This window comes from Acinetobacter sp. ANC 4178 (genome assembly GCF_004331175.1).
Lineage (GTDB): Bacteria > Pseudomonadota > Gammaproteobacteria > Pseudomonadales > Moraxellaceae > Acinetobacter.
This window is the reverse complement of the sequence record NZ_SJOD01000010.1, coordinates 1-45,422: the sequence shown is the minus strand read 5'-3', so window position 1 is coordinate 45,422 and position 45,422 is coordinate 1. Positions and strand designations below refer to the sequence as shown.

Below are 45,422 nucleotides of genomic sequence, written 5' to 3'. Positions count from 1 at the left end.
ATCCACACAAGTTGTTCTTCATAATCTCTTAATGATCTTCTCGATGATTCGTCACCATCAAGCTAGGTCGGCTATGTTACTCTCTTCTAAGAAGAAGTCAACAGGTTTTGTTAATTATTTTTCAAACTCATTCAAGACTTCCAGATTCTACCGCTTGGGCTAAATCCTTGTTTCTCAACAAGTTTTAATCAACATCACCGCCGATGGATGTGCATTCTACAGCATTCCTCACCCAACACAACCCCCTTTTTAAATTATTTTGCACATGTGTTGGTTTTTTCCACAAAATAATGCAAATAACGTGTTTTTCATTCATTTTTTAATCGTTTTCTAACCTAAATCGCATATTTATTTTCATTTGAGGTGTATTTTTTTGCTTTTTTCTTAGCTGTTAAAAGAGAAAAAGCACAACATTAATGTTGTGCTTTTTCTCTTTTGTCATTCGAAGAATTAAAATGAGCTTTCCAATGCTTCTAATTCCATCATCAAGGTCAGCATTTCTTCTTCGATTTGCTCTAATTTTGCGTTTAACTGATTTTGTTCATCCATCAGTTTCAGCAAATCTTGTTTACGCTCGGCTTCATATAAACTGCTATCGCCCAACAAAGTTTCAATTTCTTGTAGGCGCGGCTGTAATTTTTCCATCTGCGATTCGTATTTTTCAATATTTTTACGAATGGGGCGACTGAGTTCACGTTGACGCGCTGCTTCTTTGCGTTGCGCCTCTTTGTCCAATTTAGAAATAGTGGCTTTTACTTCAACTTGGGATTGAACTGGAGCAGAGGGTTGTTGCCCATTCTTCATCATATCGATACGTGCTTGGCGTAACCATTCGGCATAAGCCGTCAAGTCACCGTCGAATTCACGACAAGTTCCATTATGTACCAACAATAGTTCATCACAAACGCTGGCAATGAGTTGGCGTTCATGCGAAACAAGAACCACCGCACCTTCAAAATCTTGGAGTGCCATAGTCAGTGCATGACGCATATCTAAGTCTAAATGGTTGGTCGGTTCATCTAGAATTAAAACATTTGGACGTTGCCATACAATGAGTGCTAAAGCCAAACGTGCTCGTTCCCCCCCCGAGAAACTTTCACTTGGTGTGTCCATACGTTCGCCACTAAAACCAAAGCTGCCCAAGAAAGAACGTAAACTGGCTTCACTGATTTTTTTATCGGCAATACGCGCCAATTGCAGCATTGGGCTGGCATTCCCATCCAAAGCATCCATTTGATGCTGAGCAAAGTAACCAATATTTAATAGTTCAGAGTCTTTACGCGTCCCTTGTAATAGTTTTAGATCGCCCACCAGTGATTTAATTAAGGTTGATTTACCTGCACCATTCATTCCCAATAAACCAATTCGGCTGGTTGGGGTAATTTGCAAATTCACATTGGTTACAATCAGTTTTTCACCGTAACCGATATCGGTATTTTCAAGTTCCAATAAAGGTGAACTCATTTTTGACGGTTCACGGAAACTAAAGGTAAACGGCGTATCGACATGCGCAGCAGAAAGTTCCTGCATACGTTCCAATTGTTTAATTCGACTTTGCGCTTGTTTGGCTTTGGTGGCTTGTGCTTTAAAGCGGTCAATATATTTCTGCAAATGGGCACGGGTTTCTAATTGCTTTTCGTAGGCTTGTTGTTGCTGTGCTAGACGTTCACTACGGGTACGTTCGAAAGTCGAGTAATTGCCCGTATATAAAGTCAATTCTTGATTTTCAATATGCAGAATATGGTCGGTAATGGCATCCAAGAAATCACGGTCATGCGAAATAAGAACCAAAGTGCCTTCATAGGCTTTTAACCAATCTTCTAACCACAGAATTGCATCTAAGTCTAAATGGTTGGTCGGTTCATCGAGTAACAGTAAATCTGAACGACTCATGAGGGTACGCGCAAGGTTCAAACGCATACGCCAACCGCCCGAGAAACTTGAAACATCGAGCTGGGATTGATGTTCAAAGAACCCTAAACCTGCCATAAGTTGTGAGGCTTTAGCGGCGGCAGAATAACCATGAATTTCATCAAAGCGACCATATAAATGCGCCAGCTCATCATTACTTAAGCTTTCTGGATGATCCAGTTTGTTCTGAATTTCCCAAAATTCTTCATCGCCTGATAAAACAAAATCAATGGCTTTCATATCTAAGGCTTTAATTTCTTGCGCCATATGGGCAACGGTCCACACCGCTGGACGGGTTAAATATCCCCCGTCAGACTCCATTCCCCCCAAGAGCGCAGAAAATAAGGTTGATTTACCAGCGCCATTTACGCCAGTTAAACCAATTTTCCAACCAGGATGCAATTGCATCGAGGCTTTTTGGAAGAGTACGCGTCCACCACGACGAATTGAAAGTTGGTCTAATTGGATCATCACAAACACTGGCAGATAAAAAGTTAGCGCTATTCTAAAGGAAGTCGCTTAGAAAAGAAAAAGCACCAAGGCTATATACAGCGAAATGTTATCTATCGGAAATAGAGCAAAAGCTCTATTTTATTCAAAAAAAACATGTTTATATAAATTTGTTCTGAAAAATCAAAAAAATGAGGTGAAATAGTGAAAAAAGCCTTTTTTGTCTTGTCTACAGCAACACTATTCAATTTGTCTAATTTAGCGCATGCAAATATTAATGTTTGCGTTTTTGATTTGCTCGGTAAGTCTGGGGAATCTTATAAATTTCTTGAAGAATGGGCATTGGCCAGTAAAAATTGGGATGCCAATATCGACCTAACGGCTTATAAAGATGAAGCCAAATTAGACCAAGACTTCAAAGCTGGAAAATGTGACGGTTTTTATATGACCTCCATGCGTGCCCGTAATTATAATAAGTTTGCGGGTTCAATTGATGCATTGGGCGGGGTGCCCAACAACGCGATTGCACAAAAAGCCATTATTTATGTGCTAGACAAGCGCAATCAGAAACGCCTCATCACCAAATCAGGTAAAGAAACCTATGAAGTGGCAGGGATTGGTCAGATTGGCCCAGCCTATTTATTTGTACGAGATAAGTCGGTCAATACTGTTGAAAAACTCAATGGTAAAAAAATTGCAGTCATGGAATTTGATCAGGCGCAAAAAATTATGGTGAAACGCGTCAATGCCGTTCCAGTAATGTCTGAAATTTCCAATTTTGTGAAAAAATTTAATCAGAATGAAGTCGATGTCGTACCTGCGCCGGCTTATGCCTTTAAACCCCTCGAGATTTATAAAGGGCTCGGCAATAACGGCGCAATGGTCAATTTTCCAGTATTAAATGTCACGGCAGACCTGATTATTCGACCAGAGCAATTTCCAGAAGGTTTTGCCACTCAATCTCGGCAATGGTTTGTCCGCCAATTGCCTAAAAGTTTTGCCATGGTGCAACGGGTTGAAGCCACTATTCCAAGCAAATATCGCATGGAACTCAACAAAGATGACAAAGAAAAATATCAAAAATTGTTGCGTGATGCGCGCATGGATCTGACGCAACAAGGCATCTATGACCCCACCATGATGACAGTACTGAAAAAAGCCAGATGTACGGTTGAACGTACTAATTTTGAATGCTCACTGGGCGGGGAATAATTTAATGATAATTTTCCTATCCCCAAATCCTAATTTAATTCACTGATTTTAATTGAAACACCGCTTTGAATTGGACAATTTGACAGCAATTTTGCTGAGTGTGTCATTTTTTTATTTAAAAATGGAGTAAATACTCTATTTATAAATACAAAACTTGCTTAATATTGTTTGCGTGTAAGGACACTTAAAACAATAACCAATCTGAAAAGGATGAACACAATGAAAAAAGTCATGTTCGGTTTAGCTGCTTTGACTGCTGTAGGTCTGTCTACGACCGCACAAGCAGCAAAAGTGGATATCTGTGTTTTCGATTTGCTCGGTAAGTCTGGTGAATCTTATCAAATGGCACAAGAATGGGCATTAGCAGCAAAAAGCTGGGGGGCAGAAATCAACCTGATTCCACGACAAGATGAAGCTGTAGCCGACAACGATTTTAAAGCGGGTAAATGTGACGGCGTTTTTATGACGGCAATGCGCGCCCGCCAATACAATAAATTTGCAGGTTCAATTGATGCTTTAGGGGGTGCCCCAAGTAATGCAATTGCACAGAAAGCCATTAGTTTTGCCTTAGACCAACGCAATGCCAGTAAAATGGTCACGACATTAAGCGGCAAAAAATATGAAGTGGCAGGGATTGCACCGCTTGGTTCCGCCTTTATTTTCGTCCGTGATAAAAGTATCAATTCCATAGAAAAAGCTGCGGGGAAAAAATTTGCAGTCTTGGGCTATGACCAAGCACAAAAAATCATGGTACAACGTGTGGGTGCCCAAGCGGTCATTTCAGATGTTTCAAATTTCGTGGCTAAATTTAATAATGGTCAAGTCGACATGGTGGGTGCCCCAGCCTATGCATATAAACCTCTCGAAATTTATAAAGGTTTAGGCAATAACGGTGCAATGTTTAACTTTCCAGTTCTACAAGTGACTGCCGACTTTGTGATTCGTCCTGAGCAATTCCCTGCTGGTTTTGGACAAAAATCCCGTGATTGGTTTGTGAAGAATTTACCAAAAAGCTTCTCGATGATTAATCGTCTTGAAGCGGGTATCCCTGCCAAATACCGCATGAATTTAACTGCAGATGATAAAATTAAATACCAGAAAATGTTACGTGATGGTCGTATCGACCTGACTAAGCAAGGCATTTATGATGCGGGCATGATGAGTGTCTTGAAAAAGGCGCGTTGCTCTGTCGATAAAGCCAATTTCGAATGTTCTATGGCGGGTGAATAAAGCATAAATCAATAACTAAGGCCTAGATTATTCTAGGCTTTTTTATTTAAGTTTTTGTCTAAAGTGCCAATGTTAAGGGATAAAAACACGCTAATCTTAAGCTCAGGTAAACACATTGTTTTACCGCTTAAAATGATGAACAACATCATCCCAACAATATAAAAAGAATGGAATAAGGACAATTCACATGATGAAACGATCATCAATGCAATTTTTGATGGGACTTGGGCTATGTGCGAGCACCAGTTTTGTTCAAGCCAAACAAGTAGTGTGCGTATTTGATTTTGTCGGTAAAAGTGGCGATGTCTACGCCCTCATGAAAGATTATCAATTGGCGGCTAAAAATTGGGGGGCAGATATTGAACTACGCGTGGCGCAAAATGAAGCCGTCATTGCTGAAGATTTTAAAGCAGGGAAATGCGATGGCATTAGTGTGACAGGTATGCGCGGACGTCAATTTAATGATTTTACCGGTTCACTGGATGCCATTGGGGCCATCCCTAATCTGAAATTAGCGGTTAAAGTCATGCAAGGTTTAGCCAATCCTACTTTTAGCAAATATATGGTAAAAGGCAAATATGAAATTGCAGGCGTCATTCCTGTCGGCGATGCCTATCTGTTGGTCAATGATCGTAGCATCAATACCGTCGCCAAAGCCGCAGGCAAAAAGATTGCTGTGCTGGATTATGATCAAGCGCAAAAAATTATGGTGCAACAAGTCGGCGCCCAAGCTGTTAGTTCCGATGTCACCAATTTTGGCAGTAAATTTAACAATGGTCAGGTTGATATTATTGGGGCACCTGCCGCTGCGTTTAAAGCACTAGAATTACATAAAGGTTTGGGCAGCAAAGGGGCGATTGTGAATTACCCAATTTTACAAGTCACAGGCAATATCATTATTCGTCCCGACCGTTTCCCTAAAGGCTATGGTCAACAATCACGTGAATGGGTTAAATCACAACTTCCACGTGCTTTTGGCATTTTAGGTAAAATGAAAGCCGATATTCCAAACAAATACTGGATGGACGTCCCCGCTCCTGATAAACCTGGCTATCAAAAGATGATGCGTGACGCGCGTATTAATTTGACCCAACAAGGGGTATATGACAAACGGATGATGAAATTGCTGTGGCAATTCCGCTGTAAAGAAGATGCCAAAAATTTTGAATGTGGTCTACAAGATGAAAACTACAAATAATCTTGATAAAATTACTCTGATTTGACTTTTAATCTTCAAATATTGACCATATATTGAGTATGCTATACTAGAGATATGGTCTTTTTCATTTTTAAAAGACCCATGAACCGAACAGAGGAATCCATCATGACAGCTCCAACGCTTGTGTTGACCGACAGTGCTGCAAATAAAGTACGCCAATTGCGCGATAGTGAAGGCAACCAAGATCTCATGTTACGTGTCTATGTAACAGGCGGGGGTTGTTCAGGCTTTTCTTATGGCTTTAACTTTGCCGACAATATGAATGAAGATGACGCCGAATTCATCAATGGTGATGTGAAAATGTTGGTCGACTCTCTTAGCTACCAATATTTAATCGGTTCTGTGGTTGATTATATTGAAGGTCTCGAAGGTTCACGCTTTATTGTGCAAAATCCAAATGCAACCACGACCTGTGGCTGTGGATCATCTTTCTCAATTTAAGTTGATCACAGATGTAAAAAAACCTCCCAATTCAGGAGGTTTTTTTACGGATATCTTCTCGACATTTAAACTGTCGTCATATTACCTAAAATACGATAACCGTCAGCGCCAGTTACCGCAGGTAAATTACCACTTAACTGCTCAACAAAGCGCTTCGCTAACCAAGCAAAAGCTGTAGCTTCCACCCAAGTCGGACTTAAGCCTAAATCTGCGGTACTTTGAACCGTCCATTGGTGCTTACGTAAACGCCAGCGTAATTGTTCTAAAAGTTGTGAGTTATAAGCACCACCGCCACAAACATAGACCTCGCCCGTATCCATCCCTGAGCGATAAATAGCTTTCTTAATGGCACGTGTGGTCAACTTTAATAGGGTCGCTTGGACATTTTCAGGACTATCTTCCAATTCATCATAAGCTAGCTCATCATTGCGCCAGTCCATGATCTGATCATCCAACCAATCCAAATTAAAATCTTCACGCCCCGTACTTTTAGGCGGCTCTTTGGCAAAAAAATCATGTGCCTGTAAACGCTCTAATAAACTGCGAATGGGTTGACCATAGGCAGCCCAGTTGCCATTTTCATCATAGGGTTGTCCGGTATAACGATGGCACCATGCATCCATCAGAATATTGGCAGGGCCAGTATCAAAACCAGCAACGAGCGCTGGTGCACCCGCAGGTAAAAGGCTGACATTAGCAATCCCTCCTAAATTTAGAATCACTCGGTGAATGCTTTCATGCTGAAATAATGCCTGATGAAAAGCTGGTACCAAGGGTGCGCCCTGCCCACCTGCCGCCATATCACGACGGCGGAAATCAGAGACCACAGGAATTTGAGTGATTTCAGTAATAATGTTGGGATCGCCAATTTGCAAAGTAAAACCATGTTCAGGACGATGACGAATGGTCTGCCCATGCGAACCAATGGCTTTAATTTGGCTACGGTCGAGTTGATGCTGTTCAATCAGCGTATTAATGCCTTCGCCAATCATTTTTGCCAAAGCCACATCAGCCTTGCCCATACGATCTATTTCATTATCATCTGGCAAAGTCAGTGCCATCAGTTCATTTCGTAAATCTGGATCAAACGCTAAAGTGAGCGTGGCATGCAACTGCAATGGGTCGAATGAAGCGGCCACAATATCTACCCCATCCATGCTGGTGCCGGTCATTACCCCAATATAGATTGCTGTCATGATTATTCTAAAGCCTGCAATGTGCTGAAAAAGTGTTAGTATATCGCACAAATTGAATAACTGATGTGTTTGGGTTTTGTGATGTCAAATTTCCTGCCGGCTGAAGAACAACTTGCCCTCATTCAACGAGGCACTCATGAAATTATCTCTGAAGAGGATCTGTTAAAGAAACTCAAAGAGAATCGTCCTCTAAAAATTAAAGCGGGCTTCGACCCGACTGCACCAGACTTGCACTTGGGGCATACCGTTTTAATTAATAAATTGAAAACTTTCCAAGACCTCGGTCATGATGTCACTTTTTTGATTGGTGACTATACCGCCATGATTGGTGATCCAACTGGTAAAAGTGCCACTCGCCCACCGTTGTCACGTGAGCAAGTACTGGAAAATGCCAAAACATATCAAGAACAAGTCTTTAAGATTCTTGATCCGAATAAAACCAAAGTGCGTTTTAACTCGGAATGGTTTGCCACTAAAACTGCGGCGGATTTAATTCAGTTGGCTTCACAGCAAACTGTGGCACGTATGTTAGAACGTGATGACTTCACGAAGCGTTATAACAATCAGCAACCGATTGCTATTCACGAATTCTTGTATCCACTGGTACAAGGCTATGACTCTGTTGCCTTACAGGCCGATGTAGAACTCGGTGGTACGGATCAAACTTTTAACTTGCTGATGGGTCGTACCTTACAAGGTCGTTACGATCAAGAAGCACAGGTTTGTATTACTGTGCCAATTCTTGAAGGCTTAGACGGCGTGAATAAAATGTCTAAATCTTTAGGCAACTACATTGGGGTATTTGATACGCCTGGGGCGATGTATCAAAAAGTCCTTTCCATGCCCGATGCTTTGATTGAACGTTATTTTGATCTGCTCAGCTTTAAATCACTTGAAGAAATCAAAGTCTTGTTGAAAGAAATTGAAGATGGACGCAACCCACAAGAAGTGAAGAAGATTCTTGCACTTGAGTTGGTTGAGCGTTTCCACGGTGCCGAAGCGGCTGCTAATGCACACAAAGGTGCAGGCAATATCATTACCGAAGGTGAACTGCCTGAAGGTACACCTGAAGTGACCATTTCACGTGCCGAATTTGGTGGTGAAATGTTTATTGCCTCAATTGTGCGTGCTGCCGGTCTAACTACAAATGCGGCGGCTGCTAAAGATGCTGTTTCACGTGGAGCCGTAAAAGTTGATTGGAATGTGGTGGATGCCAGCTTCTCTGTAAAAGAAAACACAACCTTGATTGTTCAATCTGGTAAAAAAGCCATTGCGAAAGTAACGTTTACTGACTAATCCGCAAAAGTGAAAAGCAGGTCACTTGACCTGCTTTTTTTATGCGGAAAATTAAATGATGTCAGCCAGTCGATCATTTTTTGTTTACAAAACGAAGTTCCATAATTTGCCATGCATCAGACTGATAATGCCATGTTTCTTGAATCATCTGTTCAGGCTGAGCCAAATACAACAAAATTCGGCATTCAGTTTGCGTCGGGTTAAACTCAAACATTTCAGTTTGAATATCTAAATGACGCGGTTTCCAGACACCATTTTGAACCGCATGCTCAATACATGCATAACGACTCAGATTACTTTCAACCTTGCCCTGTGCTTCATACACCACTTTAAATTCTGGATGCTCGTATACCATCAGCTCCTGTACTTGTCCCGTATAAAAAGCATTCAGCCAATGATCACGACATTGTTCCAAACTTAAATCCATATGCGTTCCGCTCAGTTATTTTTAGTTAGCATGCCAGAACAATACGACAGTTTAATAACCATCACCAAAAAACTACAAAGTCCATGCAATAAAAAAGCAGCCCGTAGGCTGCTCTTTTAAGATGACATGCGATTAGGCATCAATATCTGCATTTAAAGCATTCTCTTCAATGAAGGCACGACGTGGTTCCACATCATCCCCCATCAAGCAAGAGAACATACGATCAGCTTCAATCGCATCATCAATCGTCACTTGCAACATATTACGATTATCAGGATCCATTGTGGTTTCCCAAAGCTGCTCCGCATTCATCTCACCCAAGCCTTTATAGCGTTGGATCATCATGCCACGGCGCGAATCTTGTAAAATATGCTGCCACACTTGATGGAAATTGTGGACCGCAATCTTACGCTCGCCTTTTTCTAAATACGCACCTTCTTCAAGCAAGCTAAACCAGCTCTTCGAATTTTTCAGCAAACGCACATACTCACCCGAAGACAATAAGCCTGCATCGAGTAAATAGCTGTGCGGAAGGTTGTGCACATAAATCGTGATACGCGGGAAATACACTACTGCCTTTTGACCATCAGCCAACTCTTTATCGAAGGCTTCAAGCGTCAATTCTGGGCGTAAGCTCGGCTGCGTTTTTTCCACAGCGGCACGCAATTGCTCACCCCACTGTTGTACATAAGCCAAATCTTGTGAATGATCAAACTTATAAGCATCCATCGAGATCAAACCATCCAATAAGCTTGCAGGATAACGCTGGGTTAAACGCTGTAAACTTTTCTGTGAGGTTTGATAATCGGCAATTACCTTAGCCAAAGCTTCACCACGAATCGCTGGAGCTTCAGCACTGATATGCAAAGCCAGATCATCAATTGCATTTGAAATCAGGAAAGTTTCCAAAGCTTCATTATCTTTAATGTATTGCTCTTGCTTACCTTTTTTCAACTTATACAACGGTGGTTGGGCAATATAAATATGGCCGCGCTCCACCAATTCTGGCATTTGACGGAAGAAGAAGGTTAACAATAAGGTACGAATATGTGAACCATCGACGTCGGCATCGGTCATGATAATAATTTTGTGATAACGCAACTTATCAGGATTATATTCTTCTCGACCAATACCACAGCCCAAAGCCGTGATCAGCGTGCCGACTTCCTGAGAAGAAATCATCTTGTCAAAGCGCGCACGTTCCACGTTGAGGATTTTACCTTTCAGCGGTAAAATCGCCTGCATTTTACGGTTACGACCTTGTTTCGCCGAACCACCTGCAGAATCACCCTCGACCAGATACAATTCAGACATTGCAGGATCTTTTTCCTGACAGTCTGCCAATTTACCTGGCAAACCGGCAATATCTAAGGCACTTTTACGACGGGTCATTTCACGGGCTTTACGCGCAGCATCACGTGCACGAGCCGCATCAATAATTTTGCCTGCAATTGATTTTGCCGCAGCAGGGTTCTCAAGCAAGTATTCAGAGAATGCCTTGTTCATTGCTTGCTCTACCGCAGACTTCACTTCACTCGATACCAATTTTTCTTTGGTTTGTGAAGAGAACTTCGGATCTGGCACTTTAACCGAAATAATGGCGGTTAAACCTTCACGAGCATCATCCCCCGTGACTGCCACTTTTTCTTTTTTCAGCAAACTCTCATTTTCCATATAGCTGTTTAAGCCACGGGTCAACGCTGCACGGAAGCCTGCTAAATGTGTACCACCATCTTTTTGCGGAATATTGTTGGTAAAGCAACGGACATTTTCTTGATACGTGTCATTCCATTGCAAAGCCACTTCTACCCCAATGCCATTTTCAGCTTGGGTGGTAAAGTGGAAAATTTCATTCAGATGGTTTTTGCCCTGATTAATATATTTAACAAACTCAGACAAACCACCTTCGTAGTCGTACAGGTGTTCTAAATTAATTCGCTCATCGCGCAGAACAATGCGTACACCCGCATTCAAGAAAGATAATTCACGTAAGCGACGTGCCAAAATATCGACATTAAAAATCGTTTGACTAAACGTATCCGAACTTGGCCAAAAACGTACAATCGTGCCTGTGGTTTCTGTATTACCAATCACTTTAAGTGGATACTGCGGATCACCATGACGATATTCTTGTTGATGAATATGCCCAGCACGATGAATGGTTAACTCAAGTTTGCTCGACAAGGCATTTACAACGGAAACACCCACGCCGTGCAAACCACCTGAGACTTTATAACTATTATCGTCAAATTTACCGCCTGCATGCAGAATGGTTAAAATCACTTCTGCGGCAGAAACCCCTTCTTCAGGGTGGATGTCGGTTGGAATACCACGACCATTATCAGAAACACTGACCGACTCATCTTCATGAATCGTCACCAAGATTTCATCACAGTGACCTGCTAAAGCCTCATCAATGGCGTTATCCACCACCTCGAATACCATGTGATGCAAACCTGAACCATCATCAGTATCGCCAATATACATACCTGGGCGCTTACGAACGGCATCCAAACCACGCAACACTTTGATGCTAGAGGAATCATAAGCCTTTTCGTTGCTTTGTTCTGTTTGAGTGACAGATTGGTCTTCTGAACTCATGGTTACTCCCTAGTGAAAAATCGGTCTATCCAAAGATGGGAAATCATTGCACAACACATGCTACTCGACCATTTTCCACGTGGAACAATTGGTGGGAAATAGACAAGTCATGTAAATGTTTTTGCACAGATTCATGCTCTAAAGTGGTAATAAAAACTTGACTACCAAGTTGGCTTAATCGCTCAATTAAACGTTGTTGTGCGGCTAAATCTAATTCTGCTGTTAGATCATCTAATAATACCACAGTTTCCTTATTACAGGCATGTAGCATTGCAATCTGTGAGAGTTTTAGCGCCATAATCAACAGCTTTTTTTGGCCACGTGATAACACAATATCCGCCTCCCCCATTGGGGTTTTTAGGCGTAAATCGGCACGGTGTGGACCATATTCAGTATATCTTCGATCAACATCTTTTTGGTGGTAACTGCACAGGTCGTGCAGCAATCCATGTTCCGTATGAAAGCCAGCGACATATTCTAGCTCAATGCTTAAATTGGGCAGTAGATGCTGTAAATCTTGCTGAAAAAATACATTCCACTGTTCCACAATAGCAACCCGTTGTGAATGTAAAATCTCACCATATTCACCCAACATTTTATTCCATGGTTCCAAGCTTTCTAGGCTTAAATGTCGCTGCGATTTTAATAGGCTATTGCGTTGTTTTAAAGCACGTGAATAAAACTGCCAAGCATGATAAAACTCAGGTTCCACGTGAAACATCAGCCAGTCGAGCAACTGTCGTCTTGGTTTGGCACCATGATCAATAATATCGGTACTTTGCGGATCAATATGCTGTAAAGGTAATAATTTTGCCAACTGCCCTTGCGTGGCAATATGATCCCCATTCACTTTCATGATCTGCTCGCCATTCACATGCTTTTGCATACCAATCTTTTCACTGGAAGATTGGGCAAAAACGACGGCATTCTGGGCATCATGCAAAATATAGTGTTTAGGAATATGAGTCCGAAAGGAACGACCTGTCGCCAGCAAATGAATCGCCTCCAAAATAGAGGTTTTTCCCGAACCATTCGCACCATAAAAGACGTTAAACGGCTGCAACTCAGAGAGTGCAACCGTTTTTAAATTACGAACACGTTCGATGTTTAAACGCGTAATCTGCATAATAAATCTAGCGATTACACACGCATTGGCATGACAACATAGGTTTGATCAGCATGTGCCGGATCATGTACCAACACCGATTGATTGGCTTCACTCATGGTCATCGAAACATCATCACCATCTAAAACACCCAACACATCAAGTAAATACTGCGCATTAAAGGACATTTCTAATGGTGCATCATTGTACTGGATTGCCAAATCTTCAATCGCTTCATCTTGTTCAGGGTTATTGGCACGCAATTGCAAAGTATCAGCACTGAAATTCAAGAATACGCCACGCAGTTTTTCATTACTTAAAATAGAAACGCGCTGTAAAGACTGCTTAAACACATCATGTGCAATCAATACATTTTTATCGCCACCACGTGGAATCACACGGCGATAATCAGGGAATTTTCCATCAATCAGTTTCGTGGTAAAACGCACTTTAATGGTTCCCTGCTCTTTATCACGGCTTGGGGTGTTGATGGTCACATTCAACAATTCACGACCAATCAATAACGACAATTGCTCATCTTCAATGCTGAGTAAACGCTGTAATTCACCGACGGCTTTACGCGGTACAATCGCTTGAATCAATTGTTGTGTATTGGAAGATGCCAAGGTTTCACATAATGCCAAACGGTGACCATCGGTAGTAACTGCACGCAATTGATTTTCATCAATTTCCAACAAAGTACCAGTTAAATAAAAACGTACATCCTGAACTGCCATTGCAAAGGCCGTTTTTTCAAATAAACGCTTTAATTCACGCTGGGTCACAGCAATTTGTGTACCTTGCGTGTTTTCCGTGTTTAACAATGGATAATCTTCGGCAGGCAAAGTACCCAATACAAATCGACTGTTGCCCGATTTAAGGATACAGCGCTGATCTTCGGTAATTTGAATATCAATTAATGCAGAACTCGGTAAAGATTTACAGATATCCATCAATTTACGTGCAGGAACGGTGGTTTCACCCGCTTGTAAGCAAGCACCTTCCATTAAATTGGTACTTGCAACCAATTCAACTTCTAAATCTGAACCTGTAATCGCCAAAGCATTTTGACTCACTTGTACTTTAACATTCGATAAAATGTTTAAGGTGTGGCGACGCTCCACGGCTCCTACCACATGTGAAAGAACATTAAGTAAACTTTCTTTGGCGATTTTTAAACGCACGATGCATTCCTCGAAAAAACTGAAGATGAAAAATAAATTAATTAATTTTTTAGCAGTGTACTATGCGGCAGAATATACCGCATTGCAAGAATAGAATTTGACCAAGATTGATTAACTTTGCAGCAGACGTTGCAAGTTTTTGTAATCCTCATTAAAGATCGGATCATCCTCTCTTAAGCTTTGCACTTTTTCACATGCATGCATGACCGTACTATGGTCACGACCACCAAACGCCATCCCAATTTCAGGAAAACTGTCCCCTGTCAGTTCACGTGCCAAGCCCATCGCCAATTGACGAGGGCGGGCATAAATACGCGTTCGTTTAGGTCCAATTAATTCTTTCAGTGGAATGCGGAAATATTCACTTACCACACGTTGAATATTTTCCGTACTGATGGTTCGAGCACGAATTGCCAAAACATCTTTAAGCGACTCGCGGACCACATCAAGGTCAATTGAGGTCCCTTTAAACCGTGAAATAGCGACTACTTTATTCAGTGCACCTTCTAACTCACGGACATTGGCAACCACTTGTTGTGCAATAAATAACGCACAGTTTCGCGGTAAGTCGACACCACTACTTTGCGCTTTCTTTAATAAAATCTCAATCCGCGTTTCAATATCTGGCGGCTCTACCCCAACCGACAATCCCCAAGAAAAACGCGAAACTAAACGGGCATCGAGTTCTGTCAATTCTTTAGGATAACGGTCCGAAGTTAAAATAATTTGCTTCGATTCATCTAATAAGGCGTTAAAGGTATAGAAAAACTCAACCAAACTGGCTTCTTTACCCGCCAATAAGTGAATATCGTCCACCAAAAGTAAGTCTAAAGAGCGACAATTTTTCTTAAATTCTTCCACTTTGCCTTGTTGTAAGGAGCTAACAAAATCCTGAACAAAGCTTTCAGCGGTCATATACATCACACGTGCATTCGGCTTGGCTTGTAATAAAGCATTCCCTACCGCTTGCATTAAGTGCGTTTTACCTAAACCTGTCGGACCATATAAAAACAAAGGGTTATGCTGAGACGCCCCCAATTGAGTCAATACTTTACGGCAAGTTTCAGCAGCCATTTGGTTAGAACGGCCTTCAACAAATAGCGAAAAAGTAAATAAGGGATTTAACAAACGCTTTTTGTTTTTTAGCGATGAATCATCTTTTTCTTTCTTTGGCTTTACTGCTGGTACAGGTGTTGAAGTTTCCAAGGCTGCCGTTGTTGTGGCAGGTTGTTCACTTGGAGATAAAATCGCACCTGGGCGCGAATCTACCATAATTTCCACATGACGCACTCGTCCTTCAGACAATTGCTCTGCCAAAATGGTAATCAATTCTAAATGATGTTCTTGAATATAGCGCGTCCAATACGGATTAGGCGCATATAGTCGCAAAGTGTCTTCTAACTCTTCAGCAACTAAAGGGCGAATCCACATTGTAAAAACATTTCCAGATAGCTCTTGTCGCAAGCGAGTTAAGCAGTCTGTCCAAAGCATGTGAAACCCCTATTCATCCATTTTTAAATTTAAAAACACCACTGTCCGCCAAAGCGGGTCGCCATTCTAACCAAGTTATCCACATCTGTCATGAAGAATTCTGCAAAAGTTGCTCAAAAAAGAAATAAACAATCTAAATTTAAATTCAAAACCGTGTGTGGATAAAAACATCCATAGCCTGTGGATAAAAAAACCCATCAAGTTATCCACAATTCTTTAAAATCTTAAAAACATAGATATCCACAGAGTTAACTCTTGTTTTTATATATGAAAAGTGGGTTTTCCACAGAAAAAACGCTCCTTAATAATAATAAATTTAAATTTTAAAATTTGAATTTATTTATAAGGTTTGGTTTTACTGTGGATAACTTAGGCATGCAAATAAATTTAAATTTAAACTTTTGAATGTTTATAGTGGTGTGGATAAATTTGTGCATAATATTGTTTATAACTTATTTTTCATTATTTAACAACTTATTATGATGTGAATAGTTTTTTAATCAGGGAAAGACCCGATTAAGGCTTTCGTCATTAAGTTTTATTGATTACAAGTTTATTTGGTTCGAATTGGTGTTTTTGATTGACAGCTCAAGCAATGAACACTAAAATCGCGGACCTTTATAGAAAGATCAATTTTTGGAGTTTCGATATGAAACGTACATTCCAACCATCTGAATTAAAGCGTAAGCGCGTTCATGGTTTCCGTGCTCGTATGGCTACTAAAGCTGGTCGTCAAGTATTAGCTCGCCGTCGTGCAAAAGGTCGTCACAGCCTAACAGTTTAATTTGTTAGTGCTTAAACGACTTTGGGTGTTATGACACTTTATGATTTCGGCGCAGAGCGGCGTCTTCGCTGTGCTGCCGATTATAAAGTTGTGTTTGATGGTGCGCTTTTTAAAGTGCACCAACCCCATTTCTTGTTTCTTGCAACACATTCCAAACAGCCTAACAGTCGTTTGGGTATTGTTGTTGCTAAGAAAAAAGTGCGCCGTGCGCATGAAAGAAATCGAGTAAAACGACTTGCTCGCGAAAGTTTTCGCCTGCATCAAATGCAACTGGATGCCTTGGATATTGTTGTTATGCCTAAAGTTGGTATAGAAACAGTTGCCAATTCAGAATTGCATCAGCAATTACAATTTGCTTGGCAAAAGCTGCAACGCATTGCTAAAAAGCATTCAAAAATAGCTCCCTCCCCACAGAAGTAGAGAAGGCCAATGGTACGTGTGCTGCATTGGTTTATTCGATTCTATCAGATCGCAATTAGTCCTCTGTTAGGGCCACGTTGTCGTTATCTACCTACATGTTCTCAATATTCATTGGAAGCAATCCATACGCATGGAGCTGTACGGGGTGTTTGGTTGGCTGCAAATCGTATTTGTCGATGTCATCCATGGGGCGGCTCGGGTTATGATCCTGTTCCTGCAAAAGCAATTCGTTTTATTTCATTTCAGCAAATCGATTCTCAAAAGCATCTCGTTGCTGTACCCTTTCGTGGATGTTTATGGAATCAAAATCACTCTAACTTTTTGGGGTAATAGATATGCAACAATGGGCCAGGATTGCAATTCTAGGAGCCATGTTTGTCGTCGCATATTTGCTTATTTTGGCATGGCAAAAGGACTATGGTCATCATGAAGTACAACAGCAGCCGCAAACTGCTGCAGTAGTTTCACATGAAGTGTCTGCCGACTTGCCAAATGGACAGACCGCTACGGCTGCTCCTGATGTGCCACAAGCAAATAGTACTGCGCAACAAACTACAGAATCGACTGCGGCAGCAAGTCAACAGCTTATTTCAGTTCAAACTGACCTTTATCATCTTTGGATTAATCCTAAAGGTGGCGATATTGTTCGTGTTGAATTACTCAATCATGATAAAAACAAAGATAGCGATGAACCGTTTGTTATGCTGGAAAGCGATGCCAAACGTACGTATGTTGCACAATCTGGTTTAATTGGTCTGAATGGACCTGACAGTGGTCGTAATGGTCGTCCTGTCTATGAAATTGAGAAATCTACATATACTTTAGCTGATGCAAAAGCAGCGAAAGATAAAGACGGCAAGTCAGTTCAAGTACTTTCTGTTCCAATGGTCTTTAAAACGGCTGACGGCGTAGAAATTATTAAAACTTTCACCTTCACTCAAGGCGAATATCCAGTTGTGGTGAATCACAAAGTGGTCAACCGCAGTGGTCAAAACTGGCAAGGCCAGATGTTTGGTCAGCTCAAACGTGATAATTCGGAAGATCCTGGTAAATCGGATCAGGGAATTTTCACCTTGGGTACCTTCTTGGGTGGTGCTTGGGGTACGCCTGAAGAACATTACAACAAGCTTAAGTTTGCCAACTTTAACGACGAAAAGTTAAATGTTGAAGCAAAAGGCGGCTGGATTGCGATGGTTCAGCATTACTTCGTTAGCGCTTGGATTCCAGGCGAGTTGAAGTTGACTCAGGCCAATGGTCAAGCTTATAGCGCTAAATTAGAGTCGCGTAAATCGAGTGATGACATGAACATCCTCAGTTTTACTTCGCCAACCATCAATGTACCTGCTGGTACAGTAGCGGAAGTCGATGCGACGTTCTATTCAGGTCCTAAAGTTCAATCTGAATTGAAAGACTTGGCTGTAGGTTTAAATCAGACCGTTGATTATGGTTGGTTATGGCCAATCGCAAAATTATTGTTCCTAGGCTTACAATTCTTCCATAACTTGGTGGGGAACTGGGGCTGGTCAATCATTTTACTGACCGTATTGGTAAAACTCATTCTGTGGCCATTGTCGTCTAAGAGCTATCGCTCAATGGCGAAAATGCGTGTAATTGCACCAGAAATGCAGCGAATGAAAGAAGAATTCGGTGAAGACCGTATGCGCTTTTCTCAAGAAATGATGGCATTGTACAAGCGTGAGCAAGTCAACCCACTTTCAGGCTGTTTACCGTTATTACTGCAAATGCCGATCTTCTTGGCTTTGTATTGGGTACTAATGGAAAGTGTGGAGTTGCGCCATGCGCCTTGGATGCTCTGGATTCAAGACTTATCAGCAATGGATCCGTGGTTTATCCTGCCATTATTGATGGGTGCGACCATGTTCATTCAGCAAATGTTGAACCCGCAACCTGCTGATCCAATGCAGGCGAAAGTGTTCCGTATTATGCCAATTATGTTCACGGTATTCATGTTGTTCTTCCCAGCAGGTCTAGTGCTGTACTGGATTGTAAACAATACGATTACGATTACACAGCAATGGTTTATTAATAAATCAGTCGCTAAAGCACGTAGCTCGTCAGACGCTGCATAACACAGCTTCTCACGGCAACTAGCTGATTAAATCCGCTTAAGATGGTAATCTTAGGCGGATTTTTCTTTGGGTTCGATTGGGACTAACGTCAGGTGAATTGTATGCAACATCAAACCACTATCGCAGCGATTGCTACTCCTCCAGGTCGTGGTGGTGTGGGAGTGATTCGTCTTTCTGGTCCGCAAGCGTATGCGATTGCAGAGCAGTTATGCCAAAAAGCTTTACCCAAAGCACGCATGGCGGGTTTCCGTCAGTTTTTGGATGATGTACACGAAGTGTTGGATGAAGGTTTGGTGATTTGTTTTCCCAATCCGAACTCATTTACAGGTGAAGATGTGGTTGAACTACAGGGACATGGTGGACCTGTGATTCAAAATGCCTTGCTCGCCCGTTGTTTAGAATTGGGTGCCACCGCTGCCAAGGCAGGCGAGTTTTCCATGCGTGCTTTTGAAAATGGCAAACTGGATTTGGTGCAAGCGGAAGCGATTGCCGATTTGATTGATGCGACTTCGCAGGCTGCAGCTCGATCAGCTGTACGTTCTTTGCAAGGTGCTTTTTCACATAAAGTGAATGCTGTGCTAGAAAAGTTGATTCATTTGCGTTTGCACGTAGAAGCGGCAATCGACTTTCCTGAAGAAGAAATTGACTTTTTGGCTGACGGCAAAATTTTAACCTTATTGGAAGATGTACAGCATTCCGTGGCTGCGGTACAGAAATCTGCCCGTCAAGGACAATTGCTACGTGAAGGTTTACAGGTGGTGATTGCAGGTAAGCCGAATGCCGGTAAATCTTCTTTGCTCAATGCCTTAGCGGGTATTGAGCGCGCGATTGTGACGGATATTGCAGGAACCACCCGTGATGTGTTGCACGAAAAGATCAGTCTGAATGGTTTGCCCATAACATTGACCGATACCGCAGGCTTGCGTGAAACAGGTGATGTAGTGGAAAAAGAAGGTATTCGCCGCGCGATTAAAGAAATTGAACAAGCTGATTTATTATTATTGGTCTATGACTTGAGTCAAGGTGAAGACCCGCTGCAATTGGCACGTGAATACTTTGAGCATCATCTTGAACCTAAACGTCTAATGTTGATTGGGAATAAATGTGATTTAACCAATGCAACAGCTCAAATTGGTGATTTTCAAGGATTCAGGCATATTACCGTTTCAGCTAAACAGGAAACAGGTGTTCAATCGCTCATAGAGGCGATTACAGCGCATGCAGGCTTCCAGCCAGAAGAAGACACCTTTATTGCGCGAACACGCCATTTAGACGCAATGAAGCGCACACAGCACTATCTTGCAGAGGCGCATGAACAGTTGGTGGTGTTTCATGCAGGTGAATTGGTTGCTGAGTCGCTACGTCTTGCACAAAACGCTTTAAGTGAAATTACAGGTGAATTTAGTGCAGATGATTTGTTAGGGAAAATTTTCGGATCGTTCTGTATTGGAAAGTAATCTTTCGATCATGATTTAACGGGTTGTATTCTGGTTTTGAGAAGGCTTTGCTTCAGATTGGAAGTAAAGCCTTTTGTTTGCGGTGCCAAAGATACAATGTTAAGCAGAGAATGCTCATGCCAATGCCAAAACCGATCACTGCGAGATTTAAGCCCCATAAATCCGCACTATAACCGACCGCAATAATCGGTACGATCGTACCTAAATATCCCATAAACAAATAGGTCGAGATCACTGCAGCACGATTGTGTGGATTGGTCATTTGATGAATCAAACCAAATGATCCCATAATGCCCAAACCATGACCCAATCCTACGCCAATATCACTGATAAAAAACAATAAGCTCCATTGGGTTTGCATACAAATGGCTAAGAGTAGACAACTGCCCATCAGCAGGATCAAACCACAGTTTAAGCTACGTGCTGCGGGTAACGATTTGGCAAAAAACTGTACGATGGCTGAAATAAACAGAATGCTGGAAATCGCGACGCCACTGACCAGAGGACCATGCCATGGAATCAGGTCTTTGACAAAGGACGCGGACAGTGAAGCAAACAGACTAAATGCACCAAAGGCACAAAAAGCGGTTAAACCTGCAATAAAAAAATGCGGTCGTGTCTGGGCGGCAGGAAGCTCTAAATGCGGTGCAATGGAAAATGCTTGAGCTTGAAAAGTCGGTGATTTTAAGCGAAATAATCCGATTAAACAGAGGATTGCCCCTGCAATAATCGGTAAATAGGGTGTGAGCAATGGAAAGGCAGAAAATTGAGCAATCACACCGCCAATCAATGGCCCTAAAGCAAAACCAATGACCGTAATAATGGAACTTAACTGAGGTGCATGAGGTTTATGACTGTCTGGAATGGTAAGCATTAAGCCTAACATGGCGGAAGTGCTGATGAGCCCAGAAGCAATTCCAATAATAAAACGCCCTAAGCCGAGCCAAGTGGCGCTACTGGCAAAAGCAGAAAGCACTAATCCTAAAATGACAAATACGAGGCCGACTTGCAGCGTGCGCAAAAAACCAAAGCTGTTACTGGCGCGGCCAAAAAACAGCAGTGTTGCTAAACAGCCAAACATATAGGCGACAAAAATGTAGGTAATTTGGCTAGGCAGCAAATGCCATAATGCCTGATAAATCGGATACAGTGGACTTGCGAGCGCTGTACCAATGGTACCCATACATAAGGCAAGGCTGATCATCATGAATGAACGCCAAGGATGTTGAACCGTCATAAAGCATCACAAAAACTGCTGGAAAAGCACAGTAAAAAATAAAGAGTTTCGACAGCTTAAGCCGAAATTGATGCTTAAACAATCACTAACCATAGCGTTTTAATAACTTTAAAAATTCGGCAAGTTCAGCTTCATCAAATTCACTCTGAGGTTTGAGAACATGATGGCGCAGATGGGCTTCAATCAGTTCATTCATCAGACCATTGACTGCCCCTTTTACCGCAGCCACTTGCTGTAATACCGCAATACACGAGCTGTCTGGTTGCATGAGGGCTTGGTCGATGGCCTGAATTTGCCCTTGCAAACGCTTTACGCGATTCTTAATTTTTTGATCTTCATATAAATGGCCCACACTTTCCTCCAAAAAATAAATATACTACTGGGGAGTATATTGGTGAGAACATTATGCAACATTCGATCATGCACAGAAGCCATAGCCATCAATTTGATGAAGGCAATCCTTTGGCACAAAAACGAATTCTAATTGCGACTATTTTAACGGCAGTCATGATGGTATTAGAAGTGATTGGCGGTTGGATTTTTAATTCTATGGCATTACTGGCTGATGGCTGGCACATGAGTTCGCATATGTTGGCATTGGGTCTGGCTTATTTTGCCTATCGCGCGGCTCGTCATTATGCTCAGGATCACCGTTTTAGCTTTGGTACGTGGAAAATTGAAATTTTAGCGGGATATAGCAGTGCAATTTTACTGTTGGTGGTGGCTATTTTTATGGCATTCCACTCGGTGGAACGACTGATTCATCCTGTGGATATTCAATATAATCAAGCCATACCGATTGCGATTTTAGGCTTGGTGGTGAACTTGATTTGTGCATGGCTTTTACATGATGGTCACCATCACGAAGAATCGGCTCATTTGCATCATCACGAGCATGATTTGAATCAAAAAGCAGCTTTTTTACATGTGGTTGCCGATGCCGTGACTTCGGTCTTTGCTATTGTTGCTCTTTTTGCTGGGAAATACATGGGGTGGTCGTTTCTCGATGCCTTATTAGGGATGTTAGGGGCAATCTTAGTCGCACGTTGGGCTTTCGGGTTGATGCAAGACACGGCAAAAACATTATTAGATGCAGAAATGAACCATCCTGTGGTGGCAGAAATCCGTGAGGTGATGCTGGATCTTCCAGTGCTTGTTGAAGTGACCGATTTACATGTCTGGAAAGTCGCTAAAGGGAGGTTTGCCTGTATTTTGGCACTCAGTAGCCATTCAACAATCAGTGCGGATGAAGTGCGTGAGGCCTTGTCGATTCATGAAGAAATTGTGCATGTCTCGGTAGAGATTAATCCGTTATCAGTATAAAGCGTAGTTCCACGTGAAACACTCAGGTGTTTGTTTTACCAAATACCTGATAAAAATTATCAATCCACAGCATAATTCGGATTAAACTGATTCACTTTTATAACTTACGTGAACGAGCAGAATTCATGTTGAAAAGAACAATGGTTGCGATGCTGGCGGGTTTCATTTCGTTGTCTAGTTTTGCGAGTGTCGAGACAGTCAAAACCAATTTAGCCAAACAACACCCAGATTTGAAAATTGAAAATATTCAAAGCACAGAAATGCCGGGCATCTATAGCGGCTCTATGGATGGTCAAGTGGTTTATGTTGGAGAAAATGCCCAGCATATTTTAGTGGGATCGATGATTCGGTTGAAAGATCAACATAATTTGACCAAAGATTTGATTTTAAAACAGAACTCAATTGACTGGAAAAAATTGCCATTACAGGATGCAGTGAAAACCGTGCGGGGTAATGGTAAACGCCAACTGGCGATCTTTTCTGACCCAAATTGCCCGTATTGCAAGCAACTTGAGGCTGAATTGAAAAAGTTGGATAACGTAACGATTTATACCTTTATTTATCCAATTAAGCCGCAATCAGTTGCGCCGTCTAAAGCGGTGTATTGTGAAAAAGATCAGAGTTATGCTTGGGAAAACCTGATTGCGAAAGGGATTGCTCCTGCGGGTAATAAAAGCTGTGCTAATCCAATTGAACGTAATTTGAAATTGGGTCAATCTCTTGGCGTAAATGGAACACCTACGCTGATTTTCTCGAATGGCTTTAAAGCGGCGGGTGGCTTCCCTGCTGAGCAAATTGAACTCATTTGGAAAGAACTCGGTTTATAAGCGATCTTTTTTAAATAACGAAAAGCCTTTTCAACATTGGGTTGAAAAGGCTTTTTTGTGGGAAAAATTAAGCGTGGGATTTTTTCATAATCAGGTTGTAGATAAACAAAAGAATAATGGCACCAATCACAGAGGCAATGAAGCCTGCTGCCACATTATCGGCATAGAGACCGAGCATACGTCCACCATAAGTTGCCAGCAATGAGCCTGCAATCCCTAAGAGTGTTGTGACTAAAAAGCCTGCCTTGTCATCGCCAGGATGCAGTGCTCGGGCAATCAGACCTGCAATAAAACCAACCACAATTGCAACAATGAGTGACCACATGAGTATTCTCCTTGTTCTTATTTTGAATCAATGATTTTGCTTATGCTTATTATTTTGGAGAAAAAGAGCTTGAATTAAACAGCAGATCTGCAAAGAACTGTGGTGTTTTTGTGTGGCACTTTTACAGAATCCAGACATAAAAAAGCCTTCTAAAACCAGTGCAGTGCAAGAGTTAGAAGGCTTGAGACCATGTATTTAGACGCTAAGATTAGAGACCAATTTCACCAATAAAAGGAATATGACGATACTTTTGATCGTAGTCGAGACCATAACCAACAATAAACTTATCTTCGACTTCAAAGCCCAAGAATTTTACCTCTAAATCAATTTCACGGCGTGAAGGTTTGCTCACGAGTGTACACAATTCAATTGAGTTGGGTTCACGTGTTTGCAAGATTTCAAGCACTTTGCTTAAGGTGCGTCCAGAGTCAATAATGTCTTCAACAACCAGCACATCTTTACCCCGAATTTCGCCGTCTAAATCTTTTAAAATTTTTACATCACGGCTTGAAACGGTTGACTTTCCGTAGCTTGAAACGGTCATAAAGTCGAGTTCGTGCGGTTTTTCAATTGTTCGGCATAAATCAGCCATAAAAATAACGGAACCACGTAATAAGCCAATTAAGACAAGTTCTTTATCACTTTGGGCATAGTGGGCATTAATTTTAGCACCAAGCGCTTGTACTTTTGCTTGGATCTCTTCAGCTGAAATCATTACGCTCATTTGAACGGTCATGGGCAGATACCTAAAAATCAAAAATAAAAAAGGCGTTGACCTGCAACACCTCAAAATATGCGTTTATTTTAATACATCTTCTATCGAGATGCATCTTTTGTTGCTTGTTTTTTGTTCGCAGTATGACTGTCACGCCGTAGTAAAACTGTGCAACCGAGTAACACGAAGCACAGTTTCCGTTTGGAGATGATGCTAACGATAGACTTATTGGGATTGCGCATAGGCCAGCTGACCATAAATATAAGTCGCATGGATATTACGGTCATCCCCCATCGTCATGAGGGCAAACAAGGCATCTTCAATGCCTTTGGCACGTTGCTGGCGCAATGCCTGTAAGGCGGTTGCTTGTAGGTCGAGTACAATGAAATCGGCTTCTTTCCCGATATTAAAGTTACCTAATTGCTGTTCGAGGCTCAATGCTTTGGCTCCACCTAAGGTGGCATGATAAAGTGATTCAAAAGCAGACAGTTTGTCGCCTTGTAATTGTTGTACCTTATAGGCTTCATTTAGCGTCTTGAGTTGGTTGAAGGATGTTCCTGCACCAATGTCCGTGCCTAAACCCACCTTGACTTGTTTTTCCCAAGTCTTTTTCAGAGGGAACAATCCACTACCAAGAAACAGGTTTGAGGTTGGACAGAATGCAATCGCAGAATCCGTGGCATGCATACAATCCCATTCACTGTCTTCTAAATGCACACAGTGAGCAAAGACTGAACGTGAACCTGTCAGTCCATAATGATGGTAAACATCGAGATAACCTTGCTGTGCAGGGAACAATTCTTTGACCCATGCAATTTCATTTTTATTTTCACTTAAATGGGTATGCACATAAACATCTGGATATTCGGCTTTGAGTTGCCCTGCCAGTTGCAGCTGTTCAGGTGTTGAAGTTGGTGCAAAACGAGGTGTAATCGCGTACAGCGCACGCCCCTGCCCGTGCCATTTTTCAATTAGTGCCTTCGAGTCGGTATAGGCACGTTCAGGCGTGTCGCATAAAGCTTCCGGTGCATGGCGGTCCATCATGACTTTCCCTGCAATCAGGCGCATCTGGTGGCGTTGAGCAGCTTCAAACAAAGCATCTACTGATTCTGGATGGACGGTACAGAAGACTAAGGCGGTGGTGGTGCCATTTTTTAACAGTTCTTGCACAAAGAATTCGGCAATTTTTGCGGCATATGCAGGGTCTTGAAACTGCATTTCGGTGGGAAAAGTATAGGTATTTAGCCATTCCAGCAGTTGTTCACCATAAGCACCGACCATTTCCGTTTGCGGAAAATGAATATGAGTGTCAATAAAACCAGGCACAATCAGCTTTTCAGGATAATGTTGAATTGCAACGCCTTCTGGCAGATGCGCGGCTGCATCTTGCCAAGGGCCAAACCATTTAATTTTTCCTGCTTCACTGATCAGCACGCCATCTTCTAAATAACGCACTTGCTCGGCGATGTCTGCCGCTTGAGCCACTAAATTTTGAATATCTAAAAAACGACCGCGAACCACAGTGGTCTGCAACAATGAAGACATGGGAAATCCTACAACTTTTACTTTTTTCGGTTGATTGTACCTGAAAATGAATGGCTAAACTGTATAACGTTGACTGAGTCCCCATTCGGCTAAAATACGGCGATAAGTTGTAGAAGAGCGATCGGCTTCAAAATGGGCTTCCATCATTAAATCCAACGGCAGTTCCTCGGGCCTTTGGGATTCGACCATGTCTTGATCTTCCGCAAAAATTTGAGCATTAAAAGCATACACCGAGGCTAAGTCCCCTGTTTGGTCAAAATTACGGGTTAGAGGCGCAAACAGTCGAGTTTGATTATGGGATACTGGACAGCAAGCATTCAGAATTTTTAAGACCCCGTTGTTTGGGAAGTCAATGCTAAGAATGGCTGAAAATGGTGGGTAGACCTCAAAGGTACGTGTCCATAAAAAATCAGCAGGCGCGAGGTGTTGCAGACCATGTGGATAGTTGCTGACATTACTGATATACACGGTTTTTAGACCATAATCCGTGCGTTCAGTGTGATACTTCGGAACGACAGGATTATCTCGATCGGCAAAAGCATGGTGATGCACCCAAGCAAAATGGGCAACATCAATAAAACCTTCCAGTTGCCGACCGCTCGATCCTGCAATATCTACATAAGGTGGTAAGATCGATTGATGTTCAGCAGTGTTCCATGTGTCCAGTACAGGAATATTGGTTTGTGTGATATCTCGTGCATGTAGGCTGGTCCAAATTAAGCCATAACGGATAATGACTGGGAATTGGGTCAGGGTAAAACGGTCTGAAATTTTTTGCAGATCGGGTTGTGCTGGAATTTTGGTACATTTGCCTGCGCTGTTGTAGCGTAAACCATGATAAGGACAAATAATTTCCTCCCCTTCTATCCACCCCTTGGACAAAGGGACACCACGATGTGGGCACACATCTCGCACCAGATGAATCTCCCCCGACGCCGTTTGGTAAAGTGCCATGTTTACATCTAATAAGGTGAACCGTTGAGGCTGAACACTGAGGTCTTCTAAACGTGCTACGGGATACCAATATTGCGCCAAAATTTCCCAGTCCTGTAGTTCGAATTGGCTTTGGCAGGGCATGGCAATGGGATTAAAAGTTGGAATGCTATTCATGCGTGATGCTCTTATTGATCTTTGGTTTTGATTAAGCAAGATCTTTGCCAAGCAAGAGTTAAAACAGCAGCATAATGGATCTGGCATAAGGAAGATCAAAGTGATAGCCAAGTGCTGTGTACATTGGAATTCAAACGCTAGAACGTGCAGATATGAAAATTTTAGATTAGAGGTTCTGTTGGAATTGTGGATTGGTCAGTCGAAATATCTTTTATAAATGTGTGCAGGATAAGTTTTTTTTTTGCAGTTTGAGCCTCAATTACCTTGAGTGAAAGATCAGTTGGAGTTTTCAACCCTACAGATGTAGAAAAGACAGATTCAGCGAACTCAATCTGTCTTCCTAAGATCAATTCATCAGGTTTAATCCGATGGATTTTCTTGCTTTTTATTGTGGCGAATGGAGAGCCACGCGGTAATGCTTAATACAAGCACAATAAAGCCTAATGAAATCCAGATTGGCATGTGGAATACATCTAGCATCAACATTTTAAAACCAATAAACAACAGGATGATTCCAAGACCATACGGTAGGTAATGCATCTTCGACGCCGCGCCAGAGAGCAGGAAGAACATCGCACGCAGACCTAAAATCGCCATCAGGTTTGCTGTTAACACAATAAACGGATCACTGGTGACGGCAAAGATCGCAGGAATTGAATCTACCGCAAAAATCACATCCGACGCTTCAACCAGAATCAGGACTAAAAATAACGGCGTAAACCACAGTACGCCATTCTGACGAACAAAGAACTTGTCCCCTTGCAGTTGTGGCGTGATACGCAAATGTTTACGTAACCATTTCAATAACGCCATGTTCTCGATGTCGGGTTCGTCATCTTGCCCTTTCAGGAATTTGAAGCCTGTGTAAACCAAGAACGCGCCGAACAGGTATAGAATCCAAGAGAATTCTTGGACAAACCATGCACCAATAAAAATAAAAATGGTCCGTAGTACAATTGCACCGAGTACGCCGTAGAGCAAGATTTTACGTTGTAAAGCCGGTGGAATCGCAAAAGCCGCAAAAATCATGAGCCAAACAAAGACATTATCAATCGCTAAGGATTTTTCCAGTAAATAACCCGCGATATATTCCATGGTTTTTTGGTTGGCAATTGCAACCCCCACGGTTTGTTGTAAATACAACCAGAGGCCACCTGCGAATAACATCGCGACACTGACCCAAGCAATGCTCCAGTAAGCAGCTGTTTTAATGGCAACGGGTTGCCCTTGTTTTTGTTTAAATCCGAGAAAGTCGATCAACAGCATGATAATGACAATGCCGAAGAAGACCAAATACAGCCATAAATTGCCGATAGATTCCATAAAAATCCTCCACATCTGGCAATTGGCCACAAAAAAACCTTGACCTGTTGCCAGATGAAATAAACATCTGTGTCAACATGATCAAGGTCTTGCCTACATTACCCTAGGTAATGCTCAGATACCGACTTTTTGCAAAGTGTAATGACGATATTCTGACACGTCATCCCAATAAGCTGTGGATGACGTCTGGAGGAGGCTACTCCCCTTGTTCAAATTCTGTATTGGACTGAGTCCAAATGATGCGGCAAGAATCGCATATTTTCTACAAAAGTGCAAATATAAAGCAAATATGATCGAGTTAAATCTGTTGGCCCTTGATCTATGCGTTTAATCAAGGCTAAACAATAAAGACGTCAATTTTAAAGCTTCAATGGAACGACGTTATCATATTGAATTAAAATTTTTGCCAATAACGAGCCACAGAGCATTAATACAAAATAAATTAACATGCCGCTACTCCTGTGCGTGCTGTCTATTTAGCATAGAAATAAATGGGCGTGAGCTTCATCCCTTGAACTAGGGATTTCTAATATAAGGTGTAACCAGATTTTAAACTTTGGTCGATGCGCTTAAAAAAAAGGGTGTTTTTCCTATAGGGCTTATGGCATGTTAACTGCAATTCATCTGTATAGAGGAAAACTGAGCATGCAATTCCAACACCATAATAATGCCGAAAAAGGTGAGTTTTTTTTGAATGATGCTGCGGGTCAACGTATTGCTGAAATCACCTATATCTGGCGCGATGCGTCTACCATTGTGGCTGACCATACTTGGGTGGATGATAGTTTACGTGGTCAAGGTGTGGCACGTCAGTTGTTGGATGTATTGGTCGAATATGCACGCGAACAACAGTTAAAAATTGTACCCGTGTGTGCTTATGTCGATGTGATGTTTAAACGTGATCAAAGTTTATTGGATGTGGCAGCATAATATTTCTGATAGCAAAAAGCCCGCCGTAGCGGGCTTTTAAATGGATAAAATTAGGCTTTTAAAGCGGTGATTAATTTTTGATGTAAACCTCCAAAACCACCGTTGGACATAATCACCACGGCATCACCCTCTCCTGCTTCCGTCACCACCGTCTGAATAATATCTTCAAGTGAACGTGCCACAATGGCTTTATTGGATGCAGCATCAATCACAGGTTGTAAATCCCAGTCCAAACCTTCAGGTTGATACCAAATCACTTCATCTGCCAGACGTGCCGAATATGCCAGCCCATCTTTATGGCTACCCATACGCATGGTGTTTGAACGCGGTTCAATAATTGCCCACAGTTTACGCTCACCTAAACGCTTACGTGCGCCTTCGAGTGTGGTATCAATCGCAGTAGGATGATGGGCAAAGTCATCATAGACTTCGACGCCACGAACAGTGCCCAATAACTCCATACGGCGCTTAACCCCACCAAAGTGAGACAATGCTTCACAGGCTGTTTCAATGCTTACACCGACATGTTCCGCCGCAGCTAAAGTGGCTAAGGCATTTGCTACTGAATGCTGCCCAGTCATGTTCCACTTCACTTCGCCTTTGACTACGCCGTGCTGCAATACTTTAAAGTGCGAGCCATCTGCCGAAAGTTGTTCTGCATACAATTCCGCTTCAGGATGTGTATCTAAAGAAGTACGCACTACAGGTGTCCAACAGCCCATTTTCAATACTTCATCAATATTGCTTTCAGTAATTGGGGCAATAATGCGACCTTCACTTGGAATGGTACGAACTAAATGATGAAATTGTTTTTGAATGGCAGCCAAATCATCAAAAATGTCGGCATGGTCAAATTCAAGGTTGTTCAAAATTGCGGTTTTTGGATGGTAATGCACAAACTTAGAACGTTTGTCGAAAAATGCCGAGTCGTATTCATCGGCTTCAACACAGAAATATTTTCCGCCGCCTAAACGCGCACTTTCAGAAAAACCTAAAGGCACACCGCCAATTAAAAAGCCTGGTTCCAATCCTGCTTGATCAAGAACCCACGCCAACATGGTGGTGGTGGTGGTTTTACCATGGGTGCCTGCAACGCCGAGGACATGTTTACCTTGTAAGACATGATCTGCAAGGAATTGTGGACCTGAAATATACGGTAAACCCTCATTGAGCATATATTCAACCGCATCAATGCCACGTTTCATGGCATTGCCGACAATGACTAAATCGGGATGTGGTTGTAAATGGCTACGATCATAGCCTTGCATTAAAGTAATGCCTGCATTTTCCAGTTGAGTGGACATCGGCGGATAAACGTTCAGATCTGAACCTGTCACCTTATGTCCTAAATCTCGCGCTAATAACGCCAATGAACCCATAAAGGTGCCGCAAATACCCAAAATATGCAGATGCATTGATCTTTAACTCCACTGCTTTTTGACACAGCACTTCGTAATTGGTGTTGTTGTCAGAATTGATTCGATTTGACAGCAACGATAACAAGGCTCTTAGCGAAAAGATAGTTTTTCTTGTATCAATTTAGACAGTTCATCCACGACAGATTTAGCCAAGATTAAAGTCGATAAAATTCCCTAAAAAGAGCGCTTTGGCTTATACTTTTGAGCCTATTTAAGGTCTTAATTGTGAATGTAGTGTAATGATGAATACCATGATGATCCCATTTGCATTGTTAGTCATATCGAATTGTTTTATGACATTGGCTTGGTACGGACATCTAAAATTTTTACATGGTGCGCCATTGTGGCAAGCGATACTATTTGGCTGGTTAATCGCGCTATTAGAATATGCCTTCATGATCCCTGCTACACGTCTCTTGGCACAGGATGGTTGGTCTGTAGGGCAAATGAAAATTACCCAAGAAGTCATGACCTTAGTGATTTTTGTGCCCTTTATGATTTATCTGTTTAAACAACCCTTTAAATTGGATTATCTCTGGGCGGGCCTTTGCTTATTAGGTTGTGTGTATTTCGTATTTAGAAGTCAATAATTGCTTTCAGGGCAATTAAGGTTGTAGTGCGTGGTTTTTTGAGAGGATGTAAAAAACTTACTGCAATCGGTTCGCTATAGAACGGTCAAAATAGCCCTTAGAGCGACTTATTTTTTCATCAAGGGAATCATTTCCTTATTTTTATCGAAAAAAAAACTAAAAATATCTCGCTCTAGCCCTGCTTAAATTTTGGAGAGATGAAAAATCAGTCTATAATATGGGGCTTCTGAACCATTTAAAGCTTGGCTCTCGTCGAGATTTATCCTCCTTCACTCTAGTCTCTGGAACATTAGCAATGAATGCGGCCGCAGCACAAGACGCTCAACCCCTCGTAGGAATTATCATGGGTTCTCAATCTGATTGGGCGACTCTCGAACACACTGCCAATATGCTTAAGCAACTTGGTGTCCCATTTGAAGCTGAAGTGGTTTCTGCACACCGTACCCCAGATCGTTTATTTGAATATGCTGAAACTGCGCGTGATCGTGGTATTCAAGTGATTATTGCAGGCGCAGGCGGCGCAGCACATTTACCAGGTATGTGCGCAGCAAAAACTGACTTACCAGTCTTGGGTGTACCTGTAAAATCTTCTATTTTAAATGGTGTTGATTCCCTACTTTCAATTGTACAAATGCCAGCAGGTATTGCAGTTGGTACTTTAGCAATTGGCCCTGCGGGTGCAACCAATGCGGCCATTATGGCGGCGCAAATTCTTGGTTTGACGCGTCCAGAGATTGCCGAAAATGTAGCAAACTTCCGTGCTGCTCAAACAGAAAAAGTGGCAGGCAATAATATTCCGGGTCAAGCTTAAAACGGGACACAAGTTATGAACAAAACCATCGGTATTTTTGGTGGTGGTCAATTGGGTCGCATGATGGCGCAAGCTGCTTTGCCACTGAATATTCAATGTACCTTCTATGAAGCAGATACAGACTGCCCTTCCGCAGCTTTAGGTCAGGTGATTTCAAGCCAAGCCGAACAAGGCCTGCAACAGTTTATTCAAAGCGCTGACGTTTTTAGTCTGGAATTTGAAAATACGCCACTGGCAGATGTTGATCTTTTGACGCAAAGCAAAGCCATTCACCCGCCACGTCAAGCTTTAGCGACTGCACAAAATCGTTTAATGGAAAAAGCCTTATTCGATCAATTGCAGATTCCTGTTGCACCGTATCAAGCGGTAGATTCTTTAGAGAGTCTACAACAAGCCGTCGCGATGCTAGGCTTACCACTGGTACTGAAAACAGCTACTGGTGGTTATGATGGCAAAGGTCAGTTTGTATTGCGCAGTGAAGACCAAATTGAGCAAGCATGGGCTGAATTGGGTCCAGCAAAAAGCTTGATTGCAGAAAGTTTTGTGACGTTCTCGCGTGAGGTTTCCATCATTGCAGTACGTGGTCAGGATGGTGAAGTAAAAACTTGGCCTTTGGCTGAAAATCATCACCATCACGGGATCCTGTCGCATTCGATTGTTCCTGCGCCAAACAGCGCAGATTTACAGCCAGCGGCACAAGATTACATCACGCGCTTGTTGAATCATTTGAACTATGTGGGTGTGTTAACACTAGAATTGTTTGTGACAGAACAAGGTCTCTTTGCCAATGAAATGGCACCACGTGTACATAACTCAGGTCACTGGTCGATTGAAGGTGCAGTCTGTTCGCAATTTGAAAATCATATTCGCGCAGTTGCAGGCTTGCCTTTGGGTTCAACCGAAGTGGTCCGCCCTACCGTGATGATCAATATTATCGGTCAATATCCAAAATCTGAGCAGGTTTTGGCATTAAATGGCGCACATCTGCATTTGTATAACAAAACAGAACGTGCGGGTCGCAAAATCGGTCACATTACTTTAATGCCGAATGACAGCAGCCAACTGACCAGCTTATGCCGTCAATTGGCGAAAATTTTGCCTGTGCCTTTGGCATTAAGCGAAGATATGACCATTTAAATCCCAAACTGTTTAGCAAAAAAGCGATCACTCTGTGGATCGCTTTTTTTATGCCTAGAACTCAGGCATGCTACGCGACCTTGCATTTAGACCGTACCTTTTATCGTAAATTTTAGCTTTTTGTTGTGTATTGCGTGGATGAAAAATAAGCTATTAATCGTGTATTTGGGTTGTTAAAGAATAAAAAAATAGAAAAATATTTTGAATTTAAAACTGGGTTGTTGTGGAAAGTTTGAATTTAAAAGAAGTCTGAAACATCAATTGTGGATAAATTATTTGAATTTAAAAAAGGTATTTAAATTCAAAGCGGCACTTTTGAATTTAAATAATCGCTTGAGGATGGAGAATTTGAATTTAAAGTAGGATTGTATCTTTAAATTCAAATTTTTAAATTTAAAAGCATGGATCTATGAATTTAAAACAGAGGTTTTGAATTCAAAAACCTGCTTGAATATAATGATGAGCGTTGAATTTGTCTAAATTTCGGGTTTATTGGCTTTGAATTTAAAAAATACGACTGTGGATAACGTGCTTTAAATTCAAATTTTACGTTTTAAATTTAAAACGACTGTTTTTGAATTTAAATCAAGTTTTGACTTGGGGTGTGGATAACTATTTTTAAATTTAAAAACCAAATATGAATTTAAAATCTAGAAAATGAATTCAAATTTTACGTTTCTTGTCTGTCAATTTTATACTGGGGTGTTAAGGTAAGCGCATAATTTGAATTTAAAACGAAAGTGATGATGAAACGAATCAATTATTTTATTTTTGGATCCATTTTTTGGGTCGCAGCACAATCCCATGCAGAGCTGATTATTAATGGTCACCCTGCATTTGTTTCGACTTATAACAATAACTTAACAAAGCAAAGTGGTGATAGTTCACAGAATAATTTCCAAGGTTGTTTATCAAATTTACGGAGCCAAGCCCTGAATGCGGGTGTTAGTGCTTCAACTTATGATCGTTATAGCCAAAATTTGACGCCTGATTATAGCGTGATTGATAAGTTAAATTATCAACCTGAATTTTCGACCCCAATTTGGGATTATTTGTCGGGTTTGGTGGATGATGAACGGGTTGAAATGGGACGGCAAAAATTAGTCCAGCATCGTGAGATACTGAATCGCGTTGCCCAGACTTATGGTGTGCCTGCTGAAACTGTGGTGGCAGTCTGGGGCGTTGAAAGTAATTTTGGCAATATTTCAGGTAGTTATCCTTTATTACAGGCTTTAGGCACGTTAAGTTGTGAGGGCCGCCGCCAAAGTTATTTCCGTGGAGAGTTTTTTGCCACCATGCGTATTTTACAGCGTGGTGATTTAAGAGAAGAGCAGTTACGAGGTTCGTGGGCTGGGGCATTTGGTCATACCCAGTTTATGCCGTCAACCTATGAAGAATTGGCGGTAGATTTTGACGGCGATGGTCGTCGTGATTTGGTTTCAAGTACTTCCGATGCTTTGGCCTCGACCGCCAATTTCTTGACCAAGCGGGGTTGGCAAACAGGAATGCCTTGGGGCTTTGAAGTCACGATACCTGCAAATCTTTCTCTTTCAGGTGAAGGGCGTCGTAATAAAAAAAGTTTGTCTTACTGGATGAATCAAGGGCTGACTCGTGCTGATGGTAGTGCATTAATTCAGGGGAATTTATCTGAAAGTACCCCAGCAGGCTTAATGGCACCCGCAGGGGAAAATGGTCCTAAGTTCTTGGTCTTTAAGAATTTCGATGCGATTTATAGTTATAATGCGGCTGAAAGTTATGCCTTAGCGATTGCGCATTTATCGGATCGTTTACAGGGCAAAGGTAATTTTCAACACAGTTGGCCAACCAATGATGCAGGTACCTCGCGTGCAGAACGCCGTGAAATTCAGCAATATTTACTCAATCGTGGTTATGATGTTGGTCAAGTGGATGGCTTGATTGGTGATAAAACCCGACAAGCGATTCGTGATGAGCAAATTCGTCTCGGTTTAAATCCAACTGGGCGAGCGGGACAGCAGACTTTAGCGGTATTACGTAAGGAAAATGCCAAATTAATGATGAAATAATTAACATGTTGAAGATGACGGTGAATGTGCACCGTCATCGTGTTCCATCATTTTTATTCAATTTCGATGGGATCTAGTTTGATCGCTTCTAAAATATCAAAAATAACGGTGGTTACATCCTGACTTAAATCCCGATTGTTAAAGATTTCATGTGCAGTAATGGTGACATCAGTATCACTTGGCAAAAGCCGTTGTTCTTCTTCAATCAGGTGCTCAATCGGCAGTAATGTCTGCTTGATTTCTAAATGCAAAATATCCTGATATTCAATGTTTTCATCTTCCAGTTCAATTTCTTGCTCATTGAAATATGGCAGAATAATAGAGTGGAGATAAGGCTGAATTTCAATAATATCAAACAATTCCAGATCACGTGTCTGTTCAAGTGTGCTGATATGATCATTCACTTCAATGAGAATATGATAGTAACTCACATTGTTCTCCGCTCAGTTTGCTGTGTGGATCGTTCTATCACAATAACACGAAATTCGATCCTGTGCTGAGCAAATCGAAGTAAAACCTTATAAAATTTAAGGATATTTTTAAGGTTATTTTCGAGCAGCCAATAACTGTAAATCCGCTGCTTTGAGCTTAAAATGCTGTAATTCTTGCTCTCCCAAAATAGGATACATTAGGGCTTCTGGGTCATTATGATGCGTCAGTCCTAGCGCATGGCCTAATTCATGCGCGATGGTCAGTCTGAGATCATCATTTCCATCAAATTGGTAAATTTCGATTTTATTGCCCATAAACACACCTTTATGGAATTCACGTGCAGGGAAACGTTGCTGGGCTTGTAAAATTTGTTGATTAAATTGTGCGATATCCAGATTATGTTGATCGACCTTTTGGTTAAATGATTGATTTTGTTGTTCAAGGTAAGCAGCTTCTTGTTCGAACTGTGCGATTCGGTATTGTAGTTGAGTGAGTTGGTCACGTAAATTTTGCTGTTGTTGTGCGGACTGCACCTGAGCTTGTTGGCTCTGTAAATAGCGATATTCGGCTTCCAGTTGTTGTTCTTGTTGTTCTAAACGATGTTGTGTGAAATCCAGTTGAGTTCTGGCGCGTTCAATATTATCTGACGAACGATTGTTTTGATTCTTGCTCTCATCTAGTTTCTGTTGGGTCTGTTTTAAGGCATCAGTATCTTGTTGACGTTGATCATAAATTAATTCGATACTAAGTTTGGCATTCGGATCGTAAACAAATAGAGTTTGTTGCGTACCTTGATGCCAGATTTCAAGAGCTTCCTGACTGATTTGCACGACTTGTGCTTGAGTAAGACCAAACCATGGATCAACATTGCCAATTTTAAAGCGGAGTCTTTGGTCAAAAGGATGCAAGAGTCGATCTGACCAAGTGTTATAACGTAATTGATAGTGTGCATGGCTTTGGTAGCTGAGCCAAAGGATAGCCAAGAAGAACAGAATTAACCCAAGTCGATGCATAAATCATTTTTCTTTTTCATTTGTGCTTAATGTAGCGAAAAGTGAGTGTTATGGAAATATGGTTTAAGCAAAAAAAAACCGCGCTTACGCGCGGTTTTTTTTAATCAGACAAATTATTTTTTGTCATCTTTGACTTCTGTGAACTCAGCATCTACAACGCCATCGTCCGCTTTTTGTTGTTGACCTGCATCGCCACCTTGGAATGCATTTGGATCAAAACCTTCTGCGCCGCCAGCACCTTGTGCTTGTTCATAAGCACGTTGAGTGATAGGCATCAAGATGTTTTGTAAAGCTTCAGTTTTAGCTTTGATCTCTTCAACATCATTTTCTTTAGTTGACGCTTCAAGTTCAGAAACCGCAGTACTTACAGCTGTTTTTTCATCTTCAGTAACTTTATCACCAAGATCTTTTACTGCTTTGTTCGAGCTTGAAATTAAGGCATCAGCTTCGTTACGCGCTTTTGCAAGTTCTTCAAACTTACGATCTTCTTCAGCATTCGCTTCAGCATCTTTGATCATCGCTTCGATTTCAGCATCAGACAAACCTGAGTTCGCTTTAATCTGGATTGATTGCTCTTTACCAGTGCTCTTATCTTTAGCCGATACTTTCAAGATACCGTCAGCGTTGATGTCGAACGATACTTCAATTTGTGGTACACCGCGTGGAGCAGGAGGAATGTCACCTAATTGGAAGTTACCCAACAATTTGTTTTGTTGAGCCATTTTACGTTCACCTTGGTAAACCGAAATGTCTACCGCAGGTTGGTTGTCCGCAGCAGTAGAGAACACTTGTGATTTCTTCGCAGGAATCGTGGTGTTTTTCTCAATGATCGGAGTCAATACGCCGCCCATGGTTTCGATACCAAGAGTCAACGGAGTAACGTCAAGAAGCAGTACGTCAGTTTTGTCACCAGACAATACTGCACCTTGAATCGCAGCACCAATCGCAACCGCTTCATCCGGGTTCACGTCTTTACGTGGTTCTTTACCAAAGAATTCTTGAACTTGTTGTTGAACCATTGGCATACGTGATTGACCACCCACCAAGATCACGTCAGAGATGTCAGAAGTCGAAAGACCAGCATCTTTAAGCGCAATACGGCAAGGCTCAATGGTACGCGCAACCAAGTCAGCCACTAAACCTTCAAGTTTCGCACGTGTTACGTTGATCACTAAATGTTTAGGACCAGTCGCATCAGCAGTGATGTATGGAAGGTTAATTTCAGTTGCATTCGATGAAGAAAGCTCGATTTTTGCTTTTTCAGCCGCTTCTTTCAAACGTTGTAATGCAAGTGGATCATTTTTCAGGTTCACACTTTGTTCTTTCTTAAATTCTTCAACCAAGAATTCAATTAACGCGTTATCAAAGTCTTCACCACCAAGGAAAGTATCACCATTTGTTGATAACACTTCGATTTGTTGGTCGCCATCAAGGTCTGCGATTTCAATGATTGATACGTCAAAAGTACCACCACCTAAGTCATAAACCGCGATTTTACGGTCGCCTTCTTTTTTGTCCATACCGAACGCAAGTGCCGCAGCCGTTGGTTCGTTAATGATACGTTTAACTTCAAGACCTGCAATTTTACCTGCATCTTTGGTTGCTTGACGTTGTGCATCGTTAAAGTAAGCAGGAACAGTAATCACTGCTTCAGTTACTGTTTCACCTAAATAGTCTTCTGCAGTTTTCTTCATCTTTTTCAAGATTTCAGCAGAGATCTGTTGAGGTGCTAATTTTTTATCGTTTACTTCAACCCAAGCATCGCCATTGTCTGCTTTGATGATTTTGTAAGGTACAAGCCCGATGTCTTTTTGTACCGCTTGGTCTTCATAACGACGACCGATTAAACGCTTGATCGCGAATAATGTATTTTTAGGGTTAGTGACTGCCTGACGCTTTGCAGACTGACCCACTAAGATTTCACCATCTTTATATGCAATGATCGATGGAGTTGTGCGAGCGCCTTCAGCGTTCTCGATTACTTTAACTTTGTCGCCTTCAAGTACAGCAACACATGAGTTTGTTGTACCTAAGTCAATACCAATGATTTTAGCCATTTGGGATATTCCTCTAAATTCTATTGCAATGTTTTTGCTTGTTATCCGATATGAGAGCCGTTCAAAATTTTTCAAGTAATTTTTATGAAAATTTTTCACAAACTCCCGTATTTATAGGGTTTATGCGCCTACCATGACCATTGCAGGACGAAGTAAACGACCATTTAAGGTGTAACCTTTCTGTAAAACGGTGCCAATTTCATTGGCTTTGGCATTTGGATCAATCCCGACTGCTTGGTGCAAATCTGCATTGAAACCGTTTTGGGTATCTGCTTCGACCACACCAAATTTCTCAAGGGTCGTGAGTAAAGATTTTAAAGTGAGTCTTACGCCTTCAAGTACAGGGGTTTCTTCTTCACCTGCGGCTTGAATGGCACGTTCCAAATTATCCACTGAGTCGAGTAACTCTTTTGCGAACTTTTCTAAGACCGTGTCTTTGTGCTTGTCAGATTCACGTTGAATGCGCTCAACACTTTTTTGTGCTTCATAAACGGCATTTGCTGTACGGGCTTTTTCTAATTTCAAGCTTTCTTCAAGTTTGCCGATTTGCGCTTGTAAATCGTCAACTGAAACGTCTGTTTGCTCGGTTTCAGCTTGAGTTTGCGCATCAGCTTGCTCTTGTTGAAGGTCTTGAGCTTGTTCGTTTTGCTCAGTTGTCATTGATTTACTCCGTTTAAAAGGGTTCTTAAACATGTACAGTCCTTTGGCATCAGTGTTCACTGGTTAAATCTGAACTGCCATGAGTGATGAAATTCATGATTAGTAAAAGAGGTCGGGGCAGGAAAGCAAAATTCAAGTTGCATGCTTGATTAAATTTGCACTATTTCTGTTTTTTTAAGACAAACTGAAGTGTTGCATCATAAATGCAATGAATTCTTGTGTTTTTTGACTTAAATGTCGCCGCGATGAATACACCACAGACAGTTGCATTTGTGGCAGGACGTAGTCGGGCAGAATCTGATGTAGCCGATTTTGATTCAGCTCAGTGTGCACCAATCCGATGGGTAACATGGCAATGCCCTGTGCCTGTTTGCACATTTCTAATAATGCATAGGCGTCATTGCTTTGGATCACACTATGTAAGCTATAGTTTTTTGGGTGTTGATTGGGAGCATTCAGCGTCCAAACCGAATGCATACTGTGATGGGTCAGGCACGTATGTTGTAACAGTTGTTCAGGATATTGAATCTCGGGCGCTTGTGCCAAATAATCGGGGTGTGCACATAAAATCGAGTCAATCGGAAAAAGCGGACGGGCAATTAAACCTTCAGCTATTTTAGGGCTAATCCGAAAGGCCAAATCGATTTGGGCATCAATTAAATCGAGTGTGTCTTCTGTAATCACAATATCGAATTGTACAAATGGAAACTGCCGTCTGAATTGTTTAATGCATTCTGCTAAGCCATTTTGCAGCAGAAAAAGCCCTGTTGTTAGTCGAATGGTACCAGTCTGTTGCTGATCATGGGTCATTTCTAAGAGGAGTTGCTGCTGTTGCAAAATATTCTCGCAGTAATGCAGCGCTTGCTCTCCTGTCGATGTCAGCGAAATTTTACGGGTATTGCGATGAAATAATCGGGTCGAAAAATGATTTTCCAGATGTTCAAGGTAGCGTGACACCATCGCGCGTGAAACATTGAGATGGTCTGCAGCTTTGGTCAAACTGCCTTGTTGGGCAATACAGACAAAGACTTGAATGGCTTTTAGGGTATCCATATTTATGTTTATTGTTGCGTATATTGCAACAGTTTATCTTAAGTTGAGCTGTTTATTTGTCATAAACTGAAATTTAAAGTATTCAAAATCAAATAAGAGATGAATACCATGCAAACCAAGTTTTATACCCTTGCCTTAACTGCTTTAGCACTTAGCTCGACTGCCCATGCGCAAGACCTAAAAATTCACACGTATTTGGCTAAGCCTGAACATTTTGGCGTGACATCTACCCTTATTGAAGGCGATAAAGAAGTCATGTTGGTGAATGCTCAATTTTCTAAATCAGAGGCACTACGAATTGCCGCGGATATTCTTGATCGAGGCAAGACCTTAAGCACGATTTTTGTCAGCTATGGTGATCCAGACTATTACTTTGGTTTAGATGTATTTAAACAATACTTTCCAAATGTAAAAATCCTAGCGACTCCTGAAACGGTTAAACATATTCAAGATACCCAAGCCCTGAAAGTACAGTATTGGGGGCCTCAAATGGGGCTGAATGCACCGAGCAAAATTATTGTACCTGAGCGTTATACAGCTAAAGTCTTAAAGCTTGAAAATGAAGAGATTGACATTAAAGGTCAAAAAGAACTGACCTATTTATGGATTCCCAGTGCTAAAGCGGTTGTCGGTGGCATTCCTGTTTCATCGGGGATTCATTTGTGGATGGCAGACACCCCTACATCTAAAGATCATGCAGAAGTGGTACAGACTTTAGAAAATATTAAAGCACTCAACCCACAACAGGTTGTACCTGCACATATGAAAGCTGGCGCGGCTGAAGGTCTCGATGCTGTGAATTTTTCTATAGACTATTTAAAGCAATATGAGAAAGCAGTGAAAGCCAGCAAAAACTCAGCGGAGTTAATCGGAATCATGCAAAAACAATATCCAGCTTTAGGTGAGTCAAGCAGCTTAGAATTGGGGGCTAAAGTGGTCAAAGGCGAGCTGAAGTGGCCTTAATCATGATTGGCATCAAATGATCACAATAAGCGCCACAAAATCTTTTATGTTTGGCGCAAATATTGTTTGGGTGAATGACCGAGATTATTGTCATAGTCATACATTGATATTTTAAACATCAGTTTTTAAAGCTTATTCAACCGATGAATAAGCTTTTTTTGTGTGAAATTGCTGAGAATTACTACAGTGTATAGATTAAGTGCAGCAGAAACGTGATGAGTTGGCAGTTCTGTAGACACTTCGCAACAACAATAAGCAGTTTCATTTCAGTATTTTTTAAGCAAATTTGCTTGCTGACAGGCATTGAACTGGAACAACATAATTTATGTGATTAAAAAGAATTACTTAATTCAATTTTTGCTCTAAGTAGAAAAAACATGCTTCCAAATAGGCTTAATAAAAGATTGCAGAATGCAACCAACAGATAAAAAACGCTCACCATATATGTGCGCAGAGCATTCAAAAAACATGAATGATGACTTGGCAAAACTAAACATTGGTTTTGTGTTTTTTATTTAAAAAGGAACCAGACATGAAAAAAGTCGGATTATTTTCTATTTCTATGTTAGCTATTTCAGTGCTTGCAGTGGGTTGTGCATCTAAAGACCCTGTACAAGCGACTGAAACAGCTCAAATCTCGACTGGAGCAGAGGTTGCAGTGCAAGGACAAGACGGAATTGCGACACAAGTCGATGGATCTGTAAATTCGAATGTCCCTCAGGCATCAACGGAGCAAATGCAAAACCAACCGCAATCTATTCAACAATAACGCATCATGTTGTTGAGTTGAAAACGGCATATAGAGTAAAGACAGTACTTGAATGAGGTGTACTGTCTGAAGCTATCTCAATTCAAAATTATTTCAGTATTTTCTATGTAAGATTACGTGTGTATTGATGATTTTGACTTAAACTTGCAGTCATAGTGTTAATGACAATATGCTTAAAGCAGATTAGCTTTGTTGCAAAAGCCATAATTTAAGGTTGAACTTGTTCAGTAAAGTTTGACCGACAGATAAAACAACAAGGAATAAGTCGTTTATGGGCGTATCAATACAAAAAGTGATGGAACAGAATCAAGGTACAGCAGCGCGACTACTGGATAAGTTGCCTACTTTTCTACAGGAAAATATCGTCAAGGCTTTGGCCTATCCTTATCACTACCCCGAATTAGACTCCTTTCTTAAATGTCTGGTCGCCGTTCAGTATAAGCAAAATAAAACAGGCTTTATTTCGGCAGATGCACAACATTCTCGTAAAGCCTTTGAACTACAAAGTCAGCTCCTTACAGGAAAATCGACTGCCATTAAACAGGTCGAAGATTTACGCTTAGCTTTGCAAAGTGGAACTATTTTTGCGCGTCACTATCATCCTGCGCCAAATAAAAAACTTCCGATGTTGGTGTTCTACCATGGAGGAGGCTTTGTGGTGGGTAGTATCGATAGTTATGATGAAGTGTGTCGTTTATTGGCTGTGCATGCCCATGTGCAAGTGCTCAGTATTGATTATCCCTTGGCACCAGAAGCCTCGCCGTATCAAATTGTACAAAGCTGTGAAGATGCCTTGGCATGGGTGTATCAAAATCGGAAACAACTCAAAATTTTAAAAAATCGCATAGCGGTTGCAGGTGACAGTGCTGGCGGCAATTTAAGTGCGGTGGTTGCGCAACGTAGTATAGGTAAAGCCTATGCACCGCAAATCCAGTTTTTAATTTATCCAGCATTAGACTTTAAGAGTCGTCACCCTTCATTTTTTGCTTATAAAGATGGTTTGGTATTAACAGGGGATGATGTAGATCGCGTGACCGCACATTATGCGGCTCAACATCAAGTTGCTTTAGATGATCCCATTATTTCCCCGACTTATGGCAATTTTAAAAAACTAGCGTCTGCCTTTGTTGTTACGGCAGGTCATGATGTCCTGCATGATGAGGCAGAGATTTATGCGCATAAGTTACGACATCATGGTGTCTCCGTGGCATATCACGATTATCCAAGTATGACTCATGGTTTCATTAACATGGCAGGCTTATCACGCACTGCAAAGAAGAACTACATTGAAATGAGTAAAAATTTCCGAAAATTTTGGGATAAACACAGTTAAAGTAGGGTGTAAATAAAGGTCAGGCTGATTTAAAGCCTTAAATCAAAGGATAAGTTTTATAAATTATTGAATATAAAAGTATAAAACCAAAGCTATCGTCCAAATGCTGTAAATAAAAGGTTTAAAAGTATCTGAATCTAAAGAGTTGTGTTAAATATAATCAACCATAAAACAGCATTACAGGAATCCCCAATATGTTAAAACAGAGCCTTGCGTTATTGACTGCTGCTACATTCAGTGTGTGTACCTATGCAGCCAATACTCTGGTGGAAATGAAAACATCAATGGGAAATATTGAAATTGAGCTATTTAATGATAAAGCACCAGTTTCAGCCAAAAACTTTGAAGATTACGCAAAAGCAAATTTCTATAACGGAACCATTTTTCACCGCGTCATTCCAGGATTCATGATTCAGGGTGGCGGTATGGATGTCAATATGGTTGAAAAGCCAACCAAGGCACCTATCAAGAATGAATCTTCCAATGGTTTAAAGAATACGCGTGGCACTTTAGCCATGGCACGTACGAACAACCCAAACTCGGCCACCAGCCAATTCTTTATTAATGTCGTTGACAATGACTTTTTAAATAAAGGATCTATGAATGCTGGTTATGCAGTCTTTGGTAAGGTAACGAAGGGGATGGATGTGGTTGATAAAATTATCAAAGTACCGACTGCTAGCTACGGTATGCACCAAGATGTACCGAAACAACCAGTGAAAATTCTCAGCGTGAACATTAAGTAAGCAAGCGTTACTAAATCATTAAAAAAAGTAGCAGAAATATTTTATTCATATTTCTGCTTTATAATTAATGGTTTACATTGTATTTTGTGTAATAATGAACCAAAATAGTGCATAAAAATACAACACCCAATAAAACAGTCAGTTAAAAGTGCTTGCACTCATAGCAAAACCGTATAGAATGCACCCCATACCGACGAGATAGACGGAAACGAACAAAGCGCGAAGCGCTGAGTTGTTAAGTATATCGAGTCCAGCATCTAATACTGACGAGGTATTAGAAAGATCATTAAGAGATTATGAAGAACAACTTGTGTGGATTTTTACTGATTGATCGATCGAAATTATTTTCATTGATTGATGGTAGAAATTACTCGAAGTTTATTTGAGAAATTGATGTCAGAAAATTGATGAGCCAAGATTGGCACCCTTTAAGGTGCTAGCAAGTATTAAACTGAAGAGTTTGATCATGGCTCAGATTGAACGCTGGCGGCAGGCTTAACACATGCAAGTCGAGCGGGGGAGGTTGCTTCGGTAACTGACCTAGCG

General features: G+C 41.4%; 41 protein-coding genes and 1 rRNA gene. 22 read left to right on the top strand and 20 right to left on the bottom strand.

From position 1 onward, the window contains the following. Window positions 1–450 precede the first annotated feature (450 nt). Complete coding sequence (locus E0H87_RS16020; RefSeq protein WP_131324512.1) at window positions 451–2,382, bottom strand: ATP-binding cassette domain-containing protein; 1,932 nt, start codon at window positions 2,380–2,382, stop codon at window positions 451–453. 204 nt (window positions 2,383–2,586) lie between these two features. Between E0H87_RS16020 and E0H87_RS16015 the strand changes: the two genes are divergently transcribed. The 4 genes from E0H87_RS16015 (at window position 2,587) to erpA (ending at window position 6,463) form a co-directional block, all read left to right on the top strand. Then, entirely contained in the window at window positions 2,587–3,573 is a 987-nt protein-coding gene (locus E0H87_RS16015; protein ID WP_131324515.1) for a putative solute-binding protein, read from the top strand. Window positions 3,574–3,792: 219 nt separating this feature from the next. Beyond that, window positions 3,793–4,803, top strand: coding sequence for a putative solute-binding protein (locus tag E0H87_RS16010; RefSeq protein ID WP_131324511.1), 1,011 nt, complete (start codon window positions 3,793–3,795; stop codon window positions 4,801–4,803). Window positions 4,804–5,008: 205 nt separating this feature from the next. Then, window positions 5,009–6,001, top strand: coding sequence for a putative solute-binding protein (locus E0H87_RS16005; protein ID WP_131324514.1), 993 nt, complete (start codon window positions 5,009–5,011; stop codon window positions 5,999–6,001). 126 nt (window positions 6,002–6,127) lie between these two features. After that, on the top strand, window positions 6,128–6,463 hold the full coding sequence (gene erpA, locus E0H87_RS16000; protein WP_131324510.1) for an iron-sulfur cluster insertion protein ErpA: 336 nt from the start codon (window positions 6,128–6,130) through the stop codon (window positions 6,461–6,463). A gap of 65 nt (window positions 6,464–6,528) precedes the next feature. Here erpA and E0H87_RS15995 read toward each other — a convergent pair whose 3' ends face one another. Then, window positions 6,529–7,659 (bottom strand): anhydro-N-acetylmuramic acid kinase, encoded by a 1,131-nt coding sequence (locus E0H87_RS15995; protein WP_131324509.1) that lies wholly within the window; start codon window positions 7,657–7,659, stop codon window positions 6,529–6,531. Window positions 7,660–7,722: 63 nt separating this feature from the next. On the opposite strand from E0H87_RS15995, the gene tyrS reads away from it, so the two are divergent. Beyond that, window positions 7,723–8,955, top strand: coding sequence for a tyrosine--tRNA ligase (gene tyrS, locus E0H87_RS15990; protein ID WP_131324508.1), 1,233 nt, complete (start codon window positions 7,723–7,725; stop codon window positions 8,953–8,955). Between the two features lie 73 nt (window positions 8,956–9,028). Here the strand turns inward: tyrS and E0H87_RS15985 are convergent, their stop codons facing one another. The 5 genes from E0H87_RS15985 to dnaA all read right to left on the bottom strand — a co-directional run bounded on the left by E0H87_RS15985 (window position 9,029) and on the right by dnaA (window position 15,763). Next, entirely contained in the window at window positions 9,029–9,382 is a 354-nt protein-coding gene (locus E0H87_RS15985) for a hypothetical protein (protein ID WP_131324507.1), read from the bottom strand. A gap of 132 nt (window positions 9,383–9,514) precedes the next feature. Then, a complete protein-coding gene (gyrB, locus tag E0H87_RS15980; RefSeq protein ID WP_131324506.1) occupies window positions 9,515–11,983 on the bottom strand; it encodes a DNA topoisomerase (ATP-hydrolyzing) subunit B in 2,469 nt (822 codons plus the stop codon). Between the two features lie 43 nt (window positions 11,984–12,026). Beyond that, complete coding sequence (gene recF, locus E0H87_RS15975) at window positions 12,027–13,109, bottom strand: DNA replication/repair protein RecF (RefSeq protein WP_131324505.1); 1,083 nt, start codon at window positions 13,107–13,109, stop codon at window positions 12,027–12,029. Window positions 13,110–13,123: 14 nt separating this feature from the next. Beyond that, on the bottom strand, window positions 13,124–14,272 hold the full coding sequence (gene dnaN / locus E0H87_RS15970) for a DNA polymerase III subunit beta (protein WP_131265632.1): 1,149 nt from the start codon (window positions 14,270–14,272) through the stop codon (window positions 13,124–13,126). A gap of 111 nt (window positions 14,273–14,383) precedes the next feature. Then, a complete protein-coding gene (gene dnaA / locus E0H87_RS15965) occupies window positions 14,384–15,763 on the bottom strand; it encodes a chromosomal replication initiator protein DnaA (RefSeq protein WP_131324504.1) in 1,380 nt (459 codons plus the stop codon). A 649-nt stretch (window positions 15,764–16,412) separates the two neighbouring features. Between dnaA and rpmH the strand changes: the two genes are divergently transcribed. The 5 genes from rpmH (at window position 16,413) to mnmE (ending at window position 20,514) form a co-directional block, all read left to right on the top strand. Beyond that, a complete protein-coding gene (rpmH, locus tag E0H87_RS15960) occupies window positions 16,413–16,547 on the top strand; it encodes a 50S ribosomal protein L34 (protein ID WP_000831329.1) in 135 nt (44 codons plus the stop codon). Window positions 16,548–16,577: 30 nt separating this feature from the next. After that, entirely contained in the window at window positions 16,578–16,967 is a 390-nt protein-coding gene (rnpA, locus tag E0H87_RS15955; protein WP_044739553.1) for a ribonuclease P protein component, read from the top strand. 9 nt (window positions 16,968–16,976) lie between these two features. Beyond that, on the top strand, window positions 16,977–17,297 hold the full coding sequence (gene yidD / locus E0H87_RS15950) for a membrane protein insertion efficiency factor YidD (RefSeq protein ID WP_131324503.1): 321 nt from the start codon (window positions 16,977–16,979) through the stop codon (window positions 17,295–17,297). 5 nt (window positions 17,298–17,302) lie between these two features. After that, window positions 17,303–19,057, top strand: a complete 1,755-nt coding sequence (yidC, locus tag E0H87_RS15945) for a membrane protein insertase YidC (protein ID WP_131324502.1) — start codon at window positions 17,303–17,305, stop codon at window positions 19,055–19,057. Window positions 19,058–19,158: 101 nt separating this feature from the next. Beyond that, the gene (gene mnmE, locus E0H87_RS15940) at window positions 19,159–20,514 is read left to right on the top strand and encodes a tRNA uridine-5-carboxymethylaminomethyl(34) synthesis GTPase MnmE (protein WP_131324501.1); all 1,356 of its coding nucleotides are present in this window, start codon (window positions 19,159–19,161) and stop codon (window positions 20,512–20,514) included. A 52-nt stretch (window positions 20,515–20,566) separates the two neighbouring features. On the opposite strand, the gene E0H87_RS15935 is transcribed toward mnmE, so the two are convergent. Both E0H87_RS15935 and E0H87_RS15930 read right to left on the bottom strand, forming a co-directional pair. Continuing rightward, window positions 20,567–21,751 carry an MFS transporter gene (locus E0H87_RS15935; RefSeq protein WP_413773133.1) on the bottom strand — a complete coding sequence of 395 codons (1,185 nt, stop codon included), beginning with the start codon at window positions 21,749–21,751 and terminating at the stop codon, window positions 20,567–20,569. 85 nt (window positions 21,752–21,836) lie between these two features. After that, window positions 21,837–22,103, bottom strand: a complete 267-nt coding sequence (locus E0H87_RS15930; RefSeq protein ID WP_131324500.1) for a metal/formaldehyde-sensitive transcriptional repressor — start codon at window positions 22,101–22,103, stop codon at window positions 21,837–21,839. Between the two features lie 53 nt (window positions 22,104–22,156). Between E0H87_RS15930 and dmeF the strand changes: the two genes are divergently transcribed. Together dmeF and E0H87_RS15920 are read left to right on the top strand one after the other, a co-directional pair. Continuing rightward, the gene (gene dmeF, locus E0H87_RS15925; RefSeq protein ID WP_131324499.1) at window positions 22,157–23,074 is read left to right on the top strand and encodes a CDF family Co(II)/Ni(II) efflux transporter DmeF; all 918 of its coding nucleotides are present in this window, start codon (window positions 22,157–22,159) and stop codon (window positions 23,072–23,074) included. Window positions 23,075–23,199: 125 nt separating this feature from the next. Further along, on the top strand, window positions 23,200–23,901 hold the full coding sequence (locus E0H87_RS15920; protein ID WP_131324498.1) for a DsbC family protein: 702 nt from the start codon (window positions 23,200–23,202) through the stop codon (window positions 23,899–23,901). 67 nt (window positions 23,902–23,968) lie between these two features. On the opposite strand, the gene E0H87_RS15915 is transcribed toward E0H87_RS15920, so the two are convergent. From E0H87_RS15915 to E0H87_RS15895, 5 genes are all read right to left on the bottom strand, one after another. Next, window positions 23,969–24,226: a GlsB/YeaQ/YmgE family stress response membrane protein gene (locus E0H87_RS15915; protein ID WP_131324497.1), complete on the bottom strand. Its 258-nt coding sequence runs from the start codon at window positions 24,224–24,226 to the stop codon at window positions 23,969–23,971. A gap of 208 nt (window positions 24,227–24,434) precedes the next feature. Next, entirely contained in the window at window positions 24,435–24,962 is a 528-nt protein-coding gene (gene hpt, locus E0H87_RS15910) for a hypoxanthine phosphoribosyltransferase (protein ID WP_131324496.1), read from the bottom strand. Between the two features lie 204 nt (window positions 24,963–25,166). Then, on the bottom strand, window positions 25,167–26,486 hold the full coding sequence (gene guaD / locus E0H87_RS15905; protein ID WP_131324495.1) for a guanine deaminase: 1,320 nt from the start codon (window positions 26,484–26,486) through the stop codon (window positions 25,167–25,169). A 54-nt stretch (window positions 26,487–26,540) separates the two neighbouring features. Further along, a complete protein-coding gene (locus E0H87_RS15900; RefSeq protein WP_131324494.1) occupies window positions 26,541–27,596 on the bottom strand; it encodes an aromatic ring-hydroxylating oxygenase subunit alpha in 1,056 nt (351 codons plus the stop codon). 360 nt (window positions 27,597–27,956) lie between these two features. Then, window positions 27,957–28,919: a TerC family protein gene (locus tag E0H87_RS15895; RefSeq protein ID WP_131324493.1), complete on the bottom strand. Its 963-nt coding sequence runs from the start codon at window positions 28,917–28,919 to the stop codon at window positions 27,957–27,959. Between the two features lie 645 nt (window positions 28,920–29,564). Here E0H87_RS15895 and E0H87_RS15890 point away from each other — a divergent pair. After that, complete coding sequence (locus tag E0H87_RS15890; protein ID WP_131324492.1) at window positions 29,565–29,849, top strand: GNAT family N-acetyltransferase; 285 nt, start codon at window positions 29,565–29,567, stop codon at window positions 29,847–29,849. Window positions 29,850–29,899: 50 nt separating this feature from the next. Here E0H87_RS15890 and mpl read toward each other — a convergent pair whose 3' ends face one another. Next, window positions 29,900–31,264, bottom strand: a complete 1,365-nt coding sequence (mpl, locus tag E0H87_RS15885) for a UDP-N-acetylmuramate:L-alanyl-gamma-D-glutamyl-meso-diaminopimelate ligase (protein WP_131324491.1) — start codon at window positions 31,262–31,264, stop codon at window positions 29,900–29,902. 254 nt (window positions 31,265–31,518) lie between these two features. On the opposite strand from mpl, the gene E0H87_RS15880 reads away from it, so the two are divergent. The 4 genes from E0H87_RS15880 to E0H87_RS15865 all read left to right on the top strand — a co-directional run bounded on the left by E0H87_RS15880 (window position 31,519) and on the right by E0H87_RS15865 (window position 35,850). Further along, a complete protein-coding gene (locus E0H87_RS15880) occupies window positions 31,519–31,857 on the top strand; it encodes a DMT family protein (RefSeq protein ID WP_131324490.1) in 339 nt (112 codons plus the stop codon). A gap of 295 nt (window positions 31,858–32,152) precedes the next feature. Next, window positions 32,153–32,668: a 5-(carboxyamino)imidazole ribonucleotide mutase gene (purE, locus tag E0H87_RS15875; protein WP_131324489.1), complete on the top strand. Its 516-nt coding sequence runs from the start codon at window positions 32,153–32,155 to the stop codon at window positions 32,666–32,668. A gap of 15 nt (window positions 32,669–32,683) precedes the next feature. Beyond that, on the top strand, window positions 32,684–33,805 hold the full coding sequence (locus E0H87_RS15870; protein WP_131324488.1) for a 5-(carboxyamino)imidazole ribonucleotide synthase: 1,122 nt from the start codon (window positions 32,684–32,686) through the stop codon (window positions 33,803–33,805). Between the two features lie 746 nt (window positions 33,806–34,551). Then, entirely contained in the window at window positions 34,552–35,850 is a 1,299-nt protein-coding gene (locus tag E0H87_RS15865; protein ID WP_131324487.1) for a lytic murein transglycosylase, read from the top strand. Between the two features lie 53 nt (window positions 35,851–35,903). Here the strand turns inward: E0H87_RS15865 and E0H87_RS15860 are convergent, their stop codons facing one another. From E0H87_RS15860 to E0H87_RS15840, 5 genes are all read right to left on the bottom strand, one after another. Next, window positions 35,904–36,281 carry a hypothetical protein gene (locus tag E0H87_RS15860; protein ID WP_131324486.1) on the bottom strand — a complete coding sequence of 126 codons (378 nt, stop codon included), beginning with the start codon at window positions 36,279–36,281 and terminating at the stop codon, window positions 35,904–35,906. A gap of 114 nt (window positions 36,282–36,395) precedes the next feature. Next, window positions 36,396–37,295: a matrixin family metalloprotease gene (locus E0H87_RS15855; RefSeq protein ID WP_131324485.1), complete on the bottom strand. Its 900-nt coding sequence runs from the start codon at window positions 37,293–37,295 to the stop codon at window positions 36,396–36,398. 113 nt (window positions 37,296–37,408) lie between these two features. Next, complete coding sequence (gene dnaK, locus E0H87_RS15850) at window positions 37,409–39,352, bottom strand: molecular chaperone DnaK (protein WP_131324484.1); 1,944 nt, start codon at window positions 39,350–39,352, stop codon at window positions 37,409–37,411. A 120-nt stretch (window positions 39,353–39,472) separates the two neighbouring features. Continuing rightward, window positions 39,473–40,012, bottom strand: coding sequence for a nucleotide exchange factor GrpE (gene grpE, locus E0H87_RS15845; RefSeq protein ID WP_131324483.1), 540 nt, complete (start codon window positions 40,010–40,012; stop codon window positions 39,473–39,475). Window positions 40,013–40,186: 174 nt separating this feature from the next. Next, window positions 40,187–41,065, bottom strand: coding sequence for a LysR family transcriptional regulator (locus tag E0H87_RS15840; RefSeq protein WP_131324482.1), 879 nt, complete (start codon window positions 41,063–41,065; stop codon window positions 40,187–40,189). A 108-nt stretch (window positions 41,066–41,173) separates the two neighbouring features. Between E0H87_RS15840 and E0H87_RS15835 the strand changes: the two genes are divergently transcribed. The 5 genes from E0H87_RS15835 to E0H87_RS15815 all read left to right on the top strand — a co-directional run. Further along, window positions 41,174–42,028: an MBL fold metallo-hydrolase gene (locus E0H87_RS15835; RefSeq protein WP_131324481.1), complete on the top strand. Its 855-nt coding sequence runs from the start codon at window positions 41,174–41,176 to the stop codon at window positions 42,026–42,028. A gap of 532 nt (window positions 42,029–42,560) precedes the next feature. Continuing rightward, on the top strand, window positions 42,561–42,797 hold the full coding sequence (locus E0H87_RS15830) for a hypothetical protein (protein ID WP_131324480.1): 237 nt from the start codon (window positions 42,561–42,563) through the stop codon (window positions 42,795–42,797). A 271-nt stretch (window positions 42,798–43,068) separates the two neighbouring features. Next, window positions 43,069–44,130 carry an alpha/beta hydrolase gene (locus E0H87_RS15825; protein ID WP_131324479.1) on the top strand — a complete coding sequence of 354 codons (1,062 nt, stop codon included), beginning with the start codon at window positions 43,069–43,071 and terminating at the stop codon, window positions 44,128–44,130. 194 nt (window positions 44,131–44,324) lie between these two features. Continuing rightward, window positions 44,325–44,876: a peptidylprolyl isomerase gene (locus E0H87_RS15820; RefSeq protein WP_131324478.1), complete on the top strand. Its 552-nt coding sequence runs from the start codon at window positions 44,325–44,327 to the stop codon at window positions 44,874–44,876. A 448-nt stretch (window positions 44,877–45,324) separates the two neighbouring features. Beyond that, window positions 45,325–45,422 (top strand): 16S ribosomal RNA (locus E0H87_RS15815); the annotation flags it as partial.

Coding starts and splice junctions, on each gene's coding strand:
- purE (WP_131324489.1), top strand. CDS start 32,153: ATGAATGCGGCCGCAGCACAAGACGCTCAACCCCTCGTAGGAATTATC.
- rnpA (WP_044739553.1), top strand. CDS start 16,578: ATGACACTTTATGATTTCGGCGCAGAGCGGCGTCTTCGCTGTGCTGCC.
- E0H87_RS16010 (WP_131324511.1), top strand. CDS start 3,793: ATGAAAAAAGTCATGTTCGGTTTAGCTGCTTTGACTGCTGTAGGTCTG.
- yidD (WP_131324503.1), top strand. CDS start 16,977: ATGGTACGTGTGCTGCATTGGTTTATTCGATTCTATCAGATCGCAATT.
- E0H87_RS15890 (WP_131324492.1), top strand. CDS start 29,565: ATGCAATTCCAACACCATAATAATGCCGAAAAAGGTGAGTTTTTTTTG.
- E0H87_RS15865 (WP_131324487.1), top strand. CDS start 34,552: ATGAAACGAATCAATTATTTTATTTTTGGATCCATTTTTTGGGTCGCA.
- E0H87_RS16005 (WP_131324514.1), top strand. CDS start 5,009: ATGCAATTTTTGATGGGACTTGGGCTATGTGCGAGCACCAGTTTTGTT.
- E0H87_RS15880 (WP_131324490.1), top strand. CDS start 31,519: ATGATGATCCCATTTGCATTGTTAGTCATATCGAATTGTTTTATGACA.
- E0H87_RS15995 (WP_131324509.1), bottom strand. CDS start 7,659: ATGACAGCAATCTATATTGGGGTAATGACCGGCACCAGCATGGATGGG.
- recF (WP_131324505.1), bottom strand. CDS start 13,109: ATGCAGATTACGCGTTTAAACATCGAACGTGTTCGTAATTTAAAAACG.
- E0H87_RS15855 (WP_131324485.1), bottom strand. CDS start 37,295: ATGCATCGACTTGGGTTAATTCTGTTCTTCTTGGCTATCCTTTGGCTC.
- mnmE (WP_131324501.1), top strand. CDS start 19,159: ATGCAACATCAAACCACTATCGCAGCGATTGCTACTCCTCCAGGTCGT.
- E0H87_RS15935 (WP_413773133.1), bottom strand. CDS start 21,751: ATGACGGTTCAACATCCTTGGCGTTCATTCATGATGATCAGCCTTGCC.
- dnaA (WP_131324504.1), bottom strand. CDS start 15,763: ATGCTTTGGACAGACTGCTTAACTCGCTTGCGACAAGAGCTATCTGGA.
- E0H87_RS15820 (WP_131324478.1), top strand. CDS start 44,325: ATGTTAAAACAGAGCCTTGCGTTATTGACTGCTGCTACATTCAGTGTG.
- gyrB (WP_131324506.1), bottom strand. CDS start 11,983: ATGAGTTCAGAAGACCAATCTGTCACTCAAACAGAACAAAGCAACGAA.
- E0H87_RS15895 (WP_131324493.1), bottom strand. CDS start 28,919: ATGGAATCTATCGGCAATTTATGGCTGTATTTGGTCTTCTTCGGCATT.
- erpA (WP_131324510.1), top strand. CDS start 6,128: ATGACAGCTCCAACGCTTGTGTTGACCGACAGTGCTGCAAATAAAGTA.
- E0H87_RS15835 (WP_131324481.1), top strand. CDS start 41,174: ATGCAAACCAAGTTTTATACCCTTGCCTTAACTGCTTTAGCACTTAGC.
- hpt (WP_131324496.1), bottom strand. CDS start 24,962: ATGACCGTTCAAATGAGCGTAATGATTTCAGCTGAAGAGATCCAAGCA.
- E0H87_RS15825 (WP_131324479.1), top strand. CDS start 43,069: ATGGGCGTATCAATACAAAAAGTGATGGAACAGAATCAAGGTACAGCA.
- E0H87_RS15830 (WP_131324480.1), top strand. CDS start 42,561: ATGAAAAAAGTCGGATTATTTTCTATTTCTATGTTAGCTATTTCAGTG.
- E0H87_RS15915 (WP_131324497.1), bottom strand. CDS start 24,226: ATGTGGTCACTCATTGTTGCAATTGTGGTTGGTTTTATTGCAGGTCTG.
- tyrS (WP_131324508.1), top strand. CDS start 7,723: ATGTGTTTGGGTTTTGTGATGTCAAATTTCCTGCCGGCTGAAGAACAA.
- dnaK (WP_131324484.1), bottom strand. CDS start 39,352: ATGGCTAAAATCATTGGTATTGACTTAGGTACAACAAACTCATGTGTT.
- E0H87_RS15870 (WP_131324488.1), top strand. CDS start 32,684: ATGAACAAAACCATCGGTATTTTTGGTGGTGGTCAATTGGGTCGCATG.
- mpl (WP_131324491.1), bottom strand. CDS start 31,264: ATGCATCTGCATATTTTGGGTATTTGCGGCACCTTTATGGGTTCATTG.
- E0H87_RS15840 (WP_131324482.1), bottom strand. CDS start 41,065: ATGGATACCCTAAAAGCCATTCAAGTCTTTGTCTGTATTGCCCAACAA.
- E0H87_RS15920 (WP_131324498.1), top strand. CDS start 23,200: ATGTTGAAAAGAACAATGGTTGCGATGCTGGCGGGTTTCATTTCGTTG.
- rpmH (WP_000831329.1), top strand. CDS start 16,413: ATGAAACGTACATTCCAACCATCTGAATTAAAGCGTAAGCGCGTTCAT.
- guaD (WP_131324495.1), bottom strand. CDS start 26,486: ATGTCTTCATTGTTGCAGACCACTGTGGTTCGCGGTCGTTTTTTAGAT.
- yidC (WP_131324502.1), top strand. CDS start 17,303: ATGCAACAATGGGCCAGGATTGCAATTCTAGGAGCCATGTTTGTCGTC.
- grpE (WP_131324483.1), bottom strand. CDS start 40,012: ATGACAACTGAGCAAAACGAACAAGCTCAAGACCTTCAACAAGAGCAA.
- E0H87_RS15985 (WP_131324507.1), bottom strand. CDS start 9,382: ATGGATTTAAGTTTGGAACAATGTCGTGATCATTGGCTGAATGCTTTT.
- dmeF (WP_131324499.1), top strand. CDS start 22,157: ATGCAACATTCGATCATGCACAGAAGCCATAGCCATCAATTTGATGAA.
- E0H87_RS15900 (WP_131324494.1), bottom strand. CDS start 27,596: ATGAATAGCATTCCAACTTTTAATCCCATTGCCATGCCCTGCCAAAGC.
- E0H87_RS16020 (WP_131324512.1), bottom strand. CDS start 2,382: ATGATCCAATTAGACCAACTTTCAATTCGTCGTGGTGGACGCGTACTC.